The organism is Nocardia exalbida NBRC 100660, assembly GCF_000308575.1.
Taxonomy (GTDB): Bacteria; Actinomycetota; Actinomycetes; order Mycobacteriales; family Mycobacteriaceae; genus Nocardia; species Nocardia exalbida.
Genome location: NZ_BAFZ01000036.1, coordinates 57,672 through 115,342, shown reverse-complemented (window position 1 = coordinate 115,342; position 57,671 = coordinate 57,672). Strand labels below are relative to the sequence as shown.

Below are 57,671 nucleotides of genomic sequence, written 5' to 3'. Positions count from 1 at the left end.
GCCCAGACCGAGGGCGTCGAGTCGCGCAAGGACGCGGGCGTGGTGGACGAGATCCCGGCCGCGTACAAGGACATCGACGAGGTCATCGAGGCGCAGCGCGACCTGGTCGACGTGGTCGCGACGCTGCGTCAGGTGCTCTGCGTGAAGGGCTGACCGTCGCGGTCTGGATCCGCCGCCCGCTTCCTGGATACCATCGGGTATGCCTTGGCGGCCGTCCTTCTTCGCCCCCGCTCCGGGTTCCGACCCGGCGGCGGGGCCGCCGGAGATTCCCGGCGTGCGCCGGTCGGAGGTGACCGCCCGCGGCGTGCGTTTTCACGTCACCGAGGCGGGTCCGGCGGACGGACGCCCGGTGCTCGCGCTGCACGGCTGGCCCGAGCATCATTACGCCTACCGTCACCTGCTCGCCGATCCACCGGACGGGTTGCGGATCATCGCGCCCGATCTGCCCGGGTACGGCTGGTCGGGTCCCGCGCCACATCGGTGGGCCAAGGACGACGTCGCCTCCGACCTGCTCGCGTTGCTGGACGCGCTCGGCCTGGACCGCGTGCTGCTGGCCGGCCACGACTGGGGCGGCTACATCGCCCACCTGCTCGTGCTGCGCGAGCCGGAGCGCTTCGACGCGCTGCTGGCGCTCAACATCGCCCACCCGTGGCAGACGCCGCGCGATTTCCTCCCGCACGCGTGGCGGTTCCTGCTCTACCAGCCCGCCGTCGCGGCGTTCGGCACCTACCTGCACCGGCGTACCCGCTTCTTGGAACAGTTCGTCTTCGCCGGCGCCGTACGCCATCGCGAGGCGTTCGGACCCGAGGTGATCCGGGCCTACGCGGACCGCTTCCGCGACCCCGTCTGTGCCCGCACGGCGACCGACACCTACCGCACCTTCCTGCTGCGCGAAGTGCCCCGATCGGCCGGGCGCGGCGAACAACGCCGAGCGCGGGTGCCGATCCTGGCCCTGTTCGGCGTCGAGGACGCGGCGATCCATCCGTCGCTCGCCTCCGCCGAAACCGCCCGCGCCGACGACTATCGGCTCGAACTGGTCCGCGACTGCGGCCACTTCATCATCGAGGAACGCCCGGACCTGGTCCGCGCCCGGCTGGCCGAGCTGGCGGCGGCGACGGCGCGTCCCGCTTGAGTCCGACCGGCGGCGAGCCGAGCGCCGCCGACCGCGTGGGAATGATGCTCACCCGGCGACTATGTGAAACTCGGGACCGAGCTGCGAGACCGCAGGTGACGACGGCATAGGAGAAACCTGCATGGTGCGCATCGGGGTCACCGGGCATACGAACTTCACGCCTGCCACCGAGCCGCTGGTGTCCGCCGTGATCGGTGAACTTCTCGCCGCGTACGCCGCCCCGGACCTGGTCGGCGTGAGCTGTATCGCCCGCGGCGCCGACTCGATGTTCGCGAAGGCCGTTCTGGATGCCGGCGGGCAGCTGGAAGTGGTGTTGCCGTCGCGGAACTACCGGGAAGCGCAGGTGCGGCCCGACCAGGCCGGCCTTTTCGACGAACTCGTCGATCGCGCGGCGGCGGTACGAGTGATGGACTTCGACGACGCGGGGCTCGAGGCCTACGAAGCGGCGAACGAGACGATGCTTGCGTCGTGTGATCGGCTGATCGCGGTATGGGACGGCGCGGCCGGGCAGCGCGGCGGTACCGGATCCGTGGTCGCGCTCGCTCGCCGGCGTGACGTGCCGGTCGAGATCGTGTGGCCGGAAGGCGCCGCCCGGCTGACCCGGTAGTCGGCGAGCCCGGTGTGGCGGCGGTCGGGCGCGCGGCCACCTGTCGGAGTCGTCGGGCACGATGGAGCGCATGACCACGGCCACCGGCGCGTCTTCGATCGACCTCACCGCCCCCGACCTGCGCGAGCACGCCGAACAGCTGCTGCGCGAGCTGGCCGGTGTGGGCGCTCGGCTGCGGGAGGACCAGTGGACCGCGATCGAGGCGCTCGTCGTACGGCGGCGCAGGGCGCTGGTCGTGCAGCGCACCGGCTGGGGAAAGTCGGCGGTGTACTTCATCGCCGCGAAGCTGCTGCGCAGGGCGGGGCGCGGGCCGACGGTGATCGTGTCGCCGCTGCTCGCGCTGATGCGCAACCAAGTGGCGGCGGCGCAGCGCGCGGGGGTGGTCGCGGCGACCATCAACTCCGGCAATGTCACCGAGTGGGACGAGATCCACGCCGACGTCGCAGCGGGCGCGGTCGATGTGCTGCTGGTCAGCCCGGAGCGGTTGAACAACCCGGACTTCCGCGATCAGGTCCTGCCCCGGCTCGCCGCCGACGCCGGGCTGGTGGTGATCGACGAAGCGCACTGCGTCTCGGACTGGGGCCACGACTTCCGGCCGGACTACCGGCGCATCCGGACGCTGATCGCCGACCTCGGCTCCGACGTCCCGGTACTCGCGACCACCGCGACCGCCAACGACCGGGTGGTCACCGACGTCGCCACCCAAATCGGCACCGACACGCTGGTGCTGCGCGGCACGCTGGATCGCGAATCGCTGCACCTGTCGGTGGTCCGCTTCGACGACGCCGTGGAACGCACCGCCTGGCTCAGCGGCCATCTGCACCGGCTGCCCGGCTCCGGCATCGTCTACACGCTCACCGTCGCCGCCGCGCACGATCTCGCCGACGTACTGAACTCGCACGGCCACACCGTCGCCGCCTACACCGGGCAGACCGACCCCGCCGAACGCGAGGCTTTGGAGGCCGCGCTGCTGAACAACGAGGTGAAGGCGCTCATCGCCACCTCAGCGCTGGGCATGGGCTTCGACAAACCCGACCTCGGGTTCGTGGTGCACGTCGGCGCGCCGTCCTCCCCCATCGCCTACTACCAGCAGGTGGGACGCGCCGGGCGCGGCACCGACCGGGCCGAGGTGATCCTGCTCCCCGGCCCCGAGGACGCGCGCATCTGGAGTTACTTCGCCTCCGTCGCGTTCCCCCGTGAGCACATCGTGCGCGCCGTGCTCGACGCGCTGGACTCCGACCGCGCGTTGTCCACCGCGGCGTTGGAGCCGCTGGTGGAGCTGAATCGCTCCCGGCTGGAGATGGTGCTGAAGGTGCTCGACGTGGACGGTGCGGTTCGCCGCGTGCGCGGCGGCTGGATCGCCACCGGCCGTCCGTGGACCTACGACACCGAGCGCTACGAGCGCCTGTCCATCGCCCGCGAGGCCGAACAACAGGCCATGATCGACTACCAATCCACCACCGATTGCCGGATGGAATTCCTGCGCCGCCAGCTCGACGACCCGGGACTGTCCGCCGACGCGGCGGATTCGCCCGGCTGCGGCCGCTGCGACAACTGCACCGGCAGCCGCCCCGACCGCACCGTCGCCGCCGACGCGGTGGCCGCCACCAAGGCCCGGCTCGACCGCCCCGGCATCGATCTCGCGCCCCGCAAACAGTGGCCCACCGGCATGGCCAAGCTGGGAATCCCGTTGTCCGGCAAGATCACCGGCGGCGCCGAAACCGGCCGCGTCCTCGGCAGGCTGACCGACCTGGGCTGGGGGCAGCGACTGCGCGCGCTGCTCGACGGCCCGGACGATCCGGTCCCCGACACGGTCTTCGACGCCTGCGTCGCCGTGCTGCGCGAATGGGATTGGGCCACCCGCCCGAGGTCGGTACTCGCCCTGGAATCCCCGCGCTATCCCGTGCTCACCGCCACCCTCGCCGCCCGGCTGGCCGAGGTCGGCCGCCTGCGGGACCTCGGCACCCTGCGCACCCGCCCCGACCGCCCACCCGTCTCGGCGGCCAACTCCGCGCACCGCGTAGCCGGACTGTTCGACTCCTGGGAGATCCCCGACCTCACCGACGTGCCGGGCCCGATCCTGCTGGTCGACACCATCACCGACACCGGCTGGACCTTCACCGTCGCCGCCCACGCACTCCGAGCGGCCGGCGCAGACGCCATCCTCCCGTTCGCCCTGGCCACGCCGACATAGTCTGCGGACTCAGACCGGTCTCCTACATCCCCACAGAGAGAGTCGCCCCGCGCCGTCGAACAAGTTACCGGCGTCCGTCGAAGCCCAGCGGCAATCCCACCGGCGTAACGGCGGCACATCGGGGTGGCACGGCTACCGTCCTACGCGCCCAGCTCACCCCGACTCCCGGTTTCGAGCGAAGCGAGACCGAGCATGTTCCGTTCGCGGCCCGGCTCGCGTTTGCGCGGCCGTCGCGTACGCGACGAAGGAGCAAGCGGCGGTCGCGCAAACGCGAGCCATAAGGGGGCCGCGAACACGCAGCGCCGCAGGCGCTGCAATCAAAGACTCAGCGTCGCCCGCAGCCGGGCGTCGAGGGACTCCGTCTCCTCCGGGGAGAGCATGCCGAGATGTTCGGTGAGCCAGGGGCGATAGGCGCGGTGCAGTTTCAGGGTGTCGGCCCAGCCGTGCTCGGTGAGAGTGGCCAGCACATGCCCGGGGTCGGCGTCGCGCAACGGGACGACTTGCAGCCAGCGATAGCGCGAAGTGATGACCGCCGAGTCGGAGACCAGCACGACCGTCATGCGCCGCGGGAACGGGGTGCCGTCACTGAGCGTCGGGGCGTAGCGCCAGATCTCGCCGCGTCTCATGCGGCGCCGGCGGCATCGTCTTCGGCGGCCTGGGTGAGCGTCACGTCGTCGTAGGCCGCGGCCAACTCGGCCTCATCGTCGATGGCCAGTGCGGTCAGGCTGTCGTGCACGAGCGTGGAGCGCAGCGCGGCGTTGATCACCGCCGACAGGCTGCGGTTCTGGCGATCGGCCACCTCCCTGGCCCACTCGGCCACCTGCGGATCCAGCGTGACGGTCACGCGCGTCGCCTTGCTCATACCGGTATGCATACCAGAGCGGTGCAACGCCGGGAACCCCACCGCGGCAAAGCTCGCGCCGGTTCGAAGTCGCGCGAGGCTTTCCTGCGCTTCGCCCACTACAGTCGATCCGTGGCCAGCAAATCCACCGGGTCGGCGATCGAGCTCGAGGTCGGCGACCATACGATCCGCGTCTCCAACCCCGACCGCGTCTACTTTCCGGAGAGCGGCGCCACCAAGCTGGATCTGGTGCGGTACTACCTGAGCGTCGGGGACGGCATCGTCAACGCGCTGCGCGACCGGCCCTGCATGCTGCACCGGTTTCCCAAAGGACTCGCGGGCGACAAGGTGCATCAGAAGCGGCTTCCCCCCGGCGCGCCGGACTGGATTCCGACTGTGCGGGTGTACTTCCCGCGCTATGGGAGGCATGCCGACGAGTTGTGCGTCGAGAAGCTCGCCGACGTCGTGTGGGCGGTGCAGATGTCCACGGTCGAGTTCCATCCGTGGAATTCGCGCGCCGCCGATACCGAGCGTCCGGACGAGTGGCGCATCGACCTCGACCCGATGCCGGATTGCCCGTGGTCACGGGTGCAACGGGTCGCCGGGGTTGTACACGAGGTTCTCGACGAGATCGGCGCCGTGGGGTGGCCGAAGACCTCTGGCGGCAAGGGCATGCACGTGTACGTGCGGATCGCGCCGGATCAGGGATTCCAGGACGTGCGCCGCGCGGCGCTCGCGTTCGCCCGGGAAGTCGAGCGGCGGGCGCCCGACGACGTGACCACCACCTGGTGGCGCCGCGACCGCGATCCGAAGATGCTGTTCGTCGACTACAACCAGAACGCCCGCGATCACACCATCGCCGCCGCCTACTCGGTGCGCGGCGTCCCCGCCGCCACGGTCTCCACACCGGTACGCTGGGACGAAATTCCCGACATCGATCCGCGCGACTTCACCATGGCTTCCGTTCCCGCTCGCTTCGCCGAACTCGGCGATCTGCACGCGGGCATGGATGACGCGGTGTTCCACCTGGATCCTCTCCTGGAGTGGGCCGAGCGGGACAAGGTGGACGTGGAGCTCGACGAGGAGCAGAGCGAGGCCTAGCGCCGCGCCGAACGCACACCCCGCGACCGGTCGGCGCACGCCGGGCGGTGTTACGGTCGCAACGTCCCGCTCGCGACCACGTTCCTACTGCTCCGAAGGAGGTCCGTCCATGAACCGACCGGCAGTGACGATCGCGATCGGCCCCGGCGACCCACCTCCCACGCTGCTGGAGAAGGCCGTCGTGGGGGCGGGCGCCACCCTCTCCGATCTCGGCGAGGCGCGCGGGCTGATCTGGGCCGGCGACGCCGGCGAGTTCCCGGACGAATTACCCGCCGGTGTGGAGTGGGTGCAGCTTCCGGCCGCAGGCGTCGAGGACTGGTTCGCCGCGGGCGTCATCGCCAGGCATCCCGGTGTGCGATTCACCTCCGCCGCAGGCGCTTTCGCGGCGAGCGTGGCCGAGCACGCGCTCATGCTGCTGCTCGCGGGCGTCCGCTACCTGCCCGAGCATCTGCGCGCGTCGGACTGGCGGCAACAGGACTTCTTTCCGCACGTCGGCACACTGCGCGGCAAGACGGTGACGATCGTGGGCGCGGGCGGCATCGGCCGCGCGCTGATCCCGATGTTGGTTCCGCTCGGCGCGCACATCATCGCGGTGAACCGCAGCGGGCGTCCGGTCACCGGCCCCGGCATTCCCTCTTCGGTCGAGACTATTTCCGCCGATCATCTCGGCCGGGTCTGGCCGCACACCGATCACGTGGTGATCGCCGCGCCCGCCACGCCCGCCACCAGGAATCTCGTCGGCGCGGACGAACTCGCGCGGCTCAAGCCGTCCTCGTGGATCATCAACGTCGCGCGTGGCAGCCTCGTCGACACCGACGCGCTGGTGGCCGCGCTGGCCTCCGGCGCGATCGGCGGCGCGGGCCTCGACGTCACCGACCCGGAGCCGCTCCCGGCCGGTCATCCCCTCTGGTCGCTGCCGAATGCCATTGTCACTCCTCACGATTCGAACCCGCCGCAGCTGCGGTTGGCGGCCTTCGCCGACCATGTCGAAGCGAACGTCTCGCGGTTCCTCGAAGGCCGCCCGCTGCTGGCGCCGATCGACCCCGCGCGCGGGTACTGAGAGCGTCCGCGCACAACAGAATTCGAGCCAACAGGGCCTCTCCATTCGGCGGCGATGGACGCTCCGGTCATGATCCGCGCGACCCGTCACTGCCAGGCGCGGCGTGCCCACCACTGCGGAAGGCGCTGAGCGGTGCCGGTCGGGCGGTCGTTGTCCGGTGACGAGTCGAGTGGCTCGCCCGGTCGGCATCAGCCGGACAGCGCTCGGCCGAGGATCTCCTCGATGACCTCGCTCTTGGCGTTCGCGTAGTGCTGCACGAACTTCCAGTCCCGCCGCGCGAGAGCTCTTTTCGTGCGCTCGTAGTACTTCCGATCTTCGTCGTGCGCGCGCAGCCGGTCGCGGAAGGCGAGGATCCGCTCGATCTCCGGTGCGCCCGACTCCGGCGAGAACACGTGCGCATTCACGCTTCGTCGCGCACCGCTCTGCACCCGGCGGACAAGACAGCGATGCTGGTACCAGTCCGGTTGCCGGACGCGCAGCGCGTACCCGGCAGCTTCGAGAGCCGGTAGATAAGCGGCTTCGTCGTCGGCGTCGGGAACCAGCAGCAGGATGTCGATCAGCGGCTTGGCCGCGAGACCGGGAACCGACGTGGAACCCGTGTGCTCGATCCGCAGCGCCACATCGCCGAGTGCCGCGCGTATCACGGCTTCTTCCTCGGCATACCAGTCCGGCCACGCGGGGTTGTAGTCCTCCACCACGACCTCGACCGCATAGGGCTCCAACTCGCCGACCGTCGCCGCCGCGATCTCGTCGTCGTCCAACGTCGCCACACGTCACGGTAACCGGTCCGGATTACCTTTTCTAAATGTGCCATTGACAACTGGCACATTGATGGCTGATTCTTAGCGCATGACAAGGTCAACGAGGACCTCGGTCCCCGGCGTTCCTACCGCGCCCTCGACCCGTGCCACCGTGGCCGCTGCGGCCACCCGGCTCACGCTTCGGCCGGTGAACTGCGCGGTGCCGATGAACGCGCCGGGCGTCTGGTTCGCACGCAAGCTCATCGCCACGCTGATGGCCGTCGGCGGTCCCGTGCCGCCCGGTACGTCCGTCACCCAGGTCCGGTCGGGCGCGGTGCGCGGCGAATGGGTGCGGGCGGCGGGCGTGCCGTTCGGGACGCGAGCCGTCTACTACATCCACGGCAGCGGGTATGTGATCTGCTCGGCGCGCACGCATCGCGCTCTCGCGGCTCGGCTGTCGGCGAAGACCGGGCTTCCGGTCTTCCTCACCGACTATCGCCTCGCGCCCGAACACCGGTTCCCCGCCGCCGCCGACGACGTCGAGGCGGGCTACCGCTGGCTGCTCGACCGGGGCATCGCCGCGCAAGACCTGGTGATCGCCTGCGACTCCGCGGGCGGGCATCTCGCATTGGACCTGCTCGTCGAGAACGGACGACACCGCCGCCCGCAGCCCGCGGCCGTCGCGATGTTCTCCCCGCTGCTGGACCTGACCCTCGGCTTGGCGGCCGAGCGGGAACGCGTCCGGACCGATCCGCTGATCTCCGCCGCCGCCGCGAGCAGGCTGCCCGCGGCCTACACCAACGGTCACCCGGCCGACGCCGCGCGCCTGCGGCTGACCATCCCGCAGGGTCTCGCGCTGCCGCCGATCCTGGTGCAGGTCGGCGGTACCGAGATGCTCGCCGCCGACGCGCGGGCGCTGTGCGAGATGGTCCGGCGCGCGGGCGGCAGCTGCGAACTCGAGATCTGGCCTGGGCAACTGCACGTCTTCCAGGCCCTTCCCCTGGTGGTGCCCGAGGCCGACCAAGCCCTCGCACGCGCCGCCGACTTCCTGCGCGCGGCGCTGGTCGCTACCTCCGGTACGGAAAAGGTGAGCTGAGATGTTCGGATTGGACAAGCTGGTGGCCCTGGGCCGGGCCCGGCGCACGCACGGTGCGCGCGCCGTGGTGACCGGCGCGGGCAGCGGCATCGGCCGCGCGTTCGCGCTGGAGATCGCCGCCCGTGGCGGCCGGGTGATCTGCGCCGACATCGATGAGGCGCGCGCCGACGAAACGGTCGCCCTGATCGAACGCGCCCACCCGGGCGCCGCGCACGCCTTCCGCTGCGACGTGGCGCAACGCGAGGACGTGGAGTTGCTCGCCCGCTTCGCCGAAACGCTGTTCGAGCGCCCGGTCGACCTGGTGATCAACAACGCCGGCGTCGGGATCGGCGGAAAACCCGTGGGGCACATCGGCTTCGACGACTGGCAGTGGGCACTGGGCATCAACCTGTGGGGAGTCGTGCACGGCTGCGAGGTCTTCGCCCCGCGCCTGCGGGCCGCCGGACGCGGCGGCATCATCAACGTCGCCTCGGCCGCCGGATTCGCGGCCGCGCCTTCCATGGCCGCCTACAACGTGTCCAAAGCCGGTGTGCTGTCGCTGTCGGAGACCATGGCCGCCGAATTGAGCGGCACCGGTGTCGCGGTGACGGTGCTGTGCCCGACGTTCGTCCGCACGAACGTCGCGCGTGACGGCCGGATCACCGAGGAATCGGCGCAACTGGCCGACTTCCTGATGCGCTGGACCGGTTTCTCCCCCGAGCGCGTCGCGCGCACCGCCCTGGACGCGCACGACCGCGGCCAGCTCTATGTGCTCCCCCAACTGGACGCGCACGCCGTATGGCTGCTCAAGCGTTGCTTCCCCGCTCAGTACACCTACGTCCTCGGGCTCCTGGAGCGGCTGCTGCCCCAGGACCACTCGACCACCACCGACCGCACGCCGGTCACCGACAAGACAGGAGTCTGACATGGCTGCCATCGCGATGGACTTCGACGACATGCTCCGCAAGATCAAGGACCGCCAGTGGGCGCTGGCCGACATCGATTGGGACGCGCCGGGCCGCGAGACCATCACGCCCGAACTGCACGCCAAACTCAAGCCGTTCATGGCCGATCTGATGTGGATCGAGAACGTCGGCGCGCGCGGCTTCGCGGCGATGGCCAAGAAAGCGCCCACCGAGACGTTGCGCGAGATCTACCGCTATTTCCACGCCGAGGAGCAGAAGCACGCGAACGCCGAGCTCGCGCTGATGCGCCGGTGGGGCATGCTCGACGGCGACGAGATCCCGCAGCCGAACGTGAACGTCAAGCTGGTGATCGACTTCCTGGACAAGTACTCCGACGACATGTCGCTGTCGTTCCTCGGCACCGTGATCCCGATGCTGGAGGTCGCGCTGGACGGCGCGCTGATCAAGTTCATCATGGACGAGATCGAGGACCCGGTCTGCCAGGAGGCGTTCAAGAAGATCAACTCCGACGAATCCCGGCACCTGGCCGTCGATTTCGCCGTGATGGATCTGCTCGGGCACGCGGAGATGCGCAAGCTGTTCATCGACCTGGTCGGCGGCTGGGCCAAGCCCTCGCTGATCATCGGCGTGCTGAGCTATGTGCCGCTGCTGAACAAGATGCGCGACAACATCGTCGCGATGGGCGTCGACGAGGAGAAGCTCTACGGCGCGCTCAGGCGGTACGCGAACGTCGGCGAGCGCAGCGAATTCGCGCGCAGGCTGCCGATGTACCAGATCGTGAAGACGCACGGCGGCTGGGTGATCGACCGCGGTCACCCCTACCACCTGGTGGCCGACGCGCTGGTGAAGATCACCGGGTTGCTGCCGAGGGCACTGCTGCGCAACAACCCGACCTGGTCGAAGGAACTGACCTACGAGCCCGCGGCATGACAGGGAACCCGATGAGCACGCACACCCTCGACGTCGCCGTGATCGGCGGCGGGTTCGCCGGAATCGGCACGGCCATCCGGCTGAAGCAGCGCGGCATCCACGATTTCGCGATCTTCGAGCGCGGCGCCGCGATCGGCGGAACGTGGCGCGACAATACCTATCCCGGTGCGGCGTGCGACATTCCGTCGCGGTTGTACTCCTACAGTTTCGCGCCGAACCCGGATTGGTCGCGCACCTACTCCGGGAGCAACGAGATCCTCGGCTACATCGAGGCGATGGCCACGGAATTCCGGCTCGGTCCACACCTGCGCTTCGGGCACAACGTCACCGGCATCGTGTTCGACGAGCAGGCCGGAGTCTGGCAGATCACGATCGAGGGCCACGCCGAGCCGATCCTCGCCCGCACCGTGGTGCTGGCGTCCGGTCCGCTGGCCAACGCGAGTCTCCCGGATATCCGCGGCATCGAGACGTATCGGGGTCACAAGATCCACAGCGCCCGCTGGGATCACGACTACGACTTCACCGGCAAGCGAGTCGCGGTCGTCGGCACCGGGGCCAGCGCGGTCCAGATCATCCCCGAGCTGGTCGACAAGGCCGCTTCGGTGAAGGTGTTCCAGCGCACGCCCGGCTGGGTGCTGCCGCGGGTCAACCGGCAGACCAACGGCCTGACCAAGGAGCTCTACCGCCGCGTGCCCGCCGCCGAACAGCTGGCCCGGCGCGCCTGGTTCTACGGACACGAGTCGGTGGCGCTGGGCGTGGTGTGGAATACGCCGCTGACCAGGGTGGTCGAGCTGGTCGGCAAGGCACAGCTGCGCAGGCAGGTCAAGGACCCCTGGCTGCGCCGTCAACTCACCCCCGACTTCCGGGCCGGTTGCAAACGCCTGCTGATGACCGATGACTACTACCCCGCTCTCCAGCGGGACAACTGCAAGCTGATCACCTGGCCGATCGCCCGGATCTCCGAGCACGGCATCCGCACCGCCGAAGGCATCGAGCACCAGGCGGATTGCATCGTCTTCGCGACGGGTTTCGACGTTTCCAAGACCGGGACGCCCATTCCGGTGGCCGGGCGCGACGGCCGGATTCTCGCCGACGAATGGGCACGTGGCGCCTACGCCTTCAAGAGTGTCGCCGTCTCCGGGTATCCCAACCTGTATTTCACCTTCGGACCCAATTCCGGGCCGGGGCACAACTCGGCGCTGGTCTACATGGAAGCCCAGATCGACTACCTCGTCGGCGCGATCGGCGTCATCCTGGACCGGGACCTGCGCATGCTCGACGTGCGGCAGGATCGGCAGGACCGCTACAACGCCGCCATCCAGCGCAGGCTCTCCGCCACCACCTGGAACTCGGGATGCCGCAGCTGGTATCTGACCGAGGACGGCTTCAACGCGACGATGTATCCGGGCTTCGCCACGCAGTACGTCCATCAGCTGCGCGCGGTCGATCTCGACGACTACCTCGTCATCGAGCAGACCGCCGACCAGCGGCGACAACGAGTGGCACCGGTTTCGTAGGTGCCGGGAGACCGGCGGCGCGGACGATAGACTCGGTCCGCAGGGAGTTCAGCGGCGCGCCGCCGGTCCATCGGCGCCTGGTCAGCGAGGGAGGTGAGGTCGACGCCGGAGTACCGGATCGATGACCTCGCGCGCGCCGCGGGCACCACCACCCGCAACGTGCGCGCTTACCAGGAACGCGGACTGCTGCCGCCGCCGGTCGGCAAGGACGGCAGGGCCAGCATCTACGACGACGCGCACCTCGAGCGGCTGCGCCTGATCGACGCGCTGCTGCAGCGCGGCTTCACCACCGCGCACATCGCCGACTTCATCACCAGCTGGGAGACCGGCAAGGACCTCACCGAAGTGCTCGGCCTGCAGCACGCCGTGACGGCGTCCTGGGCCAAGGACGAGTCCTTCGAGGTGCCCCGCGAACTGATCGGCACCATCCTCGGCGCCGACGCCGACGAACTGGTCGACCGGCTGCGCGAGATGAAGCTGGTCCGGCTGGAGGGCGACACGGTGGTGTTCACCGAGACCCAGCTGCTCACCTCGTTCGCCGAGTTGCACGAGTACGGCCTGGAACTGCGCACGCTCATCGAGATCTACGCCAAGGTGGCCGACCGCATCGATGACATCACGCACATCATGATCACCGCGGCCAAGCAGCACATCATCGATGAGCACGGGCCCGGCTGGATGCCCGACACCAGCGGCGAAATCGCCGAGACCACAACGATGCTCAACAAGATGCGCGAACTGGCGGTGGCCTCGGTGCACGCCACGCTCGCCCGCTCACTGGACGTCACGCTGCGCCGCGAACTGGGCGATTATCTCGCCACGGCGGCCGAGCGAGAGAAACAGCGCAGCGAATCCGGCCACGACGTACCCTCCTAGACAAGCGCAGAGTGCCGACCTTCGACGGATGGAGTCGCAGTGGCGTCCGACCAACCGAGAATCCCTCCGCTGCCGCTGGTACGGGCCGTCGAGTCGGTGCGCGGCGCCTTGGCTCTGGCGTTTCGAAAGCTGGTGCCCGGACACGTCGCACTGATGGAATTGATCGCCGCCGGGTGGATCACGCAGGCCATCCACGCCGCCGCGGTGCTCGGCGTGGCCGACGAACTCGCGGCGGGACCGCGGTCGGGTGCGGAGCTCGCGGCGGCGGTCGGCGCCGACGAGGGCGCCCTGCGGCGACTGCTGCGACTGTTGATCAGTCACGGCATCTTCACCCAGCAGCGCGACGGGCGCTACGCGCTGACGCCGATGGCACGAGCCCTGCGCCGCGATGCCGACGTGTCGTTGCGCGACGCGGTGCTGTTCTTCGGTTCGCCCGGGCACCGCAATCACTGGTCGCATCTGGTCGACGCGGTGCGCACCGGGGAGCCGGTCGGCGAGAAACTCGACGGGATGCCGTTCTTCGACTACGTCCAGCACGACCGCGAACTCGGTGAATTGTTCGACCGCGCGATGACCAGCATCGGCACCTTGGCGATGGAACCGCTGTTCGCGGCCTACGATTTCGGCCGCTTCGAGACCCTGGTGGACGTAGGCGGGGGCGAAGGGACGCTGCTCACCGAAATCCTGCGCCGCGCACCCCGATCGCGCGGGATTCTGTTCGACCTGCCGGAGGTGGTGGCCGACGCGCCCGCTCGGCTCGCCGAGCTCGGTCTCGCCGATCGCTGCGCGGTGCACAGCGGATCGTTCTTCGACAGCGTCCCCAAGGGGGGCGATGCCTACCTCCTCAAGCACATTCTGCACGACTGGGCCGACGCGGACGCCGGGCGCATTCTGCGCACGCTGCGTGCGGCCATGGAGCCCGACGCCCGGTTGCTGATCGTCGAACTGGTCGTCCCCGAACACACCGCCCCGCATCCGAGCAAGTACATCGACCTGGAGATGCTGGTCAACGCGGGCGGCCGGGAACGCACCGAGGCCGAGTACCGCGAGTTCCTCGCGCGGCACGGATTCACGCTGACCAGGCGCGTGCCGACGGCCTCACCGGACAACGTGCTGGAGGCGCGGCCGAGCTGACCGGCGCGATTCCGGAAACGCCGACAGCAGAAACGTGTTCGCTGATCGTCGGCTACGGCGTCGTGGCGGGGACGAGGAACGCGAGGGTGGCGATTCCCACGGCGCCGTCGGCCACGCAGGTGACGCGCATCGGCTTGCCGACCGGCGTCTGTTGCGATTCGAATCCGCTGTAGTAGCCGAACACCGGCCCGGACCGCCCCGACGGCTGGAAGAAGCCGAGACATTCGGCCTCCAGCACCGAGGCTCCCTCGCCGCTGTGGCACAGCGCGGCCGCGTCGGTGACTCCTCGGTCGACATAGCAACCGGCCGGCTCCGCTCCCGCTGGCCCGGCTCCGGCCCAGACGAGGCCGCCCGCGAGGAACAGCAGAACGGTTCCCGCGCCCACTCGCCGTATCGTGGTGTGCACCGCAATCCCTCCTCGGCAGATCTCAGCCCTACCCGGTTGTTGCCGTGCGGGGTAGTCGCTTCGCCCAAGCGACGCGAACCCTTTCTGATATTCCAGCAGAACCGGAGCGGACGGTCGAGCACGACACCGCCTCGAAATCACGGTTTTTCAGGACGGATGCCGGAAGGCCGTGAGTCCCCGTGCGGTACATCTCTTGTCCCGGCGTCGGGACCGCTAGGCTACGAGCAGCATTGGCGGGTTCGGTGAGGATGTGATTCGGCCGTGGAATGGACCTTCACTCCGGACGAGTTCGCCTATATCTGGCGCGAAACCGACCTGGATCGCCACCCCTACCCGTTGCGCATCCTGGAGACGCCCCGCACCGAGGACGAGGCCGAGAAGTTGCGCATCGCCATCGCCGAGCGGCTGCCGCTGCGCTCCGACCCCGACCTATCGGCCTGCCTGCGCATTCTGGCCGAACCGCACACCAGGATCGTGGCGATCGGCGGCGCCCATCAACCGGGCAGTGAACTACGGTTGCTCGCCGCCGCCATCTACGATCGCGCCGTGCTCGCGGTGCAGGAACCCGGTGCCGACCCGGATTTCGGTGGCCGCGTGCGCATTTCGATCGGCCACAGCACCAAACTGGGCCGACGGATCGCGGCGCTGCTGCCGAGAACGCCCGCGGGCCGCGAACCCGCTCGGGTCGCGTCCGGTGACGCGGTACGCGACCAGGAGACCGTGCGCGCGCGGCAACAGGCGGCACCCCGAATCCGCAAGCTGCTGCTCGAACCGCATACCGCCGAGGGCCACATCAGAATCGAACCGCGATTGGATCGCCCCACCCCGCCCCCACCGATCCACTACACCTGGATCGATGTACGCGACGACGGAAGATACCTGATCAAAGCGGGCGACGAAGTGCGGATCGCCCCCGCTTCCGCCGAGCAGATCGCCCTCCAATTGCAAAAACGCATACCGGTATAGCTCGTTCTCGCGGCCGTGGCCGCCGCCTAATGCTGACCAGGTACCGAGCTTCCGGTTAGTCTGAGGCGGACCGACCGATCTCAGGGGTGAGCGATGACGATCGAGACCAGCCGAGCCGATATCGCCCGATTCAAGGAGGCGGCGCAGAGCGGGACCGTCCAGTTCGATCCGGCGGCGGCTCGGCAGTGCGCTGAAATGTACGAGCGGCAGGCCGATCGGCTGCTCCACCTACAGCAGCGCCTCCAATCCGCCGCGGATCTAGGCGGTTTCGGTGGATTCGTCTCCGCACAGCAATTACAGGCCGGTTTCAGCCACAAGGCGCGGGACGCGGCCGCACTGCTCGACCACTACATCGAAGCGGCCTACCGCATGAAGGAAGCATTCTTGATCAGCGGAGGACTGTTCGAAGAGGCCGACGCCGCGAGCGCCGCCGCCCTGCGCGCGGTCCAGACGAGGTTGCCCCGATGAGCGGTTCCGATCCCACCTACATCAGCTCGATGGAGCATTTCGAGTCCCTGCGGCACGAGGAGATCTACGCGAAGGCGCAGCAGATCGACGCCGCGCAGGTACTGCGCGCCTCGACGATCTGGCTCGAGGCGGCAGGGGCGCTCACCACATCGTTCCCACTCACTCGCGGCAGTGTGGACCGCGTGATGGACACGGCTGGATGGAAAGGCGCCGCCGCCGACGCCGCGCAGGCGTGCGCGCGCAGTTTCGCGGCGTCGGCCGACGAACTGGCCGCGGTGCTCGGTCAAGTGGGCGCCCGGCTCGGCGGGGTCGCCGCGGCCGCCGAGGCGGTGAAACTCGCGGTGGTGCCGCCGGGCGCTTCCGGGCCGGTCGGCGCGATCGCGCGACTGCTGGAAGCGGCGCACGTCATCAACGCGCAGATGGCGCAGGAGGCGCTGCGCCAGGAAGCCGTGCTCGCGATGAACATGGTCTACAAGCCCGCCTACAGCGCGGCGGGAACCGCCGTGCCCGCGCTGCCCGAACCACCCGCTGTCACGGCGCCGGCCGCACCACAGACGCTCTCCCCTGGCACGCCGAGGTACTCGACCCCCGAGCCGGTGCTTCCGGACGACGAATCATCGCCGTACACAACGCACCCCGCACCTGATACCACGCAACCCACACCCGACGCTCCGGAATCGTCCGCGCCGTCCCACCCGCCGTCATCGCCGACACAACCGGCACCGGGCGCACAGCACACTCCCTCGGCGCCACCCACCCAGCAGACGCCACCACCGCAGCAGTCCCCCTCCACCGAGACCCCGGCACCGCAGCAAGCTCCGTCCACCCAGACACCGACGCCACAACCCACGCCGTCGCCGTCCCCCGAGCCTGCACCGCAGACCCAGCAGGCGCCCTCGACCACACCTCCGCCGCCGAGCCCTGCTCCCGCACCGGACATTCCGGAGCCCGTGCAACCGCCCAGCTCGTCGGCACCGCCCGCACCGCAAACCCCGGAGCCCGTGCAACCGCCGAGTTCGTCGGCGCCGCCACCGCCCGCACCGCAAACTCCGGAACCGGCGCAACCACCGAGCTCGTCGGCGCCGCCACCGCCCGCACCGCAAACTCCCGAACCGGCGCAACCACCGAGCTCGTCAGCACCTCCACCGCCTCCGCCCGCACCGCAAACCCCGGAACCCGTGCAACCACCGAGCTCATCGGCACCCCCACCGCCACCGCCCGCACCGAGCCCACCACCGCCGCCGCAACCCCCGGCTCCGGGCCCCGGGGTTCCACTGCCCGATCCGGGTGGCCAACCCGGCGTCACGGGCCCGGTGGAAGGCAACCAGCAGCAGATACCGACGACCAACCAACCGGGCGTCGTCCCGTCCTGAGGGCGGTCCGCCGCCTCGGTCACCACGCCGTGGCGGCGGGGAGTTCCGGGCAGCATCGCGCCGGGCGCTCAGCGCATCTCGGATGCGGATGGTGTCACCACGCCGTCCGTACAGCTCCCGGCCGTCACCGCACAACCTGATGTCGACCGGTTGCGAGCCCAGAACCGCTTCGCGTCGCCGCGACGGCCACCGGCGGGCAGAGTTCGGCCGAGCCGCGATCGAGCCGCCCGTGCTCGCGAACTACTCACCTGGGTGCACGAGCAGAGGAGTTTCTCAGGATGGGCCCGGGGCGTCAGGTCGTGGACGAAAGAGCGCATGGCTGTGCCCGACATGCCCGCAGCCAGTGCGAAATCAGACCTTGACCAGGTCGTCGGCGTGGATCACGGGGCGTTGCATGGTGTCGGGGAGTTCGGCGGTGGAGCGGCCGAGCATGCCCGCCAGTTCGGTGCTGTCGTATTCGACGACGCCACGGGCGACGACGCGGCTGTCGGGGGCCACCAGGTCCACCACGTCACCGCCGTAGAAGCGGCCCCGCACGCCGACGATTCCGGCCGCGAGCAGCGATCGGCGCCGGTGTGCCACCGCTTGGACGGCGCCGTCGTCGATGAGCAGGGCGCCGCGGCTGTCGGCGGCGTGCCGGACCCAGAATTTGCGGGCGGACAGGCGCACCGGGCGGGCGGCGAACGCGGTGCCGACGGTGCCGGTGGTCAGGGCGGTGGCGGCCGACGAGGCGGCGGCCAGCAGCACCGGCACGCCCGCGTCCGCGGCCAGCCGCGCCGCCGACAACTTCGACGCCATGCCGCCGGTGCCGAGCGCGCCGCCGCTGCCCGCGATGACGCCGTCCAGGTCGGCACTGCTGCGCACCTCGGGAATCAGCGTGGCCGCGCCCTTGCGCGGGTCGCCGTCGTAGAGGCCCGCCACGTCCGACAGCAGCACCAGCGCGTCGGCGCCGATCAGGTGGGCGACCAGCGCGGCGAGCCGGTCGTTGTCGCCGAAGCGGATCTCTTCCGTTGCCACGGTGTCGTTCTCGTTCACCACGGCCACCGCGCCGAGCGAGCGCAGACGGTCGAGGGTGCGCTGGGCGTTGCGGTGATGCTCGCGGCGGGCGAAGTCGTCGGCGCTCAGGAGCACCTGCCCGACCGTGCGGTGGTACCGGGCGAACGACGTGCCCCAGGCGTGCGCGAGGGCCAGCTGCCCGACGCTCGCCGCGGCCTGCTTGGTCGCCAGATCACGCGGACGGCTGGTCAAGCCGAGTGGCGCGATGCCCGCGCCGATCGCACCCGAGGACACCACCACCACATCGGATCCGGCGCGCATCCGCGCCTCCACCGCGTCGGCGAGCAGATCCAGCCGCGCGGTGTCCAAGCCGCCTTTCAGACTGGTCAACGCCGACGAACCGATCTTCACCACGACCCGGCGCGCCGCCGCGATCGCCCGCCGCGCCTCGCTCAGGCCCGACGAATCCGCCTCGGCAGTCATGGATTTCATCTGCATCGCCACCGAACTCCCTGCGCCACAATCGAATCCACGTCAGCCGGGACCGTTGCCCCGACCATACCCGGACCGCCCGCGATCGAGCCCGCCGAACGCGGCACCCGCCGCGAGCGCACGACTCGACCGTCGTCCACGTCTACTCCTCGTCTTCCCGCACCAAACCGCGGCGCACCCGGGACGCGTGCTTGCGCTCGGCCGCGCTGACCCGGTCGGTCTGCTCCAGCCGGATGTCGGTGCCGCGCCCGGTGGGCACCATGTCGATGCCCGCCGAGATCTGGGGTTCCCACTCGAATGTCACGTCGCCGATGGTCACCGGCGCTCCCGGCTCCGCGCCCAGCCGCACCAGCTCGTCTTCCACGCCGAGGCGGGCCAAACGGTCGGCCAGGTAGCCGACGGCCTCGTCGTTGTCGAACTGGGTCTGGCGCACCCAGCGCTCCGGCCGGGTGCCGCGCACGATGAAGCCACCCGGCTCCTCCGGGTCGGCGAGCACGCTGAACCCGGTGTCGTCCACCGCGATCGGGCGGATGACCGGGCGCTTGGGCGCGGCCTGCGGATGCTCCTCGCGATACCGGCGCACCAGGTCGGCGAGGGCGAAGGTCAGGGGGCGCAGGCCCGCCCGGCTCACCGCGGAGATCTCGAACACCGGCCAGCCGCGCTCGGTGAACTCCGCGGTCACCATCTCGGCCAGTTCGGCCGCGTCGGGCACGTCGATCTTGTTCAAGATCACCACACGCGGCCGGCCCGCGAGGTCGCCGAGTTCGGCGTCCGCGCTCAGGGCGGGCTTGTAAGCGGCGAGTTCGGCCTCGAGCGCGTCGACGTCGGACACCGGGTCGCGGCCCGGCTCCAGCGTCGCGCAGTCCACCACGTGGGCGAGCACCGCGCAGCGCTCGAGGTGCCGCAGGAAGTCCAGGCCCAGACCGCGTCCCTCGCTGGCCCCAGGGATCAATCCGGGCACATCGGCGACGGTGAAGGTGGTGTCACCGCTGGCGACGACGCCGAGGTTGGGCACCAGTGTGGTGAAGGGATAGTCGGCGATCTTCGGCTTGGCCGCCGACAGCACCGAGACCAGCGAGGACTTGCCTGCCGAAGGGAACCCGACGAGCCCGACGTCGGCGACCGACTTCAGCTCCAGAACCAGGTCGAGTTCTTCGCCGTCCTCGCCGAGCAGCGCGAAACCCGGCGCCTTGCGGGCCTTCGAAGCCAGCGCGGCATTGCCGAGCCCGCCGCGACCGCCGCGCGCGACGATGAAGCGGTTGCCCGAACCGACCAGGTCGACGAGCACCTTGCCGTCGTCGTCGAGTACCACGGTGCCGTCGGGCACCTTGAGCACCAGATCGGCGCCCTGCTTGCCGTCGCGGTTGCCGCCCTCACCCGGCTTGCCGTTGCCCGCCTTCGCGTGCGGGTGGAAATGGAAGTCCAGCAGGGTGTGCACGTTGGCGTCGACCTCGAGGATGACGTCGCCGCCATTGCCGCCGTTGCCGCCGTCCGGCCCGCCGAGCGGCTTGAACTTCTCACGGTGCACCGAGGCGCAACCGTGGCCGCCTTTACCCGCACGCACATGCAGTACGACACGGTCGATGAACTTGGACATACGCCGAATCATCCTCCTTCGGGACTGGTCGTACTGGGACTGGTCGTTCGAGAACACGAAAAACGGGCCAGGGTTTCGAGACCCTGACCCGCTCGCTGTGTATCCGGAAGTGGTTCGGCGGTCAGGCCTGAACCGGCTCCGGGACCACGATGTTGACGGTCTTGCGTCCACGCTTGGTGCCGAACTCGACCGCGCCCGCCGACAGGGCGAACAGGGTGTCGTCACCGCCACGACCGACGTTCACGCCGGGGTGGAAGTGGGTGCCGCGCTGACGCACGAGGATCTCGCCCGCCTTGACGGTCTGGCCGCCGAAGCGCTTGACGCCGAGTCGCTGGGCGTTGGAATCACGCCCGTTGCGGGAGCTGGACGCACCCTTCTTGTGTGCCATAGCTGGTTCTCCTCGGGATGTCTTACTTGATGCCGGTGACCTTGATGACCGTCAGCGGCTGACGGTGACCCTGGCGCTTGTGGTAGCCGGTCTTGTTCTTGAACTTGTGGATGCGGATCTTCGGGCCCTTGGTCTGCTCGACCACCTCGGCGGCCACGGAGATGTCGGCCAGCTTCGCGGCGTCGGTGGTCAGCTCGGCGCCGTCGACGACGAGGACCGGATTCAGCGCCACGGCGGTGCCCGGCGCGCCCTCGATCTTCTCGACCTTCACCAGGTCACCGACCGCGACCTTGTACTGCTTTCCGCCGGTCTTGACGATCGCGTACGTTGCCATCGGTCGGCTGCCCTTCTTCCTGTAGTGCTCGGCACTCGTTCACGCGGCGACACCTCCGGTTTGATGCCACCGGAAACCGCCACACGACTGGTCTGGTAATCGCCACCGCCTCGGCATCTGGTGGCTCTCGGTACTGAACTGTCGAGAACCGGGCCACGGAGACAAAACATGTTGTCACCGGGCAGCGACTGTCCAAGATTACAGGACGGCCACCGCCACGACCAAACCGGCGTCCACCCCCGCTGCCGGGCAATGCCACCGGTTCGCTGCCGAGACGCACGTGGCCCCCGCCGGAGACGCAGGCGGGGACCACGGAACGTACGCGACGACTCAGTGCGACGCGTCCGGCGCGCCTGCCGGGCGGCCGACCGCCCGTCTGCGCGGCCGACCGCGCTGCGGCAATTCGACCGGTTCCGGCTGGGCGTAGTCGATCGCGGGCGCGGGCGCCTGCTCCGCCGTGGGCAGCACGAACACCGCTCCCGAACTGTCCGCGGCGGGCGCCGCGGCCGAACGGGCAACCCTCCGGCGACGAGGCGGACGGCCCGCTGTCGGTTCGGCGACACCGTTGGCGGCGGCACCGTTCTCCGATGCCGGGACGGCCTCGGCAGCCGGGACCGGCTCGGCCTCGGGAGCCCGAACCGGCTTCTCGATGGCGGCGGGCTCCTGCGCCGGTACCGGCTCGACCCGCTCGACTTCCTCGATGACCTCGACCACTTCGGCGGGCTCGGTCTCCGGCTCCTCGGCGGGCACCGCCACGGCGGCCTCGACGGTCTCGGCGGCCACTCGCTCGTCGGCGTGCTGCTCGGCGCTCGCGGCCCGCGGCTCGGCGGCGGTCTCCTCGGCCGGTTCGGGCTCCTCGTCGGTCTCCTCCGAGTGGTGCGCGGCCATCGCGAGCGCGACCGGATGCGCCCGTTTGACGGCCGCATCCTCCTCGGGCTCGACCACGGGTCCGGCCCCGTTGGCGGGCTGTGCCGGTGCCTGCGCGCTCTTGTCCCGGCCGCGACGCCTGCGCGAACCGCTCTCCTTGGTGCGCCCGGCGGCCTCTTCGCCGGAACCGGGCTCCACCGGGTAGGCGTGCACGAGGATGCCGCGTCCGTGGCAGTGCTCGCAGGTGGTGGAGAACGCCTCGACCAGGCCGGTGCCCAGCTTCTTGCGGGTCATCTGCACCAGGCCGAGCGAGGTGACCTCGGAGACCTGGTGGCGGGTGCGGTCCCGGCCCAGCGCCTCGGTGAGGCGGCGCAGCACCAGGTCGCGGTTGGACTCGAGCACCATGTCGATGAAGTCGACGACGATCATGCCGCCGATGTCGCGCAGCCGCATCTGGCGCACGATCTCCTCGGCCGCCTCCAGGTTGTTCCTGGTGACGGTCTCCTCCAGGTTGCTGCCGCCGGAACCGGTGAACTTGCCGGTGTTCACGTCGATCACCGTCATGGCCTCGGTGCGGTCGATCACCAGGGTGCCGCCCGAGGGCAGCCACACCTTGCGATCCAGCGCCTTGGCCAGCTGTTCGTCGATCCGGTAGGTCTCGAACACGTCGACGCCGTTGTTCTCGTGCCGGTTGACCCGGGCGAGCAGGTCCGGCGCGACGGTGCCGATGTACTTCTCCACCGTGCTCCAGGCCCGGTCACCCTCGATGACCAGCTTGGAGAAGTCCTCGTTGAACAGGTCGCGAATGACCTTGACCAGCAGGTCCGGCTCTTCGTAGAGCGTCTTGGGCGCGTTGTTGTCCTTGCCGGTCTGCTGCTGGATCGTGCGCCAGGTGGCCTGCAGCCGCTCCACGTCGCGCGCCAGCTCGGTCTCGCTGACGCCTTCGGAGGCGGTGCGGATGATCACACCGGCGTCGGAGGGCACGATGTCGCGCAGGATCTCCTTCAGGCGCTTGCGCTCGGTGTCGGGCAGCTTGCGGCTGATCCCGGTGGAGGTGCCGCCGGGCACGTACACCAGGAAGCGCCCGGCCAGGCTGATCTGCGTGGTCAGACGAGCGCCCTTGTGGCCGACCGGGTCCTTGCTCACCTGAACCAGCACCTGATCGCCCGGCTTGAGCGCCTGCTCGATCTTGCGCTCCTTGCCGCCGAGCCCGGCGGCCTCCCAGTTGACCTCACCGGCGTAGAGCACGCCGTTGCGGCCGCGGCCGATGTCGACGAACGCGGCCTCCATGCTGGGCAGGACGTTCTGCACCCGGCCGAGGTAGACGTTGCCGACCATGGACGCCGAACCGGTGCTCGTCACGAAGTGCTCGACCAGGACGTTGTCCTCGAGTACGGCCACCTGGGTCGCGGTGGGGTGGTCGGGGAAGGACTTCTCGCGCACGACCATCACGCGATCCACGGCTTCGCGCCGGGCCAGGAATTCCGACTCGGTCAGGATCGGCGGCCGGCGTCGGCCCGCCTCGCGTCCGTCGCGACGGCGCTGCCGCTTGGCCTCCAGCCGGGTGGAGCCGGTGATGCCCTGGACCTCGTCGGCCGCGGCGGCGCGGCTGCGGGTCTTGTTGCGCGGTTCGCGCTCGTGCACGACCGTGTTCGGCGGATCGTCGTCGGCCGATTCGCTATCACCCGACTCGCCGGCCACCTTGCGGCGACGGCGGCGACGGCGACGGCGGGTGGAGCCTTCCGGCGCACCGTCCTCGTCGTCCCCCTCGCCCTCGGCGGTCTCGGCGGACTCCGCCGCCTCGGCGGCTTCGGTGGTCTCGGGAGCCGATTCGTCCTCGTTCTCGGACTCGCTCTCGTCGCCATCGCCATCGCCGTCGGACTGCTGCTCACCACGGCCGCGTCCGCGTCCGCGGCGACCACGGCGCCTGCGGCGGGGCTGTCCTTCGTCGTCCTGCTGGTCGGCCGACTCGCGTTCGTCCTCGGCGGGCTCGGTCTCGTCCTCGGCGGGCTCGGGCGCCCGCTCCTCGGTACGCCGAGTGTCGCGCTCGGCGCGACGCTGCTTACGCGCCTGCTCGGCCGCCGCGGCGTCCGGCGACAGGAACAGCGGCGCCTGCACCGCGGCGGCGGCCTCGAACACCGCCGGGGCCACCGGCTCGGGCTCCGGTCGCTCCGAGTGGGTGAACAGTTGCGTGTGCTGGGTAGCCGAAGTGCCGGTCGGCACGGGCGTGGCGCCCGGCACCTCCGGCGCGGAGAAGAGGACCCCGGCCCCGGTGAAGGGCGTCTCGGCGGGCGCTTCCCGGCCGGATCGGGCCGGTTGCCCGCCGGCGACCGGGGCGTTCGCCGCCTCCGCTGTGGCGTCTTCGGGAGGCTCGGCGGTCCGCGCCGACGCAGAGGCGTCTACCTGGCCCGCGGCGGGCTGCGCGGCCGCGGCGTCCGCCTCGACCGTCACCAAGGCGTCGCGCACCGACTCCGCGACGGCCCGGTCGACGTTCGACTGGGCGCTGCGCGCGTCCGCCCCCATCTCGGTCAGCTTGGCCAGGATGCGCTTGCTCGTTACCCCCAGCAGCTTGGCGAGTGCATGAACTCGGATTCGCTCCGGCAATTGTTCGGCATCCTGTGATGTTGTTTCCAGCGGCTCTTGATCGGCCACGAAGTCTCCTCGGGCCCCCGGGCGCGTCCCTCCCGGCGGGAGTGACGCGGCCGACGCGGGGGCGCTGTCCGTCCGACCCGCACCCGGTGGGCGCGAGTTCAAGTGGTCTCGCCCCGCGTGCCCGGTTATCTCTCGGTTTTTCGTCGTTCGGGCTAACTGGTCACGCGGCGCCTGGCTGTATGGCTGAACTCCGCGGTACGAGCGCTCATCCAGCGTGCCTGCGCGGACAGCCGACCCTGTAACCAGGCCGTTTGTCCATGGCAGCGATGATCGGCATCGAACCGTGGTGTCATCCGGCTGCGCTCGTCACGTCTCGTTCGCGCACCTGCACGAACAGTCGGCATCGAAAGCAGCCGATGCCAGTATCCCACACCGCGCGCCGGGCGTTCGCCATCGGCGCTCGAACCGGTCCGGCCCGCGGCGCGAACACGCCGGTCGCGGCGGCGCGGGCACGGCGCTCGGGACCCGGTCAGGCGGGCCGATCGGGGAACCAGAGCGCGATCTCGCGCTTGGCCGATTCGGGTGAATCCGAGCCGTGGACCAGGTTCTCCTGGGTCTCCAGAGCGAAGTCTCCGCGAATGCTGCCGGGCACGGCCTTCTCCACCGGGTCGGTGCCGCCAGCGATCTGGCGGAAGGCCGCGATGGCGCGGGGGCCTTCCAGGATGGCCGCGACGACCGGGCCCGAGGTGATGAACTCGATCAGGGACCCGAAGAACGGCTTCTCGGCGTGCTCGGCGTAGTGGCCCTCGGCCAGTTCTACGGATACGTGCTTCAGTTCGAGGGCGGCGATCTTCAGGCCCTTGCGCTCGATACGTGCCAGCACCTCGCCGACAAGGCCACGGGCCACACCGTCCGGCTTGATGAGTACCAACGTCTGCTCAGTCACGGCGCACAGCCTATCCGGCACACTTCCGGGCACCGCACCAGCGGTCGGCCGACCGGCGTCCCGGTGGCCCTGCGGCCGCGCCCGCGTGCCCTGCGGCTACGACCGCTGGATGCGCTGGCTGGGCAGCAGGCCCTTCTCCATCCGGCCCCGCACGTCCGCGCGCAGCACCAGCAGGAAGCCCCAGACCACGCCGAACACCACGCCGATGACGCCGATGGACACGTGGATGAACGCCCCGAGCAGGACGAGCACCTGGAGCCCGAGGTTGAACGGCAGCGCCCAGGACCGCCGCTGCACCCCCGCCCCGAGGAACATCACCACCGCGAGAACCACGAGGTAGGTGCCGGACAGCCAGGTCACCCCGCCGCCGACGTCGGCGACCACCGGCAGCGCCAGCAGCACCACGATCGCCTCGAGCACCAACGTTCCCGCCATCACCCCGCGGAAGCCCTTCCACGGGTCGGTCGCGGGCGCGGGTACCGCTTGCTCGCCTCGGTCGGCCGGTTCGCTCATGCTGTGCCCTCCTCGGCATCCGCCGGGCTCTCGGGGTGTCTGGCGCTCGTGCGGCGGTTCTCGACGAGCGCGGACCCGCCGTGCTCACCCAGGCCGCCGTCGGCGAGCCCGGCGCTCACGCCGGGTCCTTGCCGAACAGCGCGCGGGCCGCCCCGGCCGTGACCACCGACCCCGTCACCACCACTCCCGCGCCGGAGACCATCTCGCCCGCCTCGCCCACCTCTTCGGCGATCGCGATGGCGGTTTCCAGCGCGTCGGGCAGGGTGGCGGCGGAGACCACGCGCTCGTCGCCGAACCGCTGCACCGCGAGGTCGGCGAGGGTCTCCACGTCCAGCGCCCGAGGCGAACCGTTGCTGGTGACGACGATCTCGTCGAACACCGGCTCCAGGGCGGCGAGGATGCCCCCGGCGTCCTTGTCACCGAGCACCGCGACCACACCGACCAGCTTGCGGAAGTCGAACTCCTCGGTCAGCGTCGCGGCCAGCGCTCGCGCGCCCGCCGGATTGTGCGCGGCGTCGATGAAGATGGTCGGCGCGCTGCGCATCCGCTCCAGCCGCCCGGGGCTGGTGACGCTCGCGAAACCGGCGCGCACGGCGTCGATGTCCAGTCTGCGCTGCGCGCCTGCGCCGAAGAACGCCTCCACCGCCGCGAGCGCGAGCACCGCGTTGCGCGCTTGGTGCTCGCCGTGCAGCGGCAGGAAGATCTCGTCGTACACCCCGCCCAGTCCCTGCAATTCGAGTTGCTGCCCGCCTACCGCGATCTGCCGGGCGAGCACGCGGAACTCGGCGCCCTCGCGCGCGACCGCTGCGTCCACTGCCACGGCGCGGCGCAGCAGCACCTCCATCGCCTCGGGGTCCTGTTCCGCGATCACCGCGACGTTGTCGCGCGGTACCAGGCTCTCCGGGGCCCGCTTGATGATCCCGGCCTTCTCCCCCGCGATCGAGGTCAGATCCGGGCCGAGGTAGTCGGTGTGATCCAGGCCGATCGGTGTGATCACCGCGACCTGCCCGTCGACGACGTTCGTGGCGTCCCAGGTGCCGCCCATCCCCGTCTCGACGACCGCGACGTCGACCGGCGCCTCGGCGAAGGCCGCGAATGCCATGCCGGTGAGCACCTCGAACTTGCTCATCGCAGGCCCGTCCGCGGCCGCCGACTGCTTGTCGATCATCTCGACGAAAGGCAGCAGTTCGCGGTAGAGCTCCACGTACCGGGCTGGGGTGATCGGCGCGTTGTCGATGCTGATCCGCTCGGTGGCCAGCTGCAGATGCGGGCTGGTGATCCGGCCGGTGCGCCGGTGCAGCGCGGTGAGCAGCGCATCGATCATCCTGGTCACCGAGGTCTTGCCGTTGGTGCCCGCGACGTGGATCGCCGGGTAGTTCTGCTGCGGCGAACCGAGCAGGTCCATCAGCGTGGCGATCCTGGTGAGCGACGGCTCGATCTTGGTCTCCGGCCAGCGCCGGTCGAGTTCGGCCTCGACCAGCGCCATCTCGGCCAGTTCCACCGGCGACGGGCCGGAGCCCAGTCGCGCTCCGCCGCCACGGCGCTCGTCGTCGCCGTATTGCGGTTCCGGCTCGTGGTTCACTTTCCGCTCAACTCCGCCAGTCGCGCCCCGATGCGCGCCACCTCGTCGGAGGCGACCTGCTGCCTGTCTCGGATCTTGTCGACCACGTGTTCGGGCGCCTTGGCCAGGAAGGCCTCGTTGCCGAGCTTGGCGGCGGTGCCCTGCAATTCCTTCTGCGCGGCGGCCAGATCCTTCTCCAGCCTGCGGCGTTCGGCGTCCAGGTCGACCGCGCCCGAGGTGTCCAGCTCCACGGTGACCGTCCCCGCGCTCAGGCGGACCTCCACCGACGCGGTCGCGGCGAAGTCGGCGCCGGGCTCGGTCAGCCGCGCCAGGTTCGCCACCGACGCCGCCTGCTCGCCGAGCCCCGCCTCGTCCACGCCGATCAGCTTGGCCGCGACCTTCTGCTTGTCGGCCAGGCCCTGATCACTGCGGAACCGCCGGATCTCCGTGATCAACCGCTGGGTGTCCGAGACGCGCTGCGCCGCTTCCTGATCGGCCGGCACCCCGGAGGCCTGCGGCCACGGCGCGATCACCACCGACTCACCGCCGGTCAGCGCCTGCCACAACGACTCGGTGACGAACGGGATGACCGGGTGCAGCAGGCGCAGCACGGCGTCGAGCACCGACCCGAGCACCAGCTGGGTCGCCTCGGCGCGGGCCCCGTCGGCGGCGAACTGCACCTTGGCCAGCTCCAGGTACCAGTCGCACAGCTCGTCCCAGGCGAAGTGGTAGAGCGCCTCGCACGCCTTGCCGAACTCGTAGGCGTCGAACGCGGCGTCCGCTTCGGCGCGCACCGCGTCCAGCCGGTCCAGGATCCAGCGGTCGGCGTCGGTGAGCTGCGCCCGATCGGGCAGATCACCCACCCGCGCGCCGTTCATCAGCGCGAACTTGGTCGCGTTGAACAGCTTCGTCACGAAGCTGCGCGAGGCGAGCACGTGCGGCTCGCCGACCGACAGGTCACCGCCGGGCTGCGCGCCGCGCGCGAGGGTGAACCGGGTGGCGTCGGCGCCGAAGGTGTTGATCCAGTCCAGCGGGTCGATGCCGTTGCCGCGCGATTTGGACATCTTCTTGCCGAACTGGTCGCGGATCAGGCCGTGCAGGAACACGTCCTTGAACGGCACCTGCCGCTCGCCGCTCTTGCCCGCGGTCAGCGCGGCGTCCTCGGCGACGTAGGTGCCGAACATCATCATCCGCGCCACCCAGAAGAACAGGATGTCGTAGCCGGTGACGAGCACGCTGGTGGGATAGAACTTCTCCAGCTCGGCGGTGGCGTGCGGCCAGCCCATCGTGGAGAACGGCCACAGGCCGGAGGAGAACCAGGTGTCGAGCACGTCCGGGTCCTGCACCCAGCCCTCGGGCGCCTGCTCGTCGGGCCCCACGCAGGCCACTTCGCCCTCGGGCCCGTACCAGATCGGGATGCGGTGGCCCCACCACAGCTGACGCGAGATGCACCAGTCGTGCATGTCGTCGACCCAGCCGAACCAGCGCGGCTCCTGGCTCTTGGGGTGGATCACGGTGTCGCCGCTGCGCACGGCGTCACCGGCCGCCTTGGCCAGCGACTCGACCTTGACCCACCACTGCATGGACAGGCGCGGCTCGATCGGCTCGCCGGTGCGCTCGGAGTGCCCGACGCTGTGCAGGTACGGCCGCTTCTCGGCGACCACCCGGCCCTCCCGCGCGAGCCGCTCACGCACCTTGACGCGCGCCTCGAACCGGTCCATGCCGTCGAATTCGGTTCCGGTGCCGGTGATCCGGCCGCGCTCGTCCATGATCGTCGGCATCGGCAGGCCGTGCCGCAGACCCATCTCGAAGTCGTTGGGGTCGTGCGCCGGTGTGATCTTCACCGCGCCCGAGCCGAACTCGGGATCGACGTAGTCGTCGGCGATGATCGGAATCTGCCGCCCGGTGATCGGATGTTCCAGGGTGGTGCCGAGCAAGTCCCGGTACCGCGGGTCCTCCGGATGCACGGCCACCGCCGTGTCACCGAGCATGGTCTCCACCCGGGTGGTGGCCACGACGACGTGCGGCTGGTCGTCGTCCAGCGACCCGTAGCGCAGCGAGACCAGCTCGCCTTCCACGTCCTCGTACTTGACCTCGATGTCGGAGATCGCGGTGCGCAGCTCCGGCGACCAGTTCACCAGCCGCTCCGCACGGTAGATCAGGCCCGCGTCGTAGAGCCGCTTGAACATGGTCTGCACGGCGCGTGAGAGGCCCTCGTCCATGGTGAAGCGGTCCCGGCTCCAGTCCACGCCGTCGCCGAGCGCGCGCATCTGCCACTGGATGGCGCCGCCGGACTCCCGCTTCCAGTCCCAGACCTTCTGCACGAACAGTTCGCGGCCGAAGTCTTCCTTGGTCTTGCCGTCCACCGCGAGCTGCTTCTCCACCACGGTCTGGGTGGCGATGCCCGCGTGGTCCATGCCGGGCAGCCAGAGCACCTCGTAGCCCTGCATGCGCTTGCGGCGCGACAGCGTGTCCATCAGGGTGTGGTCGAGCGCGTGGCCCATGTGCAGGGTGCCGGTGACGTTCGGCGGCGGCAGCACGATCGAGTAGGCCGGCTTGCCGCTGCCCGGGTCGGCGGTGAAATAGCCCGCGGCTACCCAGCGCTCGTACATCTCGGCCTCCACCTCGCTGGGAGTCCAGCTCTTGGGGAGGGCATCGGCACGATTACGCGTGTTGTCAGGGGCTGCGCTGGTCACCCCGCGATTCTAGAGCGCTTCGATCCGCCGACTTCGGGTCGGTCGGCCCGGTCACCGCTCCCGCGGATCCGCCGGTGGGCGCCATGCCGGAAATCGGAGGCATATCCGCCCGCCGAGTGGCGCTCGATACGAACCGTACGGAGCTGCATTATGTGACGAAGACAAAGGAAGGCGGAGTCTTCGGTGGATGAGGGACACCGAACACTCCGCCTATGTCAGTAGCTTACCGGCGATCCGAGGCCGGGCCTGGAATCCATAAGTAATTCTCAGCTTCCGCGTTTCGTACCTCGATATTCCCCCTCAACGGGCGAGCACGGCGACGTCGGCCGACACCAAGTCAGCGTTGATCGCGATCGCGGCGGTGGAGCCCGCCCCGGCGGCCGAGATCACCTGGGCTGCCGGATTGACGACGTTGCCCGCGGCCCAGACACCCGGCACGCTGGTGCGCCCCGTCGCGTCGGTCACCACCCAGCCGTCGGCGTCGAACGCGCAGCCGAGCCCGACCAGTACGTCGTCGTTGGCACGGAAGGTCGGCGTGACGAACATCGCCGTCCTCGGCACCGCTCGCCCGTCGGCCAGTTCCACGCCGCGCAGCCGATCGTCCACCACGAACCGGGCCACCTTGCCCTCGATCAGCCGGACTCCGCGGGCCTCCAGGCGAGCGCGATCACTTTCGGACAGGGACATCGTGTTCGGGAAGAAGACGACGTCGTCCGACCACTGCGGCAGCAGCATTGCCAGATGAACCGCGCGGGCCATGGCGCCGGATTCCGCACCGCCCAGCACCCCGATCGGCTGGTCGCGGACCTCGTAACCGTGGCAGTAGGGGCAGTGCAGCACGTCGCGGCCCCAGCGCTCACGCACTCCGGGCAGCTCCGGGAGCTCGTCGCGCAGCCCGGTGGCCACGAGCACGCGGCGAGCCCGCAACGCCCCGCCGCCGCGCAGCCGCAGCGTGTAGTCCGACTCCGCCGTCCGTTCCGCGCCGACGACGACGTCATCGATCAGTTCCGCTCCGTAGCTCGTGACTTCGGCGGCCCCGGTGGCCAGCAGCTCGGCCGGTGGCATCCCGTCCCGGGACAGGAACCCGTGCATGTGCTCGGCCGGGGCGTTGCGCGGCGCACCGCCCCTGACCACCGCGACTCGCCGCCGCGCGCGGGCCAGGACCAGCGCCCCGGACAGTCCCGCCGCACCGCCACCCACGATCACTACGTCGTATGTCTCGCTCATTCGCGATCACCTCCACGGACACCGTGCCGCCCCCGTCCCGATTCAGCAACTAAAATTGCCAAATCAGGGAAATCGGAGTGCACTGGGGACATGTCAACACCACCGGCCGTCACCCAGGCCCTCGCCGACATAGGCCCACGGCTGAAAGCGCTGCGCACCCGCCGCAACGTCACACTCACCGCGCTGGCGGAGAGCACCGGAATCTCCAAGAGCACGCTCTCGCGGCTGGAGTCCGGCCAGCGAAAAGCCAGTCTGGAACTGCTGCTGCCGATCGCGATGGCCCATCAGGTTCCGCTGGACGAACTGGTGGCCGCGCCCAAGATCGCCGATCCCCGCGTCCACTCCACGGCGCGAAAGCTGAACGGAATCACCATCCTTCCGCTCACCCGGCAGCCGGGACCACTACAGGCGTTCAAGATCGTCATTCCGCCCGAGCGCTGCGACCCCGAACCGAAGGTGCACGAGGGTTTCGAGTGGCTCTACGTGCTTTCCGGACGACTGCGGCTGGTACTCGGCGAGCACGATCTGGTGCTCGGCCCCGGCGAGGCCGCGGAATTCGACACCCGCCAACCGCATTGGTTCGGCAGCGCGGGCCGGGGCCCGGTGGAAATCCTGAGCCTTTTCGGGTCACAGGGTGAACGAATGCATTTGCGCGCACGGTCGGCGGGTCGCAAACCGGGGTGATCACACTGTCTGAAATGTCCGATATTGCCGAAACGGTGAAAACGAAGGACCCTGGAGAGGGTGAATACCCCAGGCGTCCCACCTCCGGTGAATCCCCAAGAAAAACCAGGGTTTTCCCGGTTGCCGAACACGTGTCGGCTGCGGACGCTTGGAGAGGTGAACCCCCCGCTGGAATCCGTGTACGCGCACGGTCCCGAACCCCGGCTGCCGATCCTGGTCCCGGACGCGCTGCACGATCTGCGCGGTCGCGCGATCGCGGAGATCCGGTACCCCGCCGCGGCGGCGCTGATCGTCGCGGGCGTCCCCGGCGCGGGCAAGAGCACCGCGCTGCGCAAGTTCTTCGGCGCCGATGCCGCGGCCACCGCGCCGTCGCGCAGCGCCGCCGGGGTGCTGGTGCTCGACTCGATGCAGGCACGCAATCGCTGGCGCCCCAAGCTGTGGTGGCTGCCCTACCTGCTGTGGCGCCCGCTGGTGCACACCGCGCACTTCCTGGCCATTCGTACCGCGCTGCGCGAGGTCACCGGCCCGGTCGTCATCCACGACTGCGCCACGTTCCGCTGGGCGCGCACCCTGATCGAGCACTGGGCGGCGGATCGCGAACTGCACCTGCTCATGGTCGACGTGCCCGCGGCGGTGGCGCGCGCAGGCCAGCACAGCCGTGGCAGGCGGATCAATCACGTGGCGTTCCGGCTGCACGTGCGGCGCTGGCGGCGGCTGATGCGCGCGGTGTCGACGGAGCACCGCTCGGCCGCCCTCGCGTCGCGGTCGGTGGTCATCGTCGACCGCGCGACCGTGAACCACCTGCGCTGCGTGACTTTCGCCTGATCGGCGCTGGTCAGGGCACCAGAACGGTCAACGCCGCGGGGACCGCCCGGACGGTGATCGGCAGGGTGCCCGCCGGTTCGCCGTCGGCGGTGGCGGGCGCGCCCGCCGCGGTGAGCGTGACCGCGGCGGCGCGGAACTGCTTGACCTCCGGGTGATCCTGGCGTTTGCCCGCCGACAGCGCGGGCAGCAGGCGCAGCATCTCCCCGCGCGACAACGCGCCGACCACGGTCAGATCCAGCAGGCCATCGTCCATGAGCGCGTCCGGGCAGATCAGCATGCCGCCGCCGTAGGTGCGGGTGTTACCGACCGCGACCATCACCGCCTCGGTCTCCAGCACCGAGCCCGTGCCGGGGTTGGTCAGCCCGTCGGTCACCGCGTCCACCAGTTCGACCCGGTAGGGCACCGTGAAGCGCCCGGAGATCTCGGCCAGCGCGGCGGCGGTGTAGCGCAGTCTGCCTCTCGGCCAGCGCATATCGTTGGCGCGCAGAGTGACGCGCGCGTCGAATCCGGTACCGGCCACCGTGGCGAACCACATCGGCGGCACGGACGACTCGATCCGCCCGAGATCGATCGTCCTGGTCCGCCCGCGCAACACCAGTGCGGCCGCGGCGACCGGATCGTCGGTCGGCACTCCGAGTTCCCTCGCCAGATCGTTGCCGGTGCCCGCGGGGATCATGCCGAGCGGAACCCCGGTCTCCGCGACGGCCGGAAGGGTCACGTTGATCAGCCCGTCACCGCCGATGCAGACCACGGCATCGGGTGCCGCGCCCGCGACCGAATCCCGCACCTGCCGAACCGTTTCGGCGGCCGAGGGAGCGCACACCTCGGTGACCTCGGCGCCGCCCGCGCGCAGGCGGGCGATGGCGGCGGTCGCCGCATCGCTTCCCTTGCCGTGCCGGGACCGCGGATTGGTCACCACCGTGACCTTGCGCACCGGTGCATAGTCGTTCACGGCACCAGCTTTCCGGGATTCAGGATGCCGGCCGGGTCGAGTTCGACCTTCACCGCCCGCAGGACACGCACGCCGAGGTCACCCACTTCGTCCGGGACCCAGGGACGGTGATCGGTGCCCACCGCGTGGTGGTGGGTGATGGTGCCGCCCGCCGCGACGATGGCGTCACCCGCGGCGCGTTTGGCGGCCTGCCACTGGGCCAGCGGGTCGTCCAACTGTTTGGCCACGACGGTGAAGTACAGCGACGCGCCGGTCGGGTAGGTGTGCGAGATGTGACACATGACCAGGGGCGGCGTCCCCTGCGCCGCCAGCGACTCGGTCAGCGCCGCGGTCACCTTCGCCTTCAGCGCGTTCAGATTCGACCAGGTGGTAGCGGTCTCCAAGGTTTCACAGAGCACGCCGACATCCAGGAGCGCGTCACGCAGGTACGGCGCGGCGAAACGACCGTGCTCCCACTCCCGGGCCGGTGTCTCCCCCAGGGCCGAGCCGCCCGCCGCGGCCAGCACGGCACCCGCTTCCGCGCTGCGCGCGGTGACGTGCGCCGCGCTGCCCTCATAGGTGGTGACGGCCAGGCACCCCGCCACCGGGTTGCCGCCGATATCGCCGGAGCGCGCGAGATTGATCCCGGTCTCCGCCTCGTCGGAGAGCCGGAGCACCGTCGGGGCCGCGCCCGCCTGCACCACCGCGCGCAACGCGGCGGCGCCGGTGGCGAAATCCGGGAACGACCATGCCTGATAGGCAACGGTTTCCGGGACCGGGTGCACCCGCAGGGTGACCTCGGTGATCACACCGAGCGTTCCCTCCGATCCGACGAACAGTTCGCGCAGGTCCGGCCCGGCGGCCGAAGCCGGGGCGCGCCCGAGCTCGAGCGTGCCACCCGGCGTGGCGATCTTCAGCCGCTGCACCATGTCGTCGAAGCGGCCGTAGCCCGCCGAGGCCTGGCCGGACGACCGCGTCGCCGCGAAGCCGCCGATGGTGGCGAACTCGAAACTCTGCGGGAAGTGGCCGAGGGACAGTCCGTGCGCGCCGAGCAGTTCCTCCGCGCGCGGGCCGGTGAGACCGGCGCCGAGCGTGGCGGTGCCGCTGATCGGGTCGATCTCGGTGACCCGGTCGAGCCTGCGCAGATCAAGGGCGATCACGGTGTCGAAGCGACCCCGCACGGGATCGACGCCGCCGACGACGCTGGTGCCGCCGCCGAACGGAACCACCGCGACGGCGTGGCGCGCGCAGTAGGCGAGCACGGCGAGGACCTCGTCGTGGTCGGCGGGGAAGACAACGGCGTCCGGCGCGTCCTGCGGCCCCTCGGCCCGGCGGCGCAGCAGATCGGGTGTGCTCTTCCCTCCGGCGTGCCGCAGCCGATCGCGGTGGTCGGCCGACACGTTCTCCGCGCCGACCACCTCGACCAGCCCGGCTCGCCGCGCGGGCGTCAACGCCGATTCGCGCAGTGGCACGTCGCCCTCATCGCGGCGCGCCACCGGATTGCCGGACACTCCGAACACCTGCGTCAGCAGACCACGGATCCGCTCCGAAAGCGACTGGTGCCCAGCCGGGATACCCCAGGCATCCCAGACCATACTCGCGGCCGGGCCGGTCTTTGCCGACGGAGCCGGATCGCCGTCGGTCTGCTGCGTGTCCACCATGCGTTACAGTTTGACATAGACTGTCAAGCAGTAACGCACGCTCGAACCTCGCCGACGATTCGCCGTCGGCCGACCTACCACCGGTGGTGATTTTGACCGCTCCCGACGAGACCGCCCTCTCGGCGACCGACCTGGCGATCCTCGATGCCGCCCGCGCCTGCGTGGAGGAGTTCGGTGTGCGCCGCACCACGCTCACCGAGGTGGCGCGCCGGGCGGGCGTCAGCAGGCCGACCGTCTACCGCCGCTGGCCGGATACCGGTGCGCTGGTGGCCGAACTGCTCGTCCGCGAACTGCGCGGCATCGTGGCGGCCACCATGCCGTCCGCGGGCAGCGCACGCGTCCGGCTGGTCGAGGGCGTGGTCGCCGGAGCGGCGATGATCCGGTCGAATCCGTTGTTCGGCAAGATCTTCCGCACCGACACAGATCTGATGCTCACCTACGTCTTCGGCAGGCTGGGGCGCAACCAGCGCGCGCTGATCGAGCTGTTCGCGGCGGGCATCCGCGACGGGCAGCGGGACGGTTCCATCCGCGCGGGCGATCCGGAGCGGATGGCCACGATGCTGCTGCTGATCGCCCAGTCCGCGGTGCAGTCGGCGGGCACCGTCGCGCCGCTGCTGGCGGGTGAGCACCTCGACACCGAACTCCGTCGCGCGATCGACGGGTATCTCGACGACCACGCCCGCGAAGCGGTCGAAGACTCCGCCCGAAAGCGGCCGTGATGAGTACGCGTCAGCCCGGTTCCGCCGCATCCGAAAGGCATTGTGATGACCATTGATTCGGGGCAAACCGGAGATTCCGCGTTGAACGCCGCGCGCCGCGCCGCGGATCTGTCCCGGCTCGGCGACGGCGCCGAGATCGATGTCCTGGTGATCGGAGGAGGCGTCACCGGCGCGGGCGCCGCCTTGGACGCTGTCGCCCGCGGACTGCGCACCGTGCTGGTCGAGCGCCACGACCTTGCCTTCGGCACCAGCCGCTGGAGTTCCAAGCTGGTGCACGGCGGCCTGCGCTATCTGGCGAGCGGCCGGGTCGGCATCGCCCACGAGAGCGCGGTGGAACGCGGCATCCTCATGCGCACCACGGCGCCGCATCTGGTGCGCCCGCTGCCCCAACTGGTGCCGCTGCTACCGAATGTCGGTGCGGCGCAAGCGTCGCTGGTGCGCGCCGGTTTCCTGGCCGGTGATCTGCTGCGGCGCGGCGCGGGCACCCCCGCGGCGATCCTGCCCCGGTCCAGGCGCGTCGCCGCGGCGGAGGCCGTGCGGCTGGCGCCCACCGTGCGCCGCGCGGACCTGCGCGGCGGCCTCCAGGCCTGGGACGGGCAACTGGTCGACGACGCGCGCCTGGTCGTCGCGCTGGCCCGCACCGCGGCGGCCCACGGCGCGCGGATCCTGACCCGCGTCGAAGCGAGCGAGGTGACCGGGGATTCGGCGACTCTACGCGACACCCGCACCGGCGAGACCCTGACGGTGCGGCCGCGCACCGTGGTGAACGCCACCGGCGTCTGGGCGGATCAGGTGGATCCGAGCATCCGGCTGCGCCCGAGCCGCGGCACCCATCTGGTGTTCTCCGCCGCGTCCTTCGGCGGCCTCACCGCGGCGCTGACCGTGCCGGTGCCCGGCAGCGTCGGCCGCTTCGTCTTCGCCTTTCCCGCCGCGCACGGCCGGGTGTATCTGGGCTTGACCGACGAGGACGCGCCGGGCCCGGTACCCGACGAGCCGAAGCCCACCGACGACGAGATCGGTTTCCTGCTCGACACCATCAATCCCGCCCTGCGTGAGCCGTTGACCCGCGACGATATTCGCGGCTCGTATGCCGGATTGCGTCCCCTGTTGCAGACCGCCGACGACAGCACGGCCGACATCTCCCGCAAGCACGCCGTGCTGTGTTCCCCGACCGGGATCATCACCATCGTCGGGGGCAAACTCACCACCTACCGGAAGATGGCCGAGGACGTCATCGACGCGGCGGTCGCGCACGGCGACCTCGCCGCGGGGCCGTGCCGCACCCGGCGGCTGCCACTGGTGGGTGCGGTCTCCGGCGCGGCGCGCGACCGCATCGACGCCCCGCCCGTGCTGATCGAGCGCTACGGCAGTGAGGCGGCCACCGTGCTGGCCGCCGCGCGCCGCGATCCGTCGCTCGCCGAGCCGGTGGCGCCCGGCATCGACGTGCTCGGCGCCGAATTCGCGTTCGCGGTCTCCCACGAGGGGGCGCTCGAGGCCGGGGATCTGCTGGATCGGCGCACGCGCGTCGGCCTGATCGACGAGGACCGGGCCGCCGCGGCGGCCGCGGCCGTGCGCGCCGTCGCCTGACAGCGCAGCGTGCTCAGTCCATCGACCAGTCGCACAGCTCCGCGCGCATGCACGCGCGCGGCCAGCGGTCGAGGCCGTGCGCCTGTTCGGCGGCACGCACGGCGACCAACCCCGGGGTCTCCTCGTCCGCCGACAGGTACCGGAAGCCGAGCCGCCGGTAGTACGGGCCGTTCCACGGCACCTCGGTGAACGTGGTCAACGTCATCGCGGGCAGCGCCGCGGCGGCAGCCCATCGGGCCGCCCGGTCGATCAACCGCTTGCCGATCCGGCGTCCCGCGTGGTCCGGGCGCACCGAGACCTGCTCGATATGCGCGTTTCCATCGATCACGCCCGCGACCAGGTAGCCGATCGGTAGGTCGTCGTCGGTCCACACCCAGGCCCGGCCGGCCCGCTGGAACTCGCGCAACGTGGCCGTCGAAGGAGGTTCGTCGTCGGCCACGGCCGTCATCCCGATCTCCGCGAACGGCGCGCCCGCCGCGCGTTCGATGTCTTGCAGCACGGTGAGGTCTTCGGTTGTCGCGGCCCGGATCATCGGCCCATTGTGATCCCGCAACCGCGGCGCGGGCCAGCGAATTTCACTCCGCCCGCGTGGCGAGGATGCCGTTGAGCAGCACTTGCACGGCCCAGGCCGCACGCGCGTCCCCGTCGCCCGACAACAAGGCGTCCCGCATGGCCACGACGGTCGGATAACGGTCGGCGGGCAATTCGGCGAAGCGCCGCTCGATCGCGGCGAGGTACTCCTGCTCGGTACCGCCGCCGGTATTGTGCGCGCTCTGTTCGGCCGCCGACGCGGTGATGTGCAGAAAGAGCAGGTCCACCGCCCATGACGCGGTCCGATCGTCCAGTCCCGCCTCGGCGAGCGAGCCGAGCATCAGTTCCATCAGCCGTAACGCGTTCGGACTGCTCGGAATCACCCCGAGCGCGACCAGCGCCAGCCCTTCGTGCCTGCTCATCGCCGCCACCATGGCGTCGGCCAGCGCCGTGAGCCGTTCCCGCCAGCCCGCCCCGGCGGGTTCCGGCACCGAACCGAGGACGTGGTCGAGCATGGCGGCCATCAGATCGTCGCGATTGGCGACGTACACGTACAGCGAGGCCGCGCCGGTATCCAGGTCCTGAGCCACCCGGCGCATGGTCAGCGCCGCCGCGCCGTCCCGGTCCAGGACGCGCAGGCCGGTCTCGACGATCACCTCGCGACTCAGCGGAGCTTTGGCCGGGCGGGCCCGGCGGCTGACGGCTGCTGCGCTCATCAGCCGAGCATAACCAGGGACGAACGCCGTTCGGGTGACCGGCGCAGGTCCGCAACCCCAAACCATGTCCCGGACACCGGGCCAGGAGCGTCACGGCGGCACGATCAGGCCACCAGGAACCTCGACACGCTGCTGCACGGTCCGCGCGACAAGGCCGTGGTTCGTGTGGGTGACACAAGCGGCCCAGCCGTCAGCCCGACTCGGCGAGCCCCGCGCCGCAACCCGGTGGTCGTGCTGGGGCGTGGCGCAGGCACCGGACCGGGAATGCGGTCCGGTGCAATTGGGCCTGACTCCTCGGCGAGTGGCGTTTCGAGCATCTTCGCGTTGTGACTCACGACATAGTCCGGATTCTCCGAGTATGAACCGCCGCCGAGTGCGGAAAAGACCACAACGCGCAGCTCACAGCCCCCGCGACGGCGGCAGGGACCGCGCGCGAGAACGTACGCGACAGAATGCGATTCGGCCGCTGGACGGCGCGGCGGACCGGATCCGCATTCCACTTCGCGATGCTCGCAGACCCCGGTTCGGCCGTCGCCGACGCTCTATGCTGGCTTCGGTATGCCGGTAGTGCGCCGGGAAGGAGGGCGCGGGTGCGCAGTAAACCGTCCACCGTGGGAGTCGCACCGGGCGACGGGCTCGTCGCCCGCTTCGGCGCGGTCGTCGCCTACCTCGGGCCCGAAACGACCTCCACGGACCGAATACTCGGCACCATCGAAGCCGTGGCCGAAGGGGAGCATCCCGGCGCCGCACTGGCGCAACGCTTGGCCGCGGTGATCTTCGGCAGTACGGTGCGGCCGCCGCCGTTCGGGGTGGTCGCGCCGACCGACGACGGCATGCTCATCCTGTTGCGCGGATCGGTGACCGCGGAAATCCAAGGCGCCGAGGGCACCCGCCTGCTCCACGGCGGCCGGGCGTTCACCTGGGTGGACGAGATCGTGCGCGAACCGGTGCGCCGCATCACGATCGGCGCGGACACCGGCACGCCGCCGACCGCGCTCCCGCGCACCGACTTGCGCGCCGGCGTGGTGCCCGGCGGCGGCTTCGTCTTACAGGCAGCGGTGCGACGCGCCGGGAAGGCCGGCGAGCCGCGCACGTCCGCGCCCTCAGCGCAGGCCGAGCCCGAGCCGACGGCGGCGGCCGGTTTCGCGGCGACGCCCGAACCCACGGGTGCCGCCGACGCCGTCGCCCAGGCTGCGCCGACCGGTATGGACGCGGCGCCGACCGTCCGGCCGACCGAGTCGGCCAGGCCCCTCGCCAAACCACGACCGCCACGGCCCGCCACGGATCGACCGCTCGCGTGGTCCCATGTGCAGCCCGCGCACGAATCGGTCGCCCTGCGCAATCCGCTCGAGCACAGCGGAACGCGAACTCCGCACCCGGCCACATTGTCCGGCGAGGCCGCGGTCGGCGCGCTGGTCACCGAGGAGGGCGCGGCCTACCCGCTGAACCGCGCCTATGTGATCGGACGCGGACCGCAGGTGGACGAATCGGTCCGCGTCGCCGCCGCCACCCCGATCGTCATCCAGCGCGACCGCCACGTCTCGCGCGTGCACGCCTACGTGTCGGTCGACGGCGGCAAGGTCTACGTCCGAGACGCCGCCGCGACCTCCGGCACCTTCATCGCCGGTCCCGGCACCGACCAGTGGACCCGGATCAGCACCACCCCGACCGAGCTCCCGCCGGGCTGGCGCGTCCGCATCAGCGAGCGAGTCCTCACCTACCGCGGCGACGAGCAGCGCACGGGCGCGACCGATATCGCCGGAGCGCGCCGCCGCTCCTGACCGCCGGATCCCTCGACCGACCGGTTCCGACAACGGCCCCTGCACGACCGGCCCCATCCGGCCACGGCGATGCCTGTTCACCAGGGCCGACAAGTGGCAGGGCGACAACGGCACCCCCCACATCTCGCCGCTCCGGCGCGGCGGGTGACCTCGCGGTATGCCACGGCTCGGGCGTGGCGACGGCCGGTCAGCCGGTCCCCGCCCGGTTCGGGCGGCGCGAAGAGGACAATGGCGGCATGCACCGAAACGGACCGAAGCGGGACATCGACGAGTCCGAGCTGACGGTGACCCCGCCCGAAGAGCAGGCCGCGGGTGTCACCGCCGTCGCGGTGGCGCTGAAGCGCTCGGTCGAGGAGATGGGTGTCATCCGGACCGCCCGCACTTTGGCGCGGGTCAATCAGGTGCACGGCTTCGACTGCCCCGGCTGCGCGTGGCCGGAGCCGACCGGTCACCGCAGGCCCGCCGAGTTCTGCGAGAACGGCGCGAAGGCAGTCGCCGAGGAAGCCACGCTGCGCACGGTGACCCCGGAGTTCTTCGCGACCCACTCCCTCGCCGAACTGAGCGAGAAGTCCGGTTACTGGCTCGGGCAGCAGGGCAGGCTGACCCATCCGATGGTGCTGCGGCCCGGCGACACCCACTACTCCCCCATCGCGTGGGACGAGGCCTACCGGTTGATCGCGGACACCCTGCGCGGCCTGAGCTCCCCCGACGAGGCGGTGTTCTACACCTCCGGCCGCACCAGCAACGAGACCGCGTTCCTCTATCAGCTGCTGGTGCGCAGTTACGGCACCAACAATCTGCCGGACTGCTCCAACATGTGCCACGAGTCCTCCGGGGCGGCGCTGATCGGCTCGATCGGGATCGGGAAGGGCTCGGTCTCCATCGACGACTTCGCCAAGGCCGATCTGATCGTCGTCGCGGGACAGAATCCGGGCACCAACCATCCGCGCATGCTCAGCGCGCTCGCCGCCGCGAAGGCCGAGGGCGCCCGGATCATCGCGGTGAACCCGCTGCCGGAGACCGGGCTGCTCGGTTTCCGGGACCCGCAGACGGTCAAGGGCGTCACCACCGGCGTGCCGATCGCCGACGACTTCCTGCAGATCCGCCTCGGCGGCGATCTGGCCCTGTTCCAGGCGCTCGGCCGCCTACTGCTGGAAACCGAGGATCGCGCGCCGGGCACGGTCGTCGACCGCGAGTTCGTCGACGCCCACTGCGCGGGCTACGCCGAGTACGAAAAGCACGTGCGCGCGGTCGATCTGGCCACCGTGCTGGAGGCCACCGGCCTGAGCCGGGCAGAACTCGAGCGCACCGCCGAGGCGTTCGCTCGCTCCCGCAACATCATCCTGTGCTGGGCGATGGGCCTGACCCAGCAGACCCACGCCGTGGCCACCATCGAGGAGGCCACCAACCTGCTGCTGCTGCGCGGCATGATCGGCAAGCCGGGTGCGGGCGTGTGCCCGGTGCGCGGCCACTCCAACGTGCAGGGCGACCGCACCATGGGCATCTGGGAGAAGATGCCAGAGGCTTTCCTCGACGCCCTCGACCGCGAGTTCGGCATCACCAGTCCGCGCGAGCACGGCCTCGACACCGTCGCGGCCATCCGCGCCATGCGCGACGGACGCGCGAAGGTCTTCTTCGGCATGGGCGGCAACTTCGTCTCCGCCACCCCCGACACCGCCGTGACCGAGGCCGCGCTGCGCGGCTGCGCCCTCACCGTGCAGGTGTCCACCAAACTCAACCGCAGCCAGATCGTGCACGGCCGCACCGCCCTCATCCTGCCCACCCTCGGCCGCACCGATCTCGACCTCGCCCCGGACGGCACCAAACGGCAGGTCTCGGTGGAGGATTCGATGTCGATGGTGCACCTGTCCACCGGACGGCTGAAGCCGGTCGGCGAGCAGTTGCGCAGCGAAGTCGCCATCGTCTGCGAACTCGCCCAAGCGCTTTTCGGCGCCGATCACGCGGTGCCGTGGGCGCGCTTCGCCCGCGACTACGACAGCGTCCGCGACGCCATCGCCCGTGTCGTGCCCGGCTGCTCCGACTACAACGCGAAAGTCCGCGAGCGCAACGGATTCCAGCTCCCCCATCCGCCGCGCGATGCCCGCGAATTCCGCACTGCCACCGGTAAGGCGAATTTCGCCGTCAACGAACTGACCTGGCTGCCGGTCCCGGCGGGCAGGCTGATCCTGCAAACCCTGCGCAGCCACGACCAGTACAACACCACCATCTACGGCCTCGACGACCGCTACCGCGGCATCCACCATGGCCGCAAGGTGGTGCTGGTGCACCCCGAGGACATCGCCGCGTTCGGCTTCAGCGACGGCGATCCGGTCGACATCGTCTCCGAATGGACCGACGGCACCGAACGCCGTGTCGAGAACTTCCGCCTCGTCTCCTACCCCACGCCGCGCGGCAACGCCGCCGCCTACTATCCCGAAACCAATCCCCTGGTGCCGCTCGACCACGTCGCGAAACGGTCGAACACACCCGTCTCCAAGGCGGTCACCATCCGGCTCGAGGCCCGCCCGGCATGAGCGGTCAGGCCCGGAGGCGGCAGCGCAGCGTAACCACGCAGGGCCCCGCTCATGCCGACAACAGACACAGCATGAGCGGTCAGGCCCGGAGGCGGCAGCGCAGCGTAACCACGCAGGGCCCCGCTCATGCCGACAACAGACACAGCATGAGCGGTCAGGCCCGGAGGCGGCAGCGCAGCGTAACCACGCAGGGCGAGAGGCACAGCGCATGAGTCGCGTCACCGCCCGCCGCCGGATGCGACGGATCACTCCGGACGCGGACATCCAGCGTCCGGACACCCTCGCTGTCGAAGAGCCGCTGGAAATTCGCATCGGCGGCCGATCGCTGACGGTCACCATGCGCACCCCCGGCGATGACATCGACCTCGTGCACGGCTTCCTGCTGAGCGAGGACATCATCCGCTCCGCCGACGACATCGTGGCGGCCCGTTATTGCGCGGGCACCGACGACCAGGGCCGCAACACCTACAACGTCCTCGACGTCACCCTGCGCACCCCGGTCCGGGCGCCGACCCGCTCCTTCCTCACCACGGGAGCCTGCGGGCTGTGCGGCAAGACCGCCTTGGAAGAGGTCCGCACCCGCACCCGGTTTCCCTTGCCGCCCGGCGTGCCCGCGGTGGACACCCGCGCACTGGCCGCCATGCCGGCCATGCTGCGTGACCGGCAGTCGGTGTTCGACGCCACCGGCGGCCTGCACGCCGCGGGCCTGTTCACCCCCGAAGGCCGGCCGCTGGCGGTGCGCGAGGACATCGGCAGGCACAACGCGGTGGACAAGGTGATCGGCTGGGCACTGCGCGAATCCCGGGTCCCCGCGCACGATCTGGTGCTCATCGTGAGCGGGCGCGCCTCGTTCGAACTCGTGCAGAAAGCCGTCATGGCCGGAATCCCGATGCTCGGCGCGGTCTCCGCACCCAGCTCGCTCGCGGTCGACCTGGCTGTCGATGCCGGGCTCTGCCTGGTCGGCTTCCTCCGCGGCGACACCATGAACGTCTACAGCGTCCCCGAGCGAATTCGGGTCGAGCCGGGCGCCGACTCGTTGTTGGCCTGACTCACTATTGCCCGCGCCGGATACCCGTTTTACCGTGACTGCACGGAGCCGAAACGGGTTCGGCGAGAACGGAGCGGCCGATGCGCATCTCGGTGCAGGGGAACTCCGAGGGCCTGCGGGTGCGGATGCGGTTCGAGCAGCACCGCCGCCTGCTGCTCACACGGATCGTGCTGGCCGTCTTGGCGGTGCAAGGAGCCGTCGTCGGCCTCTGGGCCACCCTGGCGCCGCATTCCTGGTACACCAGTTTCCCGGGGTTCGGCATTCGGTGGGTGGCGGCGGACGGCCCGTACAACCATCATTTGGCGGCCGACGTCGGGTCCTTCTTCCTGGCGCTGACCGCGGTGACGATCGCCGCGCTGGTCCTCGACCGGACGACGGCGGCCCGGATGGCGGGCATCGGGTGGCTGACCTTCGGTGTCCCCCATTTTCTGTACCACGTCCTGCACAAGCCCGCCGAAATGGGCGCGGCGAGCTTCGCGGCCAGCCTGATCGCGGCGTTCCTGCTCGTGGCCGGTGGAGCGGTCTGCGTCTTCGCCCCGCCGCGAGGCGAGCTCCCCTTGTCGGATCCGCAGCCGGTCACGGTGCGTTTCCCGCGCCGCCGTACGCGGCCGTCCCGTTGACCGGCCGGGTCGGTCGGCGAGTGCGGGACGCCCGTGGGAGATCACCACGGGCGTGATCCGGTGCGTCCGCGGATGCGCCGCCGAATTCCCCGCCCGTCAGTCCTTCAGCGCTTCGAGCAGTGCCGCGCGCTGACGCGCGCCGAGACCACCGATGCGGCGATCCTCGGGGATCTCCGCCTGGTCCATCAGCTTGGCGGCCTTCACCGGCCCGACACCGGGCAGGGCCTTGATCACCGCGGCCACCTTGGTCTTCTTGACCAGCTCGTCGGAATCGGCCTTCTTCAGCAGGTCCGCGACCGAGACCTTGCCCTCTTTCACCTTGCCGATCAGTTCGGAGCGTGCCTTGCGGACCGCAGCCGCCTTGGCCAACGCCTCGGTGCGCTGCTCTGCGGTCATGGTAGGCAGTGCCATGTCTCCTCCGCTTCCACTCGTCACTCGAACATCTGGTTGACCGGACCGAGTAAACAGCACGCCACCGAGAGCGCAAGCTCGACACACCGGGGCACGAACAGCGGAAATAGCGATGAATTTCCCCGGTTCGCGCCGTCGGAACCGGTGAACGGCCGACGCTCGACGGGCGAAAAGGACGAAAGGAACAGCGGCGGTAACACGGGCGGCGACTTCCCCGACAGACCCAGCGAACACCGAGCACGGAGACGGTTCAATGTCGAACCGGGGGGATCAACGGCGATCCCCCGTACCCGCCGCGGTGAACACAACCGAACACGGTCACACCCGCACAGCCGTGCCAGCATGGCGGCATGCCGAACGCCCCGCACACATTGCCCGCGATGCTCTGGCTGTGGGCCGGGCGGGCGATCTATCGCGGGCCGTCACTGCGCTTGGACGCGCATTCGACCGCGGTCGACTGCCTGGCGGTCGGGATCGATGCTCCGTTCACCCTCGCGGCCGATGGCATCGCACGTTCCGCGCGCAGCGCCCTCGTGCCGCCGCGCCGGGTCCACCGGCTGGTCACCGACGGTGACCACATGATGTTCTGCTACTCGGATCCCGGTTCGCCCGCCGCTCGCGTCTGCCGCGAGCGAATGACGCGGTGGGACAACGAGTTCGGGCTGTGCCATGCGGCGGAGGACGCACTGGTCACGGCGGCGGGCGGCGCTCGCCCCGACCCGGGATCACTGGCGGACCTCGCCGGTACGGCGCCGATTCCCCCGCTGGACACCCGCATCGCGGCGGCGCTCGCCGACCTCGACGCACATCCCGCCGCGACGTCCCCCGCCGCGCGGTTCGCCGCGGCGGCACATCTGTCGGAATCACGCTTCCTGCACCTGTTCGCCGCCCAGACGGGGACCTCGTTCCGGCGCTACCGCCTCTGGGCCAGGATGCTCGCCGTGGGGCGCGCCATCGCCGGAGGCGCGAACCTCACCACGGCCTCGGCCGAGGCCGGATTCGCCAGCCCCTCGCACTTCAGCGACGCGTTCCGCACCCTGTTCGGGCTGTCCGCCTCCGATTTGCTCGCCACCGGCGTTCAGATCGTCGTACTGGCTGGGCCCGAGGGGATCGAATCGGGCAGGAGAACTTGCTAGGCTGAAAAAACTAGAACACGTTTCACTTCGGAGGAGACTCGATGGCCAAGCAGATCCGCGACGTGGTCGAGCAGTACGTCAAGCTCGTCGGCTCCGGCCCGACCGAGGACATCGTGGCGCTGTACGCGCCCGACGCGATCGTGGAGGACCCGGTCGGCACCCCACCCAAGCGCGGCCACGCTGCCATCCGCGAGTTCTACGAAGTGATCGCCGCGCTGGATCGGGAGACCGAGTTGCGGCCCGAGGACGTGAGGATCGCGGGCAATCAGGCCGCGTTCCCGTTCACCATCGTCACCAAGGTCGGCGGACAGCGCTTCGTCCTGTCGCCGATCGACGTGATGGAGTTCGACGAGGAAGGCCGGATCACCGGGATGCGCGCCTACTGGAGTCAGGAGGACATGCGGGTCGAACCCGAGTAGTCGCGCGGCGGCCGGGTGCGCCACGTCACATCGCCGCCCCATCACATTCCGGCACGGTCTCTCGTCCGAGAAGTAGGAACCAGATCCGCTGATCGAAGGAGATCGACATGGGCGCCACCCGTATAGCCGCCGTCACCCCGCAGCAGGCCGGGCCGATGACCAAGTTGCTGTACCGGCTGGCCAAGCGCCGCTTCCGGGAAGTGCCGGAGCCGTTCGCCGTCACCGCCAACCACCCGAAACTGCTCACCGCCAACGCCGTCCACGAAACCATGGTCGGCAAGGCCAGCACCGCCCTGCCCGCCGTCATCCGTGAGATCGCCGTCTACCGCGCGGCGTGGACGATCGGTTGTTCGTGGTGCGTCGACTTCGGCGCCATGCTCATGCGCCTGGGTGAACTGGACGTCGCGCGGCTGGAACACATCGCCGACTACGCGACCTCGCCGCTGTACTCCGACGACGAGCGCGCCGCCATCGCCTATGCCGACGCGATGACCGCCACGCCGACTGCGGCCACCGACGAGCAGGTCGCCGACCTGGAGCGGCGCTTCGGCCGAGCGGGCGTGGTCGAGCTCAGCTATCACATCGCGCTGGAAAACTCTCGCGCCCGGTTCAATTCGGCGCTCGGGATCACCGCACAGGGTTTCAGCACGGATTCCTGCCGGGTGCCCTGGGCGTGAAAGCGGCCGTGGCGCTGCGGAAACGCGCGGAGCGACCTGGCACTTCGGCGCCGCGAGCACTCCGGACTGTCGTTAAAGCCCGGAATGCACTAAGAATAGGAGGTGTTGACGTCGCCTGACCGTGCCGCGGTCGACGAGCTGCCGTCGCGAATTTCGCGCAACGGCAGGCCGTGCCGGCGTCTTCGGTTTCTCGAGTTCCCCTCCGCTCAACCCTTTGGAGCCGCATGCTCGACGAACAGACCTCGGACGACGACGTCGCACGGCTGGCGAGACGGGTCGAGAAGGCCCGCGGCCGTCTCGCCTACCAGTTCGACCCGGCGCTGACCGGCGCGCTGTCGGAAGAGGAACTGCTCGCGGAACGCGAACTGGCCGAACGCATCCGGACGCAGGATCGCGACCAGCGCTGGAAGCAGGCCGAGGCGTCCGCCGCGGCGTCCGACCGGGCGCGCAACACCTCGGAGGCCATCGAGAAGGCCGAGATCAGAGACCTGCTGCTGGCGCGCAAGGCCATCGCCGCGCAGCGGCGCGCGTCCAGCCCGCATGCCAGGCTGGCGTCGCTGTACCGGCACCGTTCCTGGTCGCTCGGCTCGCTGGCGGGCGTGGTCGCCGCCGGGATGCTGTGGTCGGCGGTCAACGTCCAGCACAACATCGCACCGGGTGGCCCGACCGACCCGCTGTACTGGTTCAGCTACCTGCTCGAGGCGATGATCAGCGTGTCGCTGATCATCATCATGATCGGCACGAACAAGGTCACCGAGTGGGGCGTGCTGGACAACCGCAGCCAAGTGGCGGCGGCCGAAGTCGCCCTGCTGACGCTCACCGTGGGACTCAACACCTACCCGTATGTGAGCGAGGGGCGGTGGTTCGACGCCGCCGTGCACGGCGTTGCCCCGGTGATGATCGGCGTCGCGCTGCTCATCCACGACGCCGCGAGCGCCCGATACGGACGCGCGATCAGCTTCGCCACCGAGCAGGTGCGGAACCTGCCCGACCCGACCGGGCACGCCCCCTTGCCGGAACCCTCTTCGGAGGACATCCGGTCCGGCGCGGACGCGGAGTTCCCGATGAATCTGCACGCACCATTGGTTCAAAGCGCACACAGCTAGATCTATCGCTCAGCGGCGCAACAGAAGTCGTCACCGAGCACGCCGTTCGGCGGGTTCAGACGACAGTCAGGGCCGGCGGGGGACGTGAGCCGTCGAGTGGAGACCGGCCCTCGTCCACCACACCGGTGTTCAGTACGGGGACCGGCTTTCGACCGCGTCCTTGGCCTCTTTGAGCCCGCACCCGGTGAGTTCCCGGTACCGCTTGATCGCGTGAATCTTCTTGCCCTGCGCCAGTAATCCGTCGATCTCCGCCATGCCGTCACCCCGCGGGACCGACGGAACGGCGCGCGGTGGTGCGGCCGACGCCGGCGCCTCGATGCCGAGCTGGGTCATGATCAGATCGAGTTTGACGTGCAACGCGTCGACCTTGCGCTCCAAGCGCCGGTTGGCAAACATGACCCATCGTAACGACCGGCGCCGCTCCTCACGCCGCGTCGAGCACGGCGTCGGCGAGACTCGTCCGGGTTTCGAAACGCCCGAGGTCCTCGGCCAGTTGCAGCAACCGGTCCACGCACCAGGCACCGGTGACCAGGCGTAGCCGGCGACCGGTCTGCGTCAGCATGTTCCGCGCGTCGACCAGGACATACAGACCGGCGACGCCGAAGAACGTGACTTTGGAGAGATCGACGACCACCAGGGGTGCCGCCGTACCGAGTGAACCGATCAGTCTGCGACGGAACACCTCGACGGTGTAGTAGTCGACCTCGCCCGCAAGGGCGCATAGCGTGACCTGGTCGCTCGGGCCCGTGACGGAGATCTTGAGCCGCTCCGCAGGGTGATCGGCATTGCGAGCGGCGGTGAGAACGTACGTGGGATTGGCCAAGCCTGCCGACATGAGGACCTCGGTCCTGTCGCCCGCAACAATCTCCCGAGGAAGTGCTTGCGGGGTGCTGATGCGCTCCGGAAGACCGGGCCGCCGGAACTAGGCTGTTTGCTCAACCCTCACGAAGGTGTACCCCCGGGATGGGGCCGCCACACCCGTATTACGCCGACTTCTCCCGGCGCTCCGGCCGCTGCGCCTTGCGCGGCACGATGGTGGGCAGCACGTTGTCGTTGACCGTGTCCGCGTTCACGACCACCTTGGCGACGTCGTCGCGGCTGGGGATGTCGTACATCGCGGGCTGCAGGACCTCCTCCATGATCGCCCGCAGGCCACGCGCGCCGGTGCCGCGCAGGATCGCCTGATCGGCGACCGCCTCCAGCGCGTCGTCGGTGAACTCGAGGTCGACCCCGTCCATCTCGAACAACCGGACGTACTGCTTGACGAGCGCGTTCTTCGGCTCGGAGAGGATCTTGACCAGCGATTCCTTGTCCAGGTTGGTCACCGAGGCGACCACCGGCAGACGGCCGATGAACTCGGGGATCAGGCCGAACTTGATCAGATCCTCGGGCATGACGTCCGCGAAGTGATCGGTCGTGTCGATCTCGGCCTTGGACCGCACCTCGGCGCCGAAGCCGATACCGCGGTGGCCGGTGCGGTCGGAGATGATCTTCTCCAGGCCCGCGAAAGCGCCCGCGACGATGAACAGCACGTTGGTGGTGTCGATCTGGATGAACTCCTGGTGCGGGTGCTTGCGCCCACCTTGGGGCGGCACGCTCGCCTGGGTGCCCTCCAGGATCTTCAGCAGGGCCTGCTGCACGCCCTCGCCGGACACATCGCGGGTGATCGACGGGTTCTCGCTCTTACGGGCGATCTTGTCGACCTCATCGATGTAGATGATGCCGGTCTCGGCGCGCTTGACGTCGTAGTCGGCGGCCTGGATCAGCTTCAGCAGGATGTTCTCGACGTCCTCGCCGACGTACCCGGCCTCGGTCAGCGCGGTGGCGTCGGCGATGGCGAACGGCACGTTCAGCATCTTCGCCAACGTCTGGGCCAGGTAGGTCTTGCCGCAGCCGGTGGGGCCCAGCATCAGGATGTTGGACTTGGCCAGCTCGACGGTCTCGCCGCGGCTGTCGCGTCCCTTGTCACCGGCCTGGATGCGCTTGTAATGGTTGTAGACGGCCACCGCGAGAGTGCGCTTGGCGGTGTCCTGGCCGATGACGTAGTTCTCCAGGAAGTCCCGGATCTCGGCAGGCTTGGGCAGCTCATCGAGCTTGACCTCGCTCGATTCGGCGAGTTCCTCCTCGATGATCTCGTTGCAGAGATCGATGCACTCGTCGCAGATGTACACCCCTGGTCCCGCAATGAGCTTCTTGACCTGCTTCTGGCTCTTTCCACAGAACGAGCACTTCAGCAGATCGCCGCCATCTCCGATGCGCGCCATCTCGTGGGTCCCTACTTCCTTGTCCGCGTGCAACCGTCCGTCCAGGTTGCCAGCTGTCCACCACTTTCGCAGCCGCAAACGCATCGACTGAATCGTGGCCGGTGGGCAGTGCTGTCAACCGGGAGCAAAGGTCCCTAGGTCGACCGTACCCGGTGTTCGGGACGGAGGTCGACAACTCGCGCATGTTTCTCGCGCGGGTTGTGCGAGTTGTCACGACGCCGAAAGGCGGACCGCCCGCTCGATCGGCATTCGAACACTCCGGACCGCACCTCGCGCCGCGGCGTGGTTCGAACACATTCTCGAACCGCGGCGGCGCGACAAGCGGTCCGGCCGGGCGGCATACCCATGGCATGCTTCCCGGCCGGAATACCCTGTCATAGAACGATTTCCGAGCTTACCGCCGCCGGGATCGGCGATTCGCCCCAGTCCTCCCGGCGGGGCCGGAAACGACTGTTCGCGCGTTATTTCTGCGCGCTGAGCTTGCGGTAGTCGAACACCGTGTCGATGATCCCGTATTCCTTGGCGTCCTCGGCCGTCAGGATCTTGTCCCGGTCGGTGTCCTTGCGGATGGTGTCGGCGTCCTTGCCGGTGTGCCGCGCGAGCGTGGTCTCCATCAGGCGACGCATGCGCTCGATCTCGGCGGCCTGGATCTCCAGGTCCGACACCTGACCCTGGATGCCACCCTCCAGCGACGGCTGGTGGATCAGCACGCGGGCGTTGGGCAGGCAGGCCCGCTTGCCGGGGGTGCCCGCGGCGAGCAGCACCGCCGCGGCCGAGGCGGCCTGGCCCAGGCAGACCGTGGCGACGTCGGCGCGCACGTACTGCATGGTGTCGTAGATGGCCATCAGCGAGGTGAACGAGCCACCCGGCGAGTTGATGTACATGGTGATGTCGCGGTCGGGATCCAGCGACTCCAGCACCAGCAACTGCGCCATGATGTCGTTGGCCGAGGCGTCGTCCACCTGCACGCCGAGGAAGATGATGCGCTCCTCGAACAGCTTGTTGTACGGGTTGGACTCCTTGACGCCGAAGCTCGAGTGCTCGATGAACGACGGCAGGATGTAGCGAGCCTGCGGGCTCTGCGGCGCGATGCCGGACAGGCCGGCGCGCGGGTCGATCGAATTGGCCATCTTCGTCTCCAAAGTCGGTGCGGCGGCCGGACGTTCGAGGTGTCCGGGGGCCTGTGGGTGATCCGGTGCGTTACTTCTTGGCGCCGTTGGCCTGGTTCGCGTGGCTGATCACGTGGTCGATGAAGCCGTACTCCAGGGCTTCGGACGCGGTGAACCAGCGGTCGCGGTCGGCGTCGGTGGTGACCTGCTCGACCGACTTGCCGGTGTGCAGCGCCTGCAGCTCGTTCAGCTCACGCTTGGTGTGCGCGAACTGCTCGGCCATGATCGCGATGTCGGCCGCGGAGCCGCCGATCCCCGCGGACGGCTGGTGCATCATGATGCGCGCGTGCGGCAGCGCGTAGCGCTTGCCCTTGGTGCCCGCGGTGAGCAGGAACTGCCCCATCGACGCGGCCAGGCCCATGCCGTAGGTGGCGATGTCGCACTCGGCGAACTGCATCGTGTCGTAGATGGCCATGCCCGCCGTCACCGAGCCGCCCGGCGAGTTGATGTAGAGCGAGATGTCCTTGGTGGGATCCTCCGCCGAGAGCAACAGGATCTGCGCGCACAGCTTGTTCGCGATGTCGTCGTCCACCTGCGTGCCCAGGAAGATGATGCGCTCACGCAGCAGGCGCTCGTACACCGAATCACTGAGGTTGAGACCAGCAGTCGCGGTTGTCATGACCCCTGCCTGGTTGATTGTCACGGATACCTGCCTTCTCTCGCCGGCTCGTTGCGGAGTGCCACATAGCCATCACTGGTCGCATATGCCGCACCCCAGCGGGCGGGCTATCCGACTTGTCGTCACAAACATTAACGAAGCAGGGCGGCACCGAACTCCCGGTACCGCCCTTTCTTCGCTCACAGCGCAATCAGCGCACCTCTCGGGCGTCGAGCACGCCTACATTCCATGAAATTATTCGGCGTCCGCCGCGGCCGTCTCGACGGCCTGGTCCTCGTCCGCGGAATCGGCGGGAGCGCCGAACATTTCGGCGGTGTCCACCGTGTTGCCCTCGGAGTCGGTGACGGTCACCTTGCCGACCACGCCCGCCAGCGCCTTGCCGCGGCGCACGTCCGCGAACACCGCGCCGAGCTGGCCGGCCTGCTGCACCTGCTGGATGAACTGCTCCGGCGACATGCCGTAGCGCTGCGCCTGGAAAAGGATCCGCTCGGTGAGCTCGTCCTGGCCGACCTGGGTGCCCTCCGCCTCGGCGATCGCGTCCAGCAGCAGCTGGGTCTTGACCGACTTCTCGGCGGCCTCCTTGGTCTCGGTGTCGAACTCCTCGCGGGTGCTGCCCTGCGCTTCGAGCGCCTCGGCGAACTTGGCCTCGTCGTGATCGAAGCCGTGCACCGCGTCGTGGGTCACGGCGTCGATCTCGGCCTTCACCACGGCGTCGGGCAGCGGCACCTCGACCTGCTCGAGCAGGGTGTCCAGCACCTTGTCGCGGATCTCGCCCGCCTGCTGCACCTTCTTGACCCGCTCGACGCGGCTGCGCAGATCGGCCTTCAGCTCTTCCAGCGTGTCGAATTCACTGGCCAGCTGGGCGAACTCGTCGTCGGCCTCGGGCAGCTCGCGCTCCTTGACGGACTGCACCGTGACGGTGATGACCGCCTCCTTGCCCGCGTGCTCGCCCGCGACCAGCGTGGAGGTGAACTCCTTCGACTCGCCCGCCGACAATCCGAGCAGCGCCTCGTCCAGGCCCTCGATGAGCTGACCGGAGCCGACCTCGTGGGACAGGCCGGTCGTGGCGGCCTCGGCCACCTCCTGGCCGTCCACGGTCGCCGAGAGATCGATGGAGACGAAGTCGCCGTCCTGCACCGGGCGCTCGACACCGGTCAGGGTGCCGAAGCGCTGGCGCAGCGACTGCAACTGCTCCTCGATGTCCTCGTCGCCGACGGTGAACGCGTCGACGGTGACCGCGATGCTCTCGTAGTCCGGCAGGGTGATCTCCGGACGCACGTCGACCTCGGCGGTGAAGGCGAGCTCCTGGCCGTCCTCGATCTTGGTGATCTCGATCTCCGGCTGGCCGATGACCTTCACCTCGGAGGTGGTGACGGCCTCGCTGTAGCGACCCGGCAGCGCGTCGTTGACCACCTGCTCCAGGATCGCGCCGCGACCGAGGCGGGCCTCGAGCAGCTTCGCGGGCGCCTTACCGGGACGGAAGCCGGGGATACGGACCTGCTTGGCCAGTGCCTTGTACGCGCGGTCGAAATCGGGCTTCAGCTCCTCGAAGGGCACCTCGACATTGATCCGGACCCGGGTCGGGCTCAGCTGCTCGACGGTGCTCTTCACGGACATGCTCCTTGTTCGTTGTTCGTACTGGTTGACGTTCGGTGTGCGGTGCCTCCCCGGCACTCCGAAGTCGGAACGGCGGATGAGGCGGCCCTACGCTGGCTGCCACACTCCCTCGACCGGCGCAGATCCGGGCCGGAGTCCCGGCCTCGGCCGAGACGACGAGGAATGCGGCGTACGCCACGCATCCCGACCAGGTTAGTTGACCGGCCGAGCGGACCTGCATCCGGCGGTGGCTCCGCGGGCCGCGAGGGCCGCGGTCACTTCCCCACCGACACCGCGTCGGTGACGAAGACCAGCGTCTCGTACGGCGCGATGCCCCGCCCGCCCGCGCCGTAGCCCAGCTCCGGCGGCACGATCAACAACCTGCGCGAGCCTTCCCGGACGCCGACGAGACCCTTGTCCCAGCCGTCGATGACCTGGCCTGCGCCGAGGTCGAGCTGGAACGGCTTGCCGCGACCGAACGAACTGTCCAGCGTCTTCTTGTCCGACCAGGTGACCAGCGCGTAGTTCATGGTGAGCTGCTGCCCCACCGCGGCGCCGGGCCCGCTGCCCTCGATGAGGTCCTTGACGATCAACTGCTTCGGCGGGTCGCAGTCGTCCGGGATGGTGATGGTGGGCGCGGCGCCGAAGCCACCGGTGACGCCGATGTCGTCGGCGGTGCACTCCCGGCCTTTGCTCTGCGTGGCGGGGCGCTGCGCGGGGGAAGGCCCCGCCGCCGCGGTGGTCCTCGTCGCGGAGACGGTCGTGGCGGTCGGCTCGTCGTCCGAGCCGCAAGCCGCCAGCGCGATGGTCGTCGCGGCGAGGGCGCCGATACCGATGATCCTTCCGAGAATGTGCATGCCGCGGACCCTAGACCACGAACGGGCGCCGGGCGGGGCGAGCTTCCCGCGACACGCGCGGACCGCCGCGGGAGCCCGCTCCGGCTAGGCTGGCGGTGAATCTCCATCCGGCGTTGTCGATTCCGATCGGCAACCGTTGCAGGACCGGGACGGCGGTCACACGTGGCGCCGCCGTCCTCGATACCCGAACGTGAGGAGAGTCGGCGCATGACCCACATGGCAAGTGCAGGTGGCGACACCTCGGCGGACAACGTCGGCAGCACCGGCGGCCGGACCGTCGCCCCGCGGCCCTACCGGCTCGCGGACGTGCCGGGCCCGTTGGAACGCGACGAACTGGCGTCGATCGACGCGTGGTGGCGGGCCGCCAACTATCTCGCGGTCGGCCAGATCTATCTGATGGCCAATCCGTTGCTGCGCGAGCCGCTGCGCTCCGAGCACATCAAGCCGAGGTTGCTCGGGCATTTCGGCACGGTGCCCGGCCTCAATCTGGTCTGGGCGCACGCCAATCGCGCGATCCGGCAACGCGGGCTGAACGCCGTCTTCGTCGCGGGCCCCGGCCACGGCGGTCCCGGCCCGAACGCGTGCGCCTGGCTGGAGGGCACATACTCCGAGCTCTACAGCCACATCTCGCAGGACGCGGCGGGCATGGGCGCGCTGTTCGGCCAATTCTCCTTTCCCGGCGGGGTGCCGAGTCACTGCGCGCCGGAGACTCCAGGCTCCTTCCACGAGGGCGGCGAACTCGGCTATTCGTTGCTGCACGCGTTCGGCGCCGCCTTGGACAATCCCGATCTCACCGTGTTCTGCGTGGTGGGCGACGGCGAGGCGGAGACGGGACCGCTTGCCACGAGCTGGCACGCGAACAAGTTCCTCAGCCCGGCGCGCGACGGCGCGGTGCTGCCGATCCTGGCGCTGAACGAGTACAAGATCGCCAATCCGACCATCCTGGCGCGCATCCCGGAATCGGAACTGCTGGCCCTGCTGCGCGGATACGGCTACGAACCGATCGTCGTCGCGGGTGACGATCCCGCGGCGGTGCACCAGGCGATGGCCGCGGCGGTGGACACGAGCTTGGAACGCATCGACCGGATCCAGCGCGCCGCGCGCGGCGGCGGTGACGGGGCGCGGTCCATCTGGCCGATGATCGTGCTGCGCACACCCAAGGGCTGGACCTGTCCTCCGGTGGTGGACGGCGACCAGGTCGAGGGCACCTTCCGGGCGCACCAGGTGCCGTTGCCCGGCGCGCGCACCGATGCCGGGCACCGCGCGGTCCTGGAGCAGTGGCTGCGCTCCTACCGTCCGGAGGAACTGTTCGACGACAGCGGCGCGCCTGCGCCGGAACTGATCGCTCAGGTACCGGGCGGCGATCGGCGGATGAGCGCCAACCCGGTCGCCAACGGCGGCGCGCTGCTGCGCGACCTGCGCCTGCCGGACTGGCGCGACTTCGGCGTCGAGGTGCCCGCGCCGGGCGCGACCGAGCACGAAGCCACCAGGGTGCTCGGCGGCTGGCTGCGGGAGGTCACCAGGCGCAATCCGGACAACTTCCTCACCTTCGCGCCGGACGAACTGGCCAGCAACCGGTTACAGGACATCCTCGAGGTCACCGGCCGCGCCTGGCAAGCCGAGATCGACCCCCGCGATCAGAAACTCGACCGCACCGGCCGGGTGATCGAAGTGCTGTCCGAACACATGTGCCAGGGTTTGCTGGAGGGCTACCTGCTGACCGGCAGGCACGGCGTGTTCACCTGTTACGAGGCCTTCATCCACATCGTCGACGCGATGTTCAACCAGCACGCGAAATGGCTCGACGCCAGCTCGGCGGTGCCGTGGCGGCGCCCGATTCCCAGCCTGAACTATCTGCTGTCCTCGCACGTCTGGCGCCAGGACCACAACGGCTTCACCCACCAGGACCCCGGTTTCCTGGACGTGGTGCTGAACAAGAAGGCCTCCATCGTGCGGGTGTACCTGCCGCCGGACGCCAACACGCTGCTGTCCACCTATGACCACTGCCTGCGCTCCCGGCACTACGTGAACGTGGTGGTCGCGGGCAAGCAGCCGCAGGCCGACTGGCTGTCGGTCTCCGAAGCCGCCGAGCACTGCGCGCGCGGGATCGGCATCTGGCCGTGGGCGGGCCACCGGGACGAGCCGGGCACCACGCCGGACGTGGTGCTCGCCTGCGCGGGCGACGTACCGACGCTGGAGACCCTCGCCGCGGCCGCGATCCTGCG

At 69.9% G+C, this 57,671-nt stretch carries 54 protein-coding genes (2 of these 54 cut by a window edge); 28 read left to right on the top strand and 26 right to left on the bottom strand.

The annotated features are described in order from the left end of the window. The 4 genes from ON29_RS37625 to ON29_RS07995 all read left to right on the top strand — a co-directional run. A protein-coding gene (locus ON29_RS37625; protein ID WP_306307211.1) for an RtcB family protein crosses the window boundary here: on the top strand, positions 1–153 show its 3' end. Its footprint begins 1,242 nt before the window's first position; only the last 153 of its 1,395 coding nucleotides appear in the window; the start codon falls outside the window, past its left edge; its stop codon occupies positions 151–153. Between the two features lie 46 nt (positions 154–199). Continuing rightward, entirely contained in the window at positions 200–1,132 is a 933-nt protein-coding gene (locus ON29_RS08005) for an alpha/beta fold hydrolase (protein WP_051174977.1), read from the top strand. 121 nt (positions 1,133–1,253) lie between these two features. Continuing rightward, the gene (locus ON29_RS08000) at positions 1,254–1,739 is read left to right on the top strand and encodes a hypothetical protein (protein ID WP_040865511.1); all 486 of its coding nucleotides are present in this window, start codon (positions 1,254–1,256) and stop codon (positions 1,737–1,739) included. A gap of 70 nt (positions 1,740–1,809) precedes the next feature. Continuing rightward, positions 1,810–3,933 (top strand): RecQ family ATP-dependent DNA helicase, encoded by a 2,124-nt coding sequence (locus tag ON29_RS07995; protein WP_040865573.1) that lies wholly within the window; start codon positions 1,810–1,812, stop codon positions 3,931–3,933. Between the two features lie 317 nt (positions 3,934–4,250). On the opposite strand, the gene ON29_RS07990 is transcribed toward ON29_RS07995, so the two are convergent. Then, entirely contained in the window at positions 4,251–4,559 is a 309-nt protein-coding gene (locus tag ON29_RS07990) for a hypothetical protein (RefSeq protein ID WP_040865510.1), read from the bottom strand. Beyond that, positions 4,556–4,894, bottom strand: coding sequence for a hypothetical protein (locus tag ON29_RS07985; RefSeq protein ID WP_245548860.1), 339 nt, complete (start codon positions 4,892–4,894; stop codon positions 4,556–4,558). Before ON29_RS07985 ends, ON29_RS07990 begins: the two co-directional genes overlap by 4 nt. Before the next feature lie 12 nt (positions 4,895–4,906). On the opposite strand from ON29_RS07985, the gene ligD reads away from it, so the two are divergent. Together ligD and ON29_RS07975 are read left to right on the top strand one after the other, a co-directional pair. Next, positions 4,907–5,875, top strand: a complete 969-nt coding sequence (gene ligD, locus ON29_RS07980) for a non-homologous end-joining DNA ligase (RefSeq protein ID WP_040865572.1) — start codon at positions 4,907–4,909, stop codon at positions 5,873–5,875. 109 nt (positions 5,876–5,984) lie between these two features. Further along, complete coding sequence (locus tag ON29_RS07975; protein ID WP_040865508.1) at positions 5,985–6,935, top strand: D-isomer specific 2-hydroxyacid dehydrogenase family protein; 951 nt, start codon at positions 5,985–5,987, stop codon at positions 6,933–6,935. Positions 6,936–7,123: 188 nt separating this feature from the next. On the opposite strand, the gene ON29_RS07970 is transcribed toward ON29_RS07975, so the two are convergent. Beyond that, the gene (locus tag ON29_RS07970) at positions 7,124–7,705 is read right to left on the bottom strand and encodes a GrpB family protein (RefSeq protein ID WP_040865507.1); all 582 of its coding nucleotides are present in this window, start codon (positions 7,703–7,705) and stop codon (positions 7,124–7,126) included. Positions 7,706–7,784: 79 nt separating this feature from the next. On the opposite strand from ON29_RS07970, the gene ON29_RS07965 reads away from it, so the two are divergent. The 6 genes from ON29_RS07965 to ON29_RS07940 all read left to right on the top strand — a co-directional run bounded on the left by ON29_RS07965 (position 7,785) and on the right by ON29_RS07940 (position 14,133). After that, positions 7,785–8,771 (top strand): alpha/beta hydrolase, encoded by a 987-nt coding sequence (locus tag ON29_RS07965; protein ID WP_040865506.1) that lies wholly within the window; start codon positions 7,785–7,787, stop codon positions 8,769–8,771. 1 nt (position 8,772) lies between these two features. Continuing rightward, a complete protein-coding gene (locus ON29_RS07960; protein ID WP_051174976.1) occupies positions 8,773–9,675 on the top strand; it encodes an SDR family NAD(P)-dependent oxidoreductase in 903 nt (300 codons plus the stop codon). 10 nt (positions 9,676–9,685) lie between these two features. Next, positions 9,686–10,606, top strand: coding sequence for a reductase (locus tag ON29_RS07955; protein WP_040865570.1), 921 nt, complete (start codon positions 9,686–9,688; stop codon positions 10,604–10,606). A gap of 11 nt (positions 10,607–10,617) precedes the next feature. Further along, positions 10,618–12,123: a flavin-containing monooxygenase gene (locus ON29_RS07950; RefSeq protein ID WP_040865569.1), complete on the top strand. Its 1,506-nt coding sequence runs from the start codon at positions 10,618–10,620 to the stop codon at positions 12,121–12,123. Between the two features lie 93 nt (positions 12,124–12,216). Continuing rightward, entirely contained in the window at positions 12,217–12,999 is a 783-nt protein-coding gene (locus ON29_RS07945) for a MerR family transcriptional regulator (RefSeq protein WP_040865505.1), read from the top strand. A gap of 39 nt (positions 13,000–13,038) precedes the next feature. After that, entirely contained in the window at positions 13,039–14,133 is a 1,095-nt protein-coding gene (locus ON29_RS07940) for a methyltransferase (RefSeq protein ID WP_040865504.1), read from the top strand. A 52-nt stretch (positions 14,134–14,185) separates the two neighbouring features. Here ON29_RS07940 and ON29_RS07935 read toward each other — a convergent pair whose 3' ends face one another. Then, positions 14,186–14,539, bottom strand: coding sequence for a hypothetical protein (locus tag ON29_RS07935; protein WP_157172689.1), 354 nt, complete (start codon positions 14,537–14,539; stop codon positions 14,186–14,188). Between the two features lie 261 nt (positions 14,540–14,800). Here ON29_RS07935 and ON29_RS07930 point away from each other — a divergent pair, with 261 nt between their 5' ends. From ON29_RS07930 to ON29_RS07920, 3 genes are all read left to right on the top strand, one after another. Next, positions 14,801–15,505, top strand: coding sequence for an ESX secretion-associated protein EspG (locus tag ON29_RS07930; protein WP_040865502.1), 705 nt, complete (start codon positions 14,801–14,803; stop codon positions 15,503–15,505). A 93-nt stretch (positions 15,506–15,598) separates the two neighbouring features. Beyond that, on the top strand, positions 15,599–15,973 hold the full coding sequence (locus ON29_RS07925; protein WP_040865501.1) for a hypothetical protein: 375 nt from the start codon (positions 15,599–15,601) through the stop codon (positions 15,971–15,973). Further along, on the top strand, positions 15,970–17,346 hold the full coding sequence (locus ON29_RS07920) for a hypothetical protein (protein ID WP_040865500.1): 1,377 nt from the start codon (positions 15,970–15,972) through the stop codon (positions 17,344–17,346). Before ON29_RS07925 ends, ON29_RS07920 begins: the two co-directional genes overlap by 4 nt. A gap of 351 nt (positions 17,347–17,697) precedes the next feature. Here ON29_RS07920 and proB read toward each other — a convergent pair whose 3' ends face one another. From proB to ON29_RS07870, 10 genes are all read right to left on the bottom strand, one after another. Then, complete coding sequence (proB, locus tag ON29_RS07915; RefSeq protein ID WP_040865568.1) at positions 17,698–18,825, bottom strand: glutamate 5-kinase; 1,128 nt, start codon at positions 18,823–18,825, stop codon at positions 17,698–17,700. A gap of 151 nt (positions 18,826–18,976) precedes the next feature. Next, on the bottom strand, positions 18,977–20,431 hold the full coding sequence (gene obgE / locus ON29_RS07910) for a GTPase ObgE (protein ID WP_040865499.1): 1,455 nt from the start codon (positions 20,429–20,431) through the stop codon (positions 18,977–18,979). Between the two features lie 121 nt (positions 20,432–20,552). Next, on the bottom strand, positions 20,553–20,819 hold the full coding sequence (gene rpmA / locus ON29_RS07905; protein WP_040795044.1) for a 50S ribosomal protein L27: 267 nt from the start codon (positions 20,817–20,819) through the stop codon (positions 20,553–20,555). Between the two features lie 22 nt (positions 20,820–20,841). After that, positions 20,842–21,153 (bottom strand): 50S ribosomal protein L21, encoded by a 312-nt coding sequence (gene rplU, locus ON29_RS07900; RefSeq protein WP_040865498.1) that lies wholly within the window; start codon positions 21,151–21,153, stop codon positions 20,842–20,844. A 330-nt stretch (positions 21,154–21,483) separates the two neighbouring features. After that, positions 21,484–24,672: a translation initiation factor IF-2 N-terminal domain-containing protein gene (locus tag ON29_RS07895; RefSeq protein WP_040865497.1), complete on the bottom strand. Its 3,189-nt coding sequence runs from the start codon at positions 24,670–24,672 to the stop codon at positions 21,484–21,486. 469 nt (positions 24,673–25,141) lie between these two features. Continuing rightward, the gene (ndk, locus tag ON29_RS07890; RefSeq protein ID WP_040865496.1) at positions 25,142–25,558 is read right to left on the bottom strand and encodes a nucleoside-diphosphate kinase; all 417 of its coding nucleotides are present in this window, start codon (positions 25,556–25,558) and stop codon (positions 25,142–25,144) included. A 96-nt stretch (positions 25,559–25,654) separates the two neighbouring features. After that, entirely contained in the window at positions 25,655–26,071 is a 417-nt protein-coding gene (locus ON29_RS07885; RefSeq protein WP_040865495.1) for a DUF4233 domain-containing protein, read from the bottom strand. 115 nt (positions 26,072–26,186) lie between these two features. Further along, the gene (folC, locus tag ON29_RS07880; RefSeq protein WP_040865567.1) at positions 26,187–27,593 is read right to left on the bottom strand and encodes a bifunctional tetrahydrofolate synthase/dihydrofolate synthase; all 1,407 of its coding nucleotides are present in this window, start codon (positions 27,591–27,593) and stop codon (positions 26,187–26,189) included. Positions 27,594–27,649: 56 nt separating this feature from the next. After that, positions 27,650–30,328, bottom strand: coding sequence for a valine--tRNA ligase (locus tag ON29_RS07875; RefSeq protein ID WP_040865494.1), 2,679 nt, complete (start codon positions 30,326–30,328; stop codon positions 27,650–27,652). Between the two features lie 300 nt (positions 30,329–30,628). Next, positions 30,629–31,555: an NAD(P)/FAD-dependent oxidoreductase gene (locus ON29_RS07870; RefSeq protein WP_040865493.1), complete on the bottom strand. Its 927-nt coding sequence runs from the start codon at positions 31,553–31,555 to the stop codon at positions 30,629–30,631. Between the two features lie 90 nt (positions 31,556–31,645). On the opposite strand from ON29_RS07870, the gene ON29_RS07865 reads away from it, so the two are divergent. Beyond that, complete coding sequence (locus ON29_RS07865) at positions 31,646–32,239, top strand: helix-turn-helix domain-containing protein (protein WP_040865492.1); 594 nt, start codon at positions 31,646–31,648, stop codon at positions 32,237–32,239. Positions 32,240–32,395: 156 nt separating this feature from the next. Further along, complete coding sequence (locus ON29_RS07860) at positions 32,396–33,064, top strand: AAA family ATPase (RefSeq protein WP_245548859.1); 669 nt, start codon at positions 32,396–32,398, stop codon at positions 33,062–33,064. Positions 33,065–33,074: 10 nt separating this feature from the next. Here ON29_RS07860 and ON29_RS07855 read toward each other — a convergent pair whose 3' ends face one another. Then, on the bottom strand, positions 33,075–34,016 hold the full coding sequence (locus ON29_RS07855; protein WP_051174975.1) for a YegS/Rv2252/BmrU family lipid kinase: 942 nt from the start codon (positions 34,014–34,016) through the stop codon (positions 33,075–33,077). Beyond that, complete coding sequence (locus ON29_RS07850; protein WP_040865564.1) at positions 34,013–35,590, bottom strand: FAD-binding oxidoreductase; 1,578 nt, start codon at positions 35,588–35,590, stop codon at positions 34,013–34,015. The genes ON29_RS07855 and ON29_RS07850 overlap by 4 nt, the downstream gene beginning before the upstream one ends. Positions 35,591–35,748: 158 nt before the next feature. Here ON29_RS07850 and ON29_RS07845 point away from each other — a divergent pair, with 158 nt between their 5' ends. Then, on the top strand, positions 35,749–36,375 hold the full coding sequence (locus ON29_RS07845; protein ID WP_051174983.1) for a TetR/AcrR family transcriptional regulator: 627 nt from the start codon (positions 35,749–35,751) through the stop codon (positions 36,373–36,375). Between the two features lie 45 nt (positions 36,376–36,420). Then, positions 36,421–37,962 carry a glycerol-3-phosphate dehydrogenase/oxidase gene (locus ON29_RS07840; RefSeq protein WP_040865491.1) on the top strand — a complete coding sequence of 514 codons (1,542 nt, stop codon included), beginning with the start codon at positions 36,421–36,423 and terminating at the stop codon, positions 37,960–37,962. 13 nt (positions 37,963–37,975) lie between these two features. On the opposite strand, the gene ON29_RS07835 is transcribed toward ON29_RS07840, so the two are convergent. Then, positions 37,976–38,494: a GNAT family N-acetyltransferase gene (locus ON29_RS07835; protein WP_040865490.1), complete on the bottom strand. Its 519-nt coding sequence runs from the start codon at positions 38,492–38,494 to the stop codon at positions 37,976–37,978. Positions 38,495–38,537: 43 nt separating this feature from the next. Beyond that, positions 38,538–39,209 (bottom strand): TetR/AcrR family transcriptional regulator, encoded by a 672-nt coding sequence (locus ON29_RS07830; RefSeq protein WP_040865489.1) that lies wholly within the window; start codon positions 39,207–39,209, stop codon positions 38,538–38,540. A gap of 590 nt (positions 39,210–39,799) precedes the next feature. Here ON29_RS07830 and ON29_RS07825 point away from each other — a divergent pair. From ON29_RS07825 to ON29_RS07810, 4 genes are all read left to right on the top strand, one after another. Then, entirely contained in the window at positions 39,800–40,990 is a 1,191-nt protein-coding gene (locus ON29_RS07825; RefSeq protein WP_040865488.1) for an FHA domain-containing protein, read from the top strand. Positions 40,991–41,226: 236 nt separating this feature from the next. Then, positions 41,227–43,524, top strand: a complete 2,298-nt coding sequence (locus ON29_RS07820) for an FdhF/YdeP family oxidoreductase (protein WP_040865562.1) — start codon at positions 41,227–41,229, stop codon at positions 43,522–43,524. Between the two features lie 208 nt (positions 43,525–43,732). After that, positions 43,733–44,572 carry a formate dehydrogenase accessory sulfurtransferase FdhD gene (gene fdhD / locus ON29_RS07815; protein ID WP_040865487.1) on the top strand — a complete coding sequence of 280 codons (840 nt, stop codon included), beginning with the start codon at positions 43,733–43,735 and terminating at the stop codon, positions 44,570–44,572. Between the two features lie 80 nt (positions 44,573–44,652). Further along, positions 44,653–45,192 carry a hypothetical protein gene (locus tag ON29_RS07810; protein WP_051174974.1) on the top strand — a complete coding sequence of 180 codons (540 nt, stop codon included), beginning with the start codon at positions 44,653–44,655 and terminating at the stop codon, positions 45,190–45,192. A 96-nt stretch (positions 45,193–45,288) separates the two neighbouring features. Here ON29_RS07810 and mihF read toward each other — a convergent pair whose 3' ends face one another. Then, positions 45,289–45,603, bottom strand: coding sequence for an integration host factor, actinobacterial type (gene mihF, locus ON29_RS07805; RefSeq protein ID WP_040865486.1), 315 nt, complete (start codon positions 45,601–45,603; stop codon positions 45,289–45,291). Between the two features lie 350 nt (positions 45,604–45,953). Between mihF and ON29_RS07800 the strand changes: the two genes are divergently transcribed. From ON29_RS07800 to ON29_RS07785, 4 genes are all read left to right on the top strand, one after another. Further along, on the top strand, positions 45,954–46,739 hold the full coding sequence (locus ON29_RS07800) for a helix-turn-helix domain-containing protein (protein WP_040865485.1): 786 nt from the start codon (positions 45,954–45,956) through the stop codon (positions 46,737–46,739). A gap of 41 nt (positions 46,740–46,780) precedes the next feature. After that, a complete protein-coding gene (locus tag ON29_RS07795; protein WP_040865484.1) occupies positions 46,781–47,158 on the top strand; it encodes a nuclear transport factor 2 family protein in 378 nt (125 codons plus the stop codon). Positions 47,159–47,265: 107 nt separating this feature from the next. Then, a complete protein-coding gene (locus tag ON29_RS07790; RefSeq protein WP_040865483.1) occupies positions 47,266–47,835 on the top strand; it encodes a carboxymuconolactone decarboxylase family protein in 570 nt (189 codons plus the stop codon). Positions 47,836–48,059: 224 nt separating this feature from the next. Continuing rightward, positions 48,060–48,941 (top strand): hypothetical protein, encoded by an 882-nt coding sequence (locus ON29_RS07785; RefSeq protein WP_245548858.1) that lies wholly within the window; start codon positions 48,060–48,062, stop codon positions 48,939–48,941. 129 nt (positions 48,942–49,070) lie between these two features. On the opposite strand, the gene ON29_RS07780 is transcribed toward ON29_RS07785, so the two are convergent. The 7 genes from ON29_RS07780 to ON29_RS07750 all read right to left on the bottom strand — a co-directional run bounded on the left by ON29_RS07780 (position 49,071) and on the right by ON29_RS07750 (position 55,446). Continuing rightward, entirely contained in the window at positions 49,071–49,337 is a 267-nt protein-coding gene (locus tag ON29_RS07780) for a ribosomal protein bL12 (protein WP_040865482.1), read from the bottom strand. Between the two features lie 28 nt (positions 49,338–49,365). After that, positions 49,366–49,776, bottom strand: coding sequence for an STAS domain-containing protein (locus ON29_RS07775; protein WP_051174973.1), 411 nt, complete (start codon positions 49,774–49,776; stop codon positions 49,366–49,368). 148 nt (positions 49,777–49,924) lie between these two features. Continuing rightward, positions 49,925–51,205, bottom strand: a complete 1,281-nt coding sequence (clpX, locus tag ON29_RS07770) for an ATP-dependent Clp protease ATP-binding subunit ClpX (RefSeq protein WP_040865558.1) — start codon at positions 51,203–51,205, stop codon at positions 49,925–49,927. Between the two features lie 461 nt (positions 51,206–51,666). After that, complete coding sequence (locus tag ON29_RS07765) at positions 51,667–52,335, bottom strand: ATP-dependent Clp protease proteolytic subunit (RefSeq protein ID WP_040865481.1); 669 nt, start codon at positions 52,333–52,335, stop codon at positions 51,667–51,669. A gap of 70 nt (positions 52,336–52,405) precedes the next feature. Beyond that, positions 52,406–52,993 carry an ATP-dependent Clp protease proteolytic subunit gene (locus ON29_RS07760; protein WP_040865480.1) on the bottom strand — a complete coding sequence of 196 codons (588 nt, stop codon included), beginning with the start codon at positions 52,991–52,993 and terminating at the stop codon, positions 52,406–52,408. A 234-nt stretch (positions 52,994–53,227) separates the two neighbouring features. Further along, positions 53,228–54,604, bottom strand: coding sequence for a trigger factor (gene tig / locus ON29_RS07755; protein ID WP_040865557.1), 1,377 nt, complete (start codon positions 54,602–54,604; stop codon positions 53,228–53,230). Positions 54,605–54,864: 260 nt separating this feature from the next. Continuing rightward, on the bottom strand, positions 54,865–55,446 hold the full coding sequence (locus ON29_RS07750) for an FKBP-type peptidyl-prolyl cis-trans isomerase (RefSeq protein ID WP_040865479.1): 582 nt from the start codon (positions 55,444–55,446) through the stop codon (positions 54,865–54,867). A gap of 207 nt (positions 55,447–55,653) precedes the next feature. On the opposite strand from ON29_RS07750, the gene ON29_RS07745 reads away from it, so the two are divergent. Further along, positions 55,654–57,671: the 5' portion of a phosphoketolase family protein gene (locus tag ON29_RS07745; protein ID WP_217999108.1), read on the top strand. The gene runs 457 nt beyond the window's last position; only the first 2,018 of its 2,475 coding nucleotides appear in the window; its start codon is at positions 55,654–55,656; its stop codon lies off the right edge, out of view.

What these genes read in the sequence shown, in the direction of transcription:
- ON29_RS08005 (WP_051174977.1), top strand. Translation starts at nt 200, where the DNA reads ATGCCTTGGCGGCCGTCCTTCTTCGCCCCCGCTCCGGGTTCCGACCCG.
- ON29_RS08000 (WP_040865511.1), top strand. Translation starts at nt 1,254, where the DNA reads ATGGTGCGCATCGGGGTCACCGGGCATACGAACTTCACGCCTGCCACC.
- ON29_RS07995 (WP_040865573.1), top strand. Translation starts at nt 1,810, where the DNA reads ATGACCACGGCCACCGGCGCGTCTTCGATCGACCTCACCGCCCCCGAC.
- ON29_RS07990 (WP_040865510.1), bottom strand. Translation starts at nt 4,559, where the DNA reads ATGAGACGCGGCGAGATCTGGCGCTACGCCCCGACGCTCAGTGACGGC.
- ON29_RS07975 (WP_040865508.1), top strand. Translation starts at nt 5,985, where the DNA reads ATGAACCGACCGGCAGTGACGATCGCGATCGGCCCCGGCGACCCACCT.
- ON29_RS07965 (WP_040865506.1), top strand. Translation starts at nt 7,785, where the DNA reads ATGACAAGGTCAACGAGGACCTCGGTCCCCGGCGTTCCTACCGCGCCC.
- ON29_RS07960 (WP_051174976.1), top strand. Translation starts at nt 8,773, where the DNA reads ATGTTCGGATTGGACAAGCTGGTGGCCCTGGGCCGGGCCCGGCGCACG.
- ON29_RS07950 (WP_040865569.1), top strand. Translation starts at nt 10,618, where the DNA reads ATGAGCACGCACACCCTCGACGTCGCCGTGATCGGCGGCGGGTTCGCC.
- ON29_RS07925 (WP_040865501.1), top strand. Translation starts at nt 15,599, where the DNA reads ATGACGATCGAGACCAGCCGAGCCGATATCGCCCGATTCAAGGAGGCG.
- ON29_RS07920 (WP_040865500.1), top strand. Translation starts at nt 15,970, where the DNA reads ATGAGCGGTTCCGATCCCACCTACATCAGCTCGATGGAGCATTTCGAG.
- proB (WP_040865568.1), bottom strand. Translation starts at nt 18,825, where the DNA reads ATGACTGCCGAGGCGGATTCGTCGGGCCTGAGCGAGGCGCGGCGGGCG.
- obgE (WP_040865499.1), bottom strand. Translation starts at nt 20,431, where the DNA reads ATGTCCAAGTTCATCGACCGTGTCGTACTGCATGTGCGTGCGGGTAAA.
- rpmA (WP_040795044.1), bottom strand. Translation starts at nt 20,819, where the DNA reads ATGGCACACAAGAAGGGTGCGTCCAGCTCCCGCAACGGGCGTGATTCC.
- rplU (WP_040865498.1), bottom strand. Translation starts at nt 21,153, where the DNA reads ATGGCAACGTACGCGATCGTCAAGACCGGCGGAAAGCAGTACAAGGTC.
- ON29_RS07885 (WP_040865495.1), bottom strand. Translation starts at nt 26,071, where the DNA reads ATGAGCGAACCGGCCGACCGAGGCGAGCAAGCGGTACCCGCGCCCGCG.
- ON29_RS07870 (WP_040865493.1), bottom strand. Translation starts at nt 31,555, where the DNA reads ATGAGCGAGACATACGACGTAGTGATCGTGGGTGGCGGTGCGGCGGGA.
- ON29_RS07865 (WP_040865492.1), top strand. Translation starts at nt 31,646, where the DNA reads ATGTCAACACCACCGGCCGTCACCCAGGCCCTCGCCGACATAGGCCCA.
- ON29_RS07850 (WP_040865564.1), bottom strand. Translation starts at nt 35,590, where the DNA reads ATGGTCTGGGATGCCTGGGGTATCCCGGCTGGGCACCAGTCGCTTTCG.
- ON29_RS07840 (WP_040865491.1), top strand. Translation starts at nt 36,421, where the DNA reads ATGACCATTGATTCGGGGCAAACCGGAGATTCCGCGTTGAACGCCGCG.
- ON29_RS07835 (WP_040865490.1), bottom strand. Translation starts at nt 38,494, where the DNA reads ATGATCCGGGCCGCGACAACCGAAGACCTCACCGTGCTGCAAGACATC.
- ON29_RS07830 (WP_040865489.1), bottom strand. Translation starts at nt 39,209, where the DNA reads ATGAGCGCAGCAGCCGTCAGCCGCCGGGCCCGCCCGGCCAAAGCTCCG.
- ON29_RS07820 (WP_040865562.1), top strand. Translation starts at nt 41,227, where the DNA reads ATGCACCGAAACGGACCGAAGCGGGACATCGACGAGTCCGAGCTGACG.
- fdhD (WP_040865487.1), top strand. Translation starts at nt 43,733, where the DNA reads ATGAGTCGCGTCACCGCCCGCCGCCGGATGCGACGGATCACTCCGGAC.
- ON29_RS07810 (WP_051174974.1), top strand. Translation starts at nt 44,653, where the DNA reads ATGCGCATCTCGGTGCAGGGGAACTCCGAGGGCCTGCGGGTGCGGATG.
- mihF (WP_040865486.1), bottom strand. Translation starts at nt 45,603, where the DNA reads ATGGCACTGCCTACCATGACCGCAGAGCAGCGCACCGAGGCGTTGGCC.
- ON29_RS07800 (WP_040865485.1), top strand. Translation starts at nt 45,954, where the DNA reads ATGCCGAACGCCCCGCACACATTGCCCGCGATGCTCTGGCTGTGGGCC.
- ON29_RS07795 (WP_040865484.1), top strand. Translation starts at nt 46,781, where the DNA reads ATGGCCAAGCAGATCCGCGACGTGGTCGAGCAGTACGTCAAGCTCGTC.
- ON29_RS07790 (WP_040865483.1), top strand. Translation starts at nt 47,266, where the DNA reads ATGGGCGCCACCCGTATAGCCGCCGTCACCCCGCAGCAGGCCGGGCCG.
- ON29_RS07785 (WP_245548858.1), top strand. Translation starts at nt 48,060, where the DNA reads ATGCTCGACGAACAGACCTCGGACGACGACGTCGCACGGCTGGCGAGA.
- ON29_RS07780 (WP_040865482.1), bottom strand. Translation starts at nt 49,337, where the DNA reads ATGTTTGCCAACCGGCGCTTGGAGCGCAAGGTCGACGCGTTGCACGTC.
- ON29_RS07775 (WP_051174973.1), bottom strand. Translation starts at nt 49,776, where the DNA reads ATGTCGGCAGGCTTGGCCAATCCCACGTACGTTCTCACCGCCGCTCGC.
- clpX (WP_040865558.1), bottom strand. Translation starts at nt 51,205, where the DNA reads ATGGCGCGCATCGGAGATGGCGGCGATCTGCTGAAGTGCTCGTTCTGT.
- ON29_RS07765 (WP_040865481.1), bottom strand. Translation starts at nt 52,335, where the DNA reads ATGGCCAATTCGATCGACCCGCGCGCCGGCCTGTCCGGCATCGCGCCG.
- ON29_RS07760 (WP_040865480.1), bottom strand. Translation starts at nt 52,993, where the DNA reads ATGACAACCGCGACTGCTGGTCTCAACCTCAGTGATTCGGTGTACGAG.
- ON29_RS07750 (WP_040865479.1), bottom strand. Translation starts at nt 55,446, where the DNA reads ATGCACATTCTCGGAAGGATCATCGGTATCGGCGCCCTCGCCGCGACG.